53 protein-coding genes (1 of these 53 only partly in view) are annotated in these 57,671 nt (G+C 33.6%); 22 read left to right on the top strand and 31 right to left on the bottom strand.

All coding sequences use genetic code 11. The features are described 5' to 3' along the window. Both pstC and H6622_16210 read right to left on the bottom strand, forming a co-directional pair. Positions 1-504 carry the 5' portion of a phosphate ABC transporter permease subunit PstC gene (gene pstC, locus H6622_16205; GenBank protein ID MCB9063067.1) on the bottom strand. Its footprint begins 468 nt before the window's first position, so only the first 504 of its 972 coding nucleotides appear in the window; the start codon lies at positions 502-504; the stop codon falls past the left edge of the window. Positions 505-506: 2 nt separating this feature from the next. Then, positions 507-1,406, bottom strand: a complete 900-nt coding sequence (locus H6622_16210) for a PstS family phosphate ABC transporter substrate-binding protein (protein ID MCB9063068.1) — start codon at positions 1,404-1,406, stop codon at positions 507-509. A 320-nt stretch (positions 1,407-1,726) separates the two neighbouring features. On the opposite strand from H6622_16210, the gene H6622_16215 reads away from it, so the two are divergent. After that, positions 1,727-2,434, top strand: a complete 708-nt coding sequence (locus H6622_16215; GenBank protein ID MCB9063069.1) for a response regulator transcription factor — start codon at positions 1,727-1,729, stop codon at positions 2,432-2,434. 29 nt (positions 2,435-2,463) lie between these two features. Here H6622_16215 and H6622_16220 read toward each other — a convergent pair whose 3' ends face one another. After that, positions 2,464-2,874: a hemerythrin family protein gene (locus H6622_16220; protein ID MCB9063070.1), complete on the bottom strand. Its 411-nt coding sequence runs from the start codon at positions 2,872-2,874 to the stop codon at positions 2,464-2,466. Positions 2,875-3,000: 126 nt separating this feature from the next. On the opposite strand from H6622_16220, the gene nifJ reads away from it, so the two are divergent. The 4 genes from nifJ to H6622_16240 all read left to right on the top strand — a co-directional run bounded on the left by nifJ (position 3,001) and on the right by H6622_16240 (position 11,692). Next, entirely contained in the window at positions 3,001-6,579 is a 3,579-nt protein-coding gene (gene nifJ, locus H6622_16225) for a pyruvate:ferredoxin (flavodoxin) oxidoreductase (protein ID MCB9063071.1), read from the top strand. A gap of 12 nt (positions 6,580-6,591) precedes the next feature. Next, a complete protein-coding gene (locus H6622_16230; protein ID MCB9063072.1) occupies positions 6,592-7,584 on the top strand; it encodes a dihydroorotate dehydrogenase-like protein in 993 nt (330 codons plus the stop codon). A gap of 102 nt (positions 7,585-7,686) precedes the next feature. Further along, the gene (locus H6622_16235; protein ID MCB9063073.1) at positions 7,687-9,246 is read left to right on the top strand and encodes a hypothetical protein; all 1,560 of its coding nucleotides are present in this window, start codon (positions 7,687-7,689) and stop codon (positions 9,244-9,246) included. Between the two features lie 100 nt (positions 9,247-9,346). After that, the gene (locus H6622_16240) at positions 9,347-11,692 is read left to right on the top strand and encodes an AAA family ATPase (GenBank protein ID MCB9063074.1); all 2,346 of its coding nucleotides are present in this window, start codon (positions 9,347-9,349) and stop codon (positions 11,690-11,692) included. A 35-nt stretch (positions 11,693-11,727) separates the two neighbouring features. Here H6622_16240 and H6622_16245 read toward each other — a convergent pair whose 3' ends face one another. The 4 genes from H6622_16245 to H6622_16260 all read right to left on the bottom strand — a co-directional run bounded on the left by H6622_16245 (position 11,728) and on the right by H6622_16260 (position 15,627). Continuing rightward, the gene (locus tag H6622_16245; protein ID MCB9063075.1) at positions 11,728-13,047 is read right to left on the bottom strand and encodes a PAS domain-containing protein; all 1,320 of its coding nucleotides are present in this window, start codon (positions 13,045-13,047) and stop codon (positions 11,728-11,730) included. After that, entirely contained in the window at positions 13,044-14,183 is a 1,140-nt protein-coding gene (locus H6622_16250) for a hybrid sensor histidine kinase/response regulator (GenBank protein MCB9063076.1), read from the bottom strand. Before H6622_16250 ends, H6622_16245 begins: the two co-directional genes overlap by 4 nt. Next, positions 14,176-14,868, bottom strand: coding sequence for a response regulator (locus H6622_16255; GenBank protein ID MCB9063077.1), 693 nt, complete (start codon positions 14,866-14,868; stop codon positions 14,176-14,178). Before H6622_16255 ends, H6622_16250 begins: the two co-directional genes overlap by 8 nt. Positions 14,869-14,958: 90 nt before the next feature. Beyond that, on the bottom strand, positions 14,959-15,627 hold the full coding sequence (locus H6622_16260) for a response regulator transcription factor (GenBank protein MCB9063078.1): 669 nt from the start codon (positions 15,625-15,627) through the stop codon (positions 14,959-14,961). 175 nt (positions 15,628-15,802) lie between these two features. Here H6622_16260 and H6622_16265 point away from each other — a divergent pair, with 175 nt between their 5' ends. Then, positions 15,803-16,417 (top strand): OmpW family protein, encoded by a 615-nt coding sequence (locus H6622_16265; GenBank protein MCB9063079.1) that lies wholly within the window; start codon positions 15,803-15,805, stop codon positions 16,415-16,417. Positions 16,418-16,463: 46 nt separating this feature from the next. On the opposite strand, the gene H6622_16270 is transcribed toward H6622_16265, so the two are convergent. Beyond that, the gene (locus tag H6622_16270; protein ID MCB9063080.1) at positions 16,464-18,464 is read right to left on the bottom strand and encodes a hypothetical protein; all 2,001 of its coding nucleotides are present in this window, start codon (positions 18,462-18,464) and stop codon (positions 16,464-16,466) included. Positions 18,465-18,677: 213 nt separating this feature from the next. After that, on the bottom strand, positions 18,678-19,283 hold the full coding sequence (locus H6622_16275; GenBank protein MCB9063081.1) for a hypothetical protein: 606 nt from the start codon (positions 19,281-19,283) through the stop codon (positions 18,678-18,680). Positions 19,284-19,459: 176 nt separating this feature from the next. On the opposite strand from H6622_16275, the gene H6622_16280 reads away from it, so the two are divergent. After that, positions 19,460-19,717, top strand: coding sequence for a hypothetical protein (locus H6622_16280; GenBank protein MCB9063082.1), 258 nt, complete (start codon positions 19,460-19,462; stop codon positions 19,715-19,717). A 19-nt stretch (positions 19,718-19,736) separates the two neighbouring features. Here the strand turns inward: H6622_16280 and H6622_16285 are convergent, their stop codons facing one another. The 4 genes from H6622_16285 to H6622_16300 all read right to left on the bottom strand — a co-directional run bounded on the left by H6622_16285 (position 19,737) and on the right by H6622_16300 (position 23,241). Next, positions 19,737-20,795 (bottom strand): bifunctional (p)ppGpp synthetase/guanosine-3',5'-bis(diphosphate) 3'-pyrophosphohydrolase, encoded by a 1,059-nt coding sequence (locus H6622_16285; protein MCB9063083.1) that lies wholly within the window; start codon positions 20,793-20,795, stop codon positions 19,737-19,739. An 82-nt stretch (positions 20,796-20,877) separates the two neighbouring features. Beyond that, positions 20,878-22,173: an ATP-binding protein gene (locus H6622_16290; protein MCB9063084.1), complete on the bottom strand. Its 1,296-nt coding sequence runs from the start codon at positions 22,171-22,173 to the stop codon at positions 20,878-20,880. Next, the gene (locus H6622_16295) at positions 22,166-22,888 is read right to left on the bottom strand and encodes a response regulator transcription factor (GenBank protein MCB9063085.1); all 723 of its coding nucleotides are present in this window, start codon (positions 22,886-22,888) and stop codon (positions 22,166-22,168) included. Before H6622_16295 ends, H6622_16290 begins: the two co-directional genes overlap by 8 nt. Before the next feature lie 131 nt (positions 22,889-23,019). Further along, positions 23,020-23,241, bottom strand: coding sequence for a hypothetical protein (locus H6622_16300; protein MCB9063086.1), 222 nt, complete (start codon positions 23,239-23,241; stop codon positions 23,020-23,022). A 159-nt stretch (positions 23,242-23,400) separates the two neighbouring features. On the opposite strand from H6622_16300, the gene H6622_16305 reads away from it, so the two are divergent. Further along, positions 23,401-24,159, top strand: a complete 759-nt coding sequence (locus H6622_16305; GenBank protein ID MCB9063087.1) for a hypothetical protein — start codon at positions 23,401-23,403, stop codon at positions 24,157-24,159. On the opposite strand, the gene H6622_16310 is transcribed toward H6622_16305, so the two are convergent. Then, a complete protein-coding gene (locus tag H6622_16310; GenBank protein MCB9063088.1) occupies positions 24,156-26,342 on the bottom strand; it encodes an amino acid permease in 2,187 nt (728 codons plus the stop codon). The genes H6622_16305 and H6622_16310 overlap by 4 nt on opposite strands. A gap of 51 nt (positions 26,343-26,393) precedes the next feature. Here H6622_16310 and H6622_16315 point away from each other — a divergent pair, with 51 nt between their 5' ends. Then, positions 26,394-26,999 (top strand): lysophospholipid acyltransferase family protein, encoded by a 606-nt coding sequence (locus H6622_16315; protein MCB9063089.1) that lies wholly within the window; start codon positions 26,394-26,396, stop codon positions 26,997-26,999. A 70-nt stretch (positions 27,000-27,069) separates the two neighbouring features. Here the strand turns inward: H6622_16315 and fadA are convergent, their stop codons facing one another. Both fadA and fadB read right to left on the bottom strand, forming a co-directional pair. After that, positions 27,070-28,233 (bottom strand): acetyl-CoA C-acyltransferase FadA, encoded by a 1,164-nt coding sequence (gene fadA / locus H6622_16320; protein ID MCB9063090.1) that lies wholly within the window; start codon positions 28,231-28,233, stop codon positions 27,070-27,072. Between the two features lie 28 nt (positions 28,234-28,261). Then, the gene (gene fadB, locus H6622_16325) at positions 28,262-30,403 is read right to left on the bottom strand and encodes a fatty acid oxidation complex subunit alpha FadB (GenBank protein MCB9063091.1); all 2,142 of its coding nucleotides are present in this window, start codon (positions 30,401-30,403) and stop codon (positions 28,262-28,264) included. A 186-nt stretch (positions 30,404-30,589) separates the two neighbouring features. On the opposite strand from fadB, the gene H6622_16330 reads away from it, so the two are divergent. Both H6622_16330 and H6622_16335 read left to right on the top strand, forming a co-directional pair. Next, complete coding sequence (locus H6622_16330; protein MCB9063092.1) at positions 30,590-31,093, top strand: hypothetical protein; 504 nt, start codon at positions 30,590-30,592, stop codon at positions 31,091-31,093. A gap of 20 nt (positions 31,094-31,113) precedes the next feature. Further along, positions 31,114-31,536, top strand: a complete 423-nt coding sequence (locus tag H6622_16335) for a hypothetical protein (protein MCB9063093.1) — start codon at positions 31,114-31,116, stop codon at positions 31,534-31,536. Here H6622_16335 and H6622_16340 read toward each other — a convergent pair. Continuing rightward, positions 31,517-32,320, bottom strand: coding sequence for a hypothetical protein (locus H6622_16340; protein MCB9063094.1), 804 nt, complete (start codon positions 32,318-32,320; stop codon positions 31,517-31,519). The genes H6622_16335 and H6622_16340 overlap by 20 nt on opposite strands. 32 nt (positions 32,321-32,352) lie before the next feature. Next, positions 32,353-33,717, bottom strand: coding sequence for a HAMP domain-containing histidine kinase (locus H6622_16345; GenBank protein ID MCB9063095.1), 1,365 nt, complete (start codon positions 33,715-33,717; stop codon positions 32,353-32,355). 227 nt (positions 33,718-33,944) lie between these two features. On the opposite strand from H6622_16345, the gene H6622_16350 reads away from it, so the two are divergent. The 4 genes from H6622_16350 (at position 33,945) to H6622_16365 (ending at position 38,158) form a co-directional block, all read left to right on the top strand. After that, a complete protein-coding gene (locus H6622_16350) occupies positions 33,945-34,286 on the top strand; it encodes a hypothetical protein (protein MCB9063096.1) in 342 nt (113 codons plus the stop codon). 34 nt (positions 34,287-34,320) lie between these two features. After that, the gene (locus H6622_16355; protein ID MCB9063097.1) at positions 34,321-34,818 is read left to right on the top strand and encodes a hypothetical protein; all 498 of its coding nucleotides are present in this window, start codon (positions 34,321-34,323) and stop codon (positions 34,816-34,818) included. 288 nt (positions 34,819-35,106) lie between these two features. Beyond that, positions 35,107-35,982: a hypothetical protein gene (locus H6622_16360; GenBank protein ID MCB9063098.1), complete on the top strand. Its 876-nt coding sequence runs from the start codon at positions 35,107-35,109 to the stop codon at positions 35,980-35,982. A 244-nt stretch (positions 35,983-36,226) separates the two neighbouring features. Next, positions 36,227-38,158 carry a hypothetical protein gene (locus H6622_16365; GenBank protein ID MCB9063099.1) on the top strand — a complete coding sequence of 644 codons (1,932 nt, stop codon included), beginning with the start codon at positions 36,227-36,229 and terminating at the stop codon, positions 38,156-38,158. Here H6622_16365 and H6622_16370 read toward each other — a convergent pair. Both H6622_16370 and H6622_16375 read right to left on the bottom strand, forming a co-directional pair. Beyond that, positions 38,151-38,660 (bottom strand): response regulator transcription factor, encoded by a 510-nt coding sequence (locus H6622_16370; GenBank protein ID MCB9063100.1) that lies wholly within the window; start codon positions 38,658-38,660, stop codon positions 38,151-38,153. The two genes, H6622_16365 and H6622_16370, sit on opposite strands and share 8 nt — an antisense overlap. Positions 38,661-38,664: 4 nt before the next feature. Then, positions 38,665-39,402: a cytochrome b/b6 domain-containing protein gene (locus H6622_16375; protein MCB9063101.1), complete on the bottom strand. Its 738-nt coding sequence runs from the start codon at positions 39,400-39,402 to the stop codon at positions 38,665-38,667. 153 nt (positions 39,403-39,555) lie between these two features. On the opposite strand from H6622_16375, the gene H6622_16380 reads away from it, so the two are divergent. Beyond that, positions 39,556-39,822 (top strand): PepSY domain-containing protein, encoded by a 267-nt coding sequence (locus H6622_16380; GenBank protein MCB9063102.1) that lies wholly within the window; start codon positions 39,556-39,558, stop codon positions 39,820-39,822. A gap of 62 nt (positions 39,823-39,884) precedes the next feature. Here the strand turns inward: H6622_16380 and H6622_16385 are convergent, their stop codons facing one another. The 4 genes from H6622_16385 to H6622_16400 all read right to left on the bottom strand — a co-directional run bounded on the left by H6622_16385 (position 39,885) and on the right by H6622_16400 (position 44,228). Next, a complete protein-coding gene (locus H6622_16385) occupies positions 39,885-40,052 on the bottom strand; it encodes a hypothetical protein (protein MCB9063103.1) in 168 nt (55 codons plus the stop codon). A gap of 38 nt (positions 40,053-40,090) precedes the next feature. Continuing rightward, positions 40,091-41,260, bottom strand: coding sequence for a PilZ domain-containing protein (locus tag H6622_16390; protein ID MCB9063104.1), 1,170 nt, complete (start codon positions 41,258-41,260; stop codon positions 40,091-40,093). A 130-nt stretch (positions 41,261-41,390) separates the two neighbouring features. Then, positions 41,391-41,741, bottom strand: a complete 351-nt coding sequence (locus H6622_16395) for a hypothetical protein (GenBank protein MCB9063105.1) — start codon at positions 41,739-41,741, stop codon at positions 41,391-41,393. A gap of 204 nt (positions 41,742-41,945) precedes the next feature. Further along, the gene (locus tag H6622_16400; GenBank protein ID MCB9063106.1) at positions 41,946-44,228 is read right to left on the bottom strand and encodes a transglycosylase SLT domain-containing protein; all 2,283 of its coding nucleotides are present in this window, start codon (positions 44,226-44,228) and stop codon (positions 41,946-41,948) included. Positions 44,229-44,310: 82 nt separating this feature from the next. Between H6622_16400 and H6622_16405 the strand changes: the two genes are divergently transcribed. Continuing rightward, on the top strand, positions 44,311-44,574 hold the full coding sequence (locus H6622_16405) for a hypothetical protein (protein MCB9063107.1): 264 nt from the start codon (positions 44,311-44,313) through the stop codon (positions 44,572-44,574). 1 nt (position 44,575) lies between these two features. Here H6622_16405 and H6622_16410 read toward each other — a convergent pair whose 3' ends face one another. The 4 genes from H6622_16410 to H6622_16425 form a co-directional block, all read right to left on the bottom strand. After that, a complete protein-coding gene (locus tag H6622_16410; GenBank protein ID MCB9063108.1) occupies positions 44,576-44,977 on the bottom strand; it encodes a hypothetical protein in 402 nt (133 codons plus the stop codon). A 343-nt stretch (positions 44,978-45,320) separates the two neighbouring features. Beyond that, a complete protein-coding gene (locus H6622_16415) occupies positions 45,321-46,466 on the bottom strand; it encodes an ISNCY family transposase (GenBank protein ID MCB9063109.1) in 1,146 nt (381 codons plus the stop codon). Positions 46,467-46,602: 136 nt separating this feature from the next. Further along, positions 46,603-46,911: a hypothetical protein gene (locus H6622_16420; GenBank protein ID MCB9063110.1), complete on the bottom strand. Its 309-nt coding sequence runs from the start codon at positions 46,909-46,911 to the stop codon at positions 46,603-46,605. 48 nt (positions 46,912-46,959) lie between these two features. Continuing rightward, the gene (locus H6622_16425) at positions 46,960-47,850 is read right to left on the bottom strand and encodes a response regulator (GenBank protein ID MCB9063111.1); all 891 of its coding nucleotides are present in this window, start codon (positions 47,848-47,850) and stop codon (positions 46,960-46,962) included. Positions 47,851-48,001: 151 nt separating this feature from the next. On the opposite strand from H6622_16425, the gene H6622_16430 reads away from it, so the two are divergent. Then, positions 48,002-48,553, top strand: a complete 552-nt coding sequence (locus tag H6622_16430) for a hypothetical protein (protein MCB9063112.1) — start codon at positions 48,002-48,004, stop codon at positions 48,551-48,553. On the opposite strand, the gene H6622_16435 is transcribed toward H6622_16430, so the two are convergent. Continuing rightward, positions 48,520-49,227, bottom strand: coding sequence for a hypothetical protein (locus H6622_16435; protein ID MCB9063113.1), 708 nt, complete (start codon positions 49,225-49,227; stop codon positions 48,520-48,522). The genes H6622_16430 and H6622_16435 overlap by 34 nt on opposite strands. Before the next feature lie 207 nt (positions 49,228-49,434). On the opposite strand from H6622_16435, the gene H6622_16440 reads away from it, so the two are divergent. The 4 genes from H6622_16440 (at position 49,435) to H6622_16455 (ending at position 52,327) form a co-directional block, all read left to right on the top strand. Continuing rightward, positions 49,435-50,466 carry a hypothetical protein gene (locus H6622_16440; GenBank protein MCB9063114.1) on the top strand — a complete coding sequence of 344 codons (1,032 nt, stop codon included), beginning with the start codon at positions 49,435-49,437 and terminating at the stop codon, positions 50,464-50,466. 94 nt (positions 50,467-50,560) lie between these two features. Beyond that, complete coding sequence (locus H6622_16445; GenBank protein ID MCB9063115.1) at positions 50,561-50,731, top strand: hypothetical protein; 171 nt, start codon at positions 50,561-50,563, stop codon at positions 50,729-50,731. 97 nt (positions 50,732-50,828) lie between these two features. Next, positions 50,829-51,923 (top strand): AAA family ATPase, encoded by a 1,095-nt coding sequence (locus H6622_16450; GenBank protein MCB9063116.1) that lies wholly within the window; start codon positions 50,829-50,831, stop codon positions 51,921-51,923. 29 nt (positions 51,924-51,952) lie between these two features. Beyond that, the gene (locus H6622_16455) at positions 51,953-52,327 is read left to right on the top strand and encodes a hypothetical protein (GenBank protein MCB9063117.1); all 375 of its coding nucleotides are present in this window, start codon (positions 51,953-51,955) and stop codon (positions 52,325-52,327) included. On the opposite strand, the gene H6622_16460 is transcribed toward H6622_16455, so the two are convergent. Both H6622_16460 and H6622_16465 read right to left on the bottom strand, forming a co-directional pair. Next, entirely contained in the window at positions 52,305-53,108 is an 804-nt protein-coding gene (locus tag H6622_16460; GenBank protein MCB9063118.1) for a hypothetical protein, read from the bottom strand. The genes H6622_16455 and H6622_16460 overlap by 23 nt on opposite strands. After that, positions 53,101-57,252, bottom strand: coding sequence for a hypothetical protein (locus tag H6622_16465; GenBank protein ID MCB9063119.1), 4,152 nt, complete (start codon positions 57,250-57,252; stop codon positions 53,101-53,103). The genes H6622_16460 and H6622_16465 overlap by 8 nt, the downstream gene beginning before the upstream one ends. Between the last annotated feature and the right edge of the window lie 419 nt (positions 57,253-57,671).

Below are 57,671 nucleotides of genomic sequence, written 5' to 3' on the forward strand. Positions count from 1 at the left end.
AGGTATAATCATTTTTAAAAGCGGAGTAATGACAGTTAACGCAAAATATCCATAAACAACAGTGGGAATACCGGCCAAGATTTCTAAAATTGGTTTTAAAATATTCCTCACTCTTAAGGTTGCATATTCGCTTAAATAGATGGCCGAAAATAAACCGAGTGGTATCGATATTAACCCCGATCCAATTGTGATGAGAAGCGTTCCGCAAACTAACGGAAGAACTCCAAATGATTTTGGCTCGAGAAGTGGTTCCCATTTTGTACCAAATAAAAAATCACTTATAGGTACATGTGAAAAAAAAGCAAAAGACTCTTTACTTAAAACAAAAATAATCCCGAAGGTTGTAATGATTGAAATTGAAGCACATAGACCAAGTGTTAAAAAGACAACGTGGTCAATTCCATATTTTCTGAGGTAATTTTTGAAATTTAAGATAGATTTTGAGTTCTCACTAAACCAGTTTTCTTCCAATATAGATTTTTTCTTTTTCATTAAGCGATACATAGTTACTTAATTTTACTTAAACTAAGGATATAATCATTACTAGGTAAAGGTACATAACCAACGTCTTTAACAATTGAGGTTGCATTTTTCAAATAAAAATTAACATATTCCTTAACTTCAGCGCGAGTTAGAGATAATTTGTTGACGTAAATGAAAATTGGTCGTGAAAGTGGAAAATACTTTCCACTATTAATTGTTTCAATCGAAGGGACAACCACTCCGTTTTTACTCTTAATTGGTACGGCCTTAATATTTTTCTTATTTTCATTGTAGTAAGAAAATCCAAAATAACCCAATGAGAATTTATCACCAACAACACCATTCACTAAAACATTATCATCTTCGGACATTTGGAAATCTGATCGACTCCTTCTTGCTTGTCCATTTATTTCTTCTGTAAAGTAATCAAAGGTACCAGAATCTGTACCAGGCCCGTAAAGCTTTATTGGTTTGTCTGGCCATGTTTTTCTTACATCTTTCCAGGTTTTAACTTGGCTATCTTTATCCCAAATTTTTTTCAATTCTTCTGTCGTTAAAAAGTCGACAAAATCATTGTCCTTATTCATGACTACTGTTATTCCATCATATGCAACCGGAATTTCCATATATTCAATCTTGTTCTCTTTGGCCAAACCAACCTCTGTGATTTTAATTGGTCTTGAAGCATTGTTAATATCTGTCTCACCCTTTAGGAACTTTTTAAATCCTCCACCTGTTCCAGAGACTCCAATATTGACTTTTACTCTTGGTTGCACCGATCTAAACTCTTCTGCGATGGCCTCTGTAATTGGAAAAACTGTTGATGATCCATCAATAGATACCTTTCCTCTGAGTTGGGCAATTGCGAACGTATTTTGCATGATCAACAGTAGGAAAGTTAGAGATGATAAGGAAGTCTTCATTCTTGTCTCCTGTTAGGTTCCTAAAAAACTAGCGTCCATAAGAAAATAAAGAAATTGAATTGATTTGATAAGGGAAAACTTGAGTTTTTTTTATGAGAATGATCAGTTTTCATTCAGGGCCAACAGGTTGATATCACGTGGGTTACATTCAGTGAAATTCTTGGGAAATTGGTTAACAAGTTCTTCCCTAGAGACCTTTTGTTATTCTTAACAAGATCCTAACATATAAAATGATGACTTTTAATGTAATATAAATTTGATTTTTTATTTGATGATTTACGACATCAGACTGTTACTTTGCTACTTTTTGGGAGAAAAATATGATTCGCGGACTACTCTTCACTGACTATCAACTGTGGCTTTCCTTTAAAGATATAAATTCACAAATAGATCTTCGTTTTCAAGATCTTGGGCAGATAGATTTTCTGAATTCTCAACTATTTCAAGATATTGATTTCTGTTTTTTTGTAGTTGATGAAAATTCATATAACACAAGGCAAATAGTTGAAAAATTTAAGGCATTTTCATACACCGAAAATATACTTATTTTTATTATTGATAAAAACTTCTCTAATCGCAGATATGTTGATCTTTTAAATTTAGGAGTCGATGATGTGTTTCCTTATATTTCAAATCAACTTGGTACTTTTGAAGATGACCTCAGGGCCATTAGCTTAAGAATTATGGCATTTCAAAATGCTTTAAAACGAAGAGGCGATAAAAATTTGAATATTCAACAAGTTTATACATTTGGAGAATTTAAACTTGATTTGTCTGAAAATATTGTTTGGATTAATAATATTGAAACAGATCTTACCTTTGCTGAATTTAAAATACTCTACTCCTTACTTGCAAATCCTGGAAAAGTTTTAAGTAGAGAAAAGATTTTAGAGCAAATTCAAAATAAAAAGTCGAATGTCACAAAAAGAATTGTCGACACTCATATTGTAGAGCTAAGGAAGAAGCTAGGAGATCATTCAAAAAATATCAAAACAATTCGCGGACTTGGATACAAATATACTGCTTAGATATTATCGTAGTGGAGTAGAATAGTCCATTAAACGAGGCCTATTCCATTTGTGAGTGTTTCTATGGCCTTTTTATCTTCAACCTTAATATGATTAACTAACCAATCTTTCAAAAACTCAAAAAGTTCGGTTTGGATTGATTCATGTTGTTTTCTTTTTTGTAGAAAAAAATCTAACGTTTTTTCAAAAGAGCGATGCTTAAGCTTATGTTTATCAATATCAATATGGTTAATTTGATTGAGTATCTTCTCTTCAGTTGAAAAATGAAATTTTGCATAATATTTCAATTCATTTATAACTACTTCAATTAACTCTTCTTTAAAATCGTCTTTTTCTTGAATTTCATAAAGATCATTTATGAGACCTACCAAACGTTTGTGTTGGTAGTCAATAACTTGACTGCCTGTTACAAGTTCATCGTTCCATTCAACATATGGCATACAGACTCCTTTTTCTTAACAGTTCTTAAGGTTGAGAGTATTTTTGCGTAATGATCAACCTTGCTTGATATCATTGTAACTTGTAAACTTAATCTATTAAATTAATTTAAAGCTTGAGGAGACAGAATGTCTATTGAAAAGAAAGTACTTCTTGATGGAAATGAGGCCGCTGCCTATATTGCATATAAACTGAGTGAAGTTTGTGCCATCTATCCTATCACTCCTTCATCCAGCATGGGGGAATGGGCCGATACGTGGAGTGCACAAGATAAAAAAAATATTTGGGGAACAACTCCAAAAGTAGTTGAAATGCAATCTGAGGCCGGAGCGGCCGGAGCTGTACATGGATCATTGCAAGCAGGATCTTTAACCACAACGTTCACAGCATCTCAGGGTCTTCTTTTGATGATTCCTAATATGTATAAAATCGCTGGAGAACTTACACCTGCAGTCTTTCATATTGCTGCCAGGTCAATTGCCTCTCAAGCTTTATCAATTTTTGGTGAGCATAGTGATGTGATGGCCGCTAGACACACTGGCTTTGCAATGCTTTGTTCAAATTCCGTACAAGAGGCCATGGATCTATCCCTTATTTCTCATATTGCTACATTAAAATCGCGAATTCCGTTTATGCATTTTTTCGATGGCTTTAGAACATCTCATGAAGTTTCTAAAATTTCTCAAATTGAAGACGATGTTATCTTAAATATGTTGGACCCTATGGATGTTCTGGCCTTTAGACAAAGAGCACTAACTCCTGATAAACCTGTTATTAGGGGAACTGCTCAAAATCCTGATGTATTTTTTCAATCCAGAGAGGCGTCAAATTCATTCTACTTAAAAACTCCAGCAATTGTTGAAGAAATTATGAAAGAATTTAAAGCATTGACTGGTAGAGAATACCAATTATTTGATTATTATGGGCATCCCGAAGCGGATAGAATTATTATTATTATGGGTTCGGGTAGTGAGGCCGTAAGCGAGACAATTGATTACTTATTATCAAAAGGTGAAAAAGTTGGTGTATTAAAAGTAAGATTATACAGACCTTTTTCTGTTGAACACTTTTTGAAGGCCATTCCTAAAACGCTCACTCATATTGCAGTTTTAGATAGAACGAAAGAACCTGGATCTACTGGTGAGCCTTTATATTTAGATATCGTTGCGAGTATTAGCGAATCTTTTCAAAATGGAAATACTCAATTTAAAAAATTCCCCAAAATTATTGGAGGAAGATATGGTTTATCATCCAAAGAATTTACACCTGGCATGATAAAAGCGATCTATGATGAGATGAAAAGTGATAATCCCAAAAATCATTTTACCATTGGTATAAATGATGATGTTACTTTTACTAGCTTAGAATATGATCATCATTTTTCCATTGAATCTAAAGAGGTATTCAGAGGAATCTTTTGGGGGTTAGGTTCTGATGGAACTGTGAGTGCTAATAAAAATTCAATCAAAATAATCGGTGAAGAGACTCATAACTACGCTCAAGGTTACTTTGTCTATGATTCTAAAAAGTCGGGTTCAACAACAACTTCATATTTGCGTTTTGGGAGTAAACCAATTCGCTCATCATATCTCATCGATAAAGCAAACTTTGTAGCTTGTCATCAGTTTCAATTCTTAGAGAAAATTAATGTACTTGAAAAGGCCGATGAGAATGCAATCTTTTTATTGAATGCTCCCTATTCAAAAGACGAAGTTTGGGATCATCTCCCTAAAGAGATCCAACAAACAATAATTGATAAAAAGCTAAGATTTTTTATTATTGATGCAATTGAAGTTGCAAAAAAAACAGGTATGGGCCGAAGGGTAAATACCATCATGCAAACTGCTTTTTTTGCGATTTCAGGAATTCTTCCACAAGAAGAATCTATTTTGAAAATTAAAAAAAGCATTCAAAAAACCTTTAGTAAAAAAGGGGATAAGGTCGTTGAACAAAACTACTTGGCCGTTGATCAGACGGTAGAAAACATTTTTGAAGTGAATGTTCCAAGCAAAGTTTCAAGTAAACTAGAAACTCCTGATGTCGTATCTGTATTGGCCCCTGACTTTGTAAAAAATGTCTCGGCCGTTATGCTCGCAGGAAAGGGAGATTCTCTTCCTGTTAGTCAACTTCCCTGTGACGGAACTTACCCTACAGGAACTACTAAATGGGAAAAAAGAAACATCGCAAGTGAAATACCTGTGTGGGATCCAAATTCTTGTATTCAATGTGGGAAATGCGCCATGATTTGTCCGCACGCTGTTGTTAGGATTAAAGTCTATGAAGAAAGTATTTTAGAAAAAGCTCCTACTTCTTTTAGATCTACAAAAGTAAAGGGGAGTGAATTTCCTGAGAAAACAAATTATACTATCCAAGTTGCACCAGAGGATTGTACAGGGTGTGAACTTTGTGTTGAAATTTGCCCGGCAAAAAATAAAGAAGACACGAGCTTAAAAGCAATCAATATGACTCCACAATTGCCCATAAAAGAACAAGAAAAAGAAAATTGGGATTTCTTCAGTCAAATTCCAAATTTTGATAGAAATCTAGTTAAAAAGAACACAATTAAAGGTTCCCAATTACTGGAACCTCTCTTTGAATTTTCCGGAGCATGTGCTGGTTGTGGGGAAACTCCTTATATAAAAATGGTCACGCAGTTATTTGGAGATAGAATGCTCATTGCAAATGCAACAGGTTGTTCTTCTATCTATGGCGGAAACTTACCAACTACTCCCTATACAACAAACAGTGATGGACGTGGGCCTGCCTGGTCAAATTCTTTATTTGAAGATAATGCAGAATTTGGTTTAGGATTTAGACTCTCAATTGATAAAAAACAAGAACAGGCCAGAGAACTTATTTACAAGTATAGAGATGAAATTGGCCCTGAAATAGTCGATCAAACATTACGAGCAACTCAAAAAGATGAAGCAGACATTTATGAACAAAGAGAGCGAGTTGATAAAATAAGGAAATCTATCCTCTCTTCAACAATTATCGACAAAGATTATATATTAAGTCTTGTTGATTACCTGGTCAAAAAGAGTGTATGGATTTTTGGAGGCGATGGATGGGCCTATGATATTGGCTATGGTGGATTAGACCATGTTTTGGCCAGTGGAAAAAATGTTAATATTTTAGTACTAGATACAGAAGTCTATTCAAATACAGGTGGACAAATGTCCAAATCAACTCCGATGGGAGCTGTTGCAAAATTTGCTGCAAACGGCAGGCCTTTAGGGAAAAAAGATTTGGGACTTCTGGCCATGAGTTATGGCCATGTTTATGTAGGGAAAATCGCAATGGGTGCAAATGATACACACACTCTAAAAACCTTATTAGAGGCCGAAAAATATGATGGCCCATCACTCATAATAGCTTATAGCCCTTGCATTGCACATGGTTATAATATGAAATACATGGCCTCTCAACAGAAACTTGCAGTTGAATCCGGACATTGGCATTTGTATCGATATCATCCTGAAAAATCAGAAGTTGGCGAGAATCCTTTTGAGATGGATTCGAGAAGTCCTCGAAAAACTTTAAATGAATATATGAGTCAGGAGATGAGATTTAATGTCTTACATAAAATCGATCCTGAAAGAGCAAAAGAATTAACGACAAAGGCCCAACAGCAGGCAAATGATAAATTTAACCAATACAATCGATTGGCCCAAATGACATTTGGTGATAAAAAGCATGAAGAATAATAGGAGTAAATAGTGAAACTACAAACGAGTTATCTAGGTATTGAATTGCAAAACCCAATTATTGCTTCGGCATGTCCATTAACCAAGGAAATTGAAAACGTTAAGAGGATGGAAGATTCAGGTGTCGCCGCAATTGTTTTGCCCTCATTATTTGAAGAAGAAATCACTCATGATCAAGATGCCCTAGATCACTTTCTTGGTTTTACTGAAGGAGTTTCCTTTGAAGCAAATGATTTTTTTCCTGAAACAGTAGGATACAAAAATTATAAGGGAGAGGAATATCTAACTTGTATAGAACAAATCAAGTCACAAACGAAGATGCCTGTTATAGGGAGTCTTAATGGCAAAACAGTTGGTGGCTGGACAGAGTATGCAAAATTAATTGAACAAGCAGGTGCAGATGCCCTTGAGTTAAATATATATGACATTCCTACAAACCCACATCTCTCAGGTGCTGAAGTTGAACAGAACTATATTGATATTTTAACTTCAGTAAGAAGGGAAGTGAGCATACCTGTGGCCATCAAGGTATCACCTTTTTTCAGTGCATTTGCTCATATGGCCAAACGCTTTGAAAAGGCCGGGGCAAATGGTATTGTTTTATTTAATCGTTTTTTAGAACCTGACTATGACTTAGACTATTTAGAACCACATTTAAGATTGGACTATAGTACTCGTTATGAAATGAGATTACCTTTACATTGGACGGCCATATTATATGGAGAAACAACATGTTCTTTGGCCGCAACAAGAGGCATCAAAACTGGCACAGACATCATCAAAATGATCATGGCCGGGGCAGATGTTGTAATGATAGCATCTCTTTTATATCAACAGGGAATTGAGAAAATTGCCGACATTTTGTTAGACATTCAAGATTGGATGGAAATTAATGAATATGATTCTATTTCTCAAATGAAAGGGTCAATGAGTTATCGGAAAGTGAAAGATAAATCTGCCTTTGAGAGAGCAAATTACATGAAGCTTTTAAGAAGTCACGAATAAAAAAACGATGCTTTTTATTTAATATCATCCAAATCCTACAGAATGTGTTTTTGGCCTGAATTAAAATGTTCTTGTTAGGGGTATTCTTTGTTATAAAATCTCATGCGTTCGATTATCCTTTGCCTTATATTCTCATCCCTTTACGCGGCAATACCTCCAGAGTTTTGTGAAAAGAAATTACTTGAAAATCATAAAGTTTCAGTACTCAAGACGATTGGATCTCAAAAAGGTTTAAGTTTACTTATTAAGAATATATTTAATTTGAATAAAACACACGAAGTATTGGGGGTTGAAACTGGTTTTGAAGGTCAATTTTTAATTGATGTAATAAGAAATGAATTTACTCAGCAAATGTTCGACTTTCAAAAAAAGGATATTGATTATCTTCACTTCCTTTATGAAAAGTATCGTGAATTAAAATCTAAAAATTGCCTTTCTAGTAATCTTAAAGCTCTAGATGAAGAACTTAAAATTTTGATCCAACCTAATCAATTTCGTACGGACAATCAGATTGAGAAAATACTAGCTTTTCTTTATATAGAAAATAGATTTGATGAGTTTCATGACTTCTATGACTTACTGATGAGTGAGAATCATTTTGTTGATCTTTCAGAAATTAATCGACTAGCTTTAAAAGTAGGTCAAGCAGAGTTTTTCTATCATAATATTCAGGTTGGAGCACTTTCTGATTATCTACAATATAATATTGGTGATTTTTTGGTCAGAAATCCGAAAGAATTCATGAAATATTTAAAAAGTTTAGAAGAGACAGGAAAAGAAGTTAAACATTATCTTATCGGAGAAATACTTTCTCAAATGGTTATGGATAGAAACTATTACGCCCTTTTGAATTTATTTTACAGATTCAATTTTCCTGTAAATGATCTCTATCATTTTTCTCATGCTCGTGAATCAGGTTTGAATTTAAATATATTTGATAAAAATACACTTGCCGACTTTGCGTCTGCTCATATTCAATATTTGGATGAAGAAATTCAATACGCTTCAACGAAAGATCTCCCAGAAATAAAAGAATTGCTACCTATTTATGAAAGGAAAAGAGGTGAATTACAATCAATTTTAACTTTGATCCAATCTTTTAATGGACGTCGGAAAATAAATATAATTCCAACTCAAAATGAAATACAACTACTTTCCAATGAAGTTTTAGATTATGTTTTTATAAGATTTGATTATGTATTTAATTATTTAATTAGAGGAGAGAAGTGGGAATTATTATTTTCAATTCTTCGCAAACAGACAAATTGGCATAAAAATAAAAAACCTCACCCTCAAAAATTTAATTCATTTATCCTTTTTCTTAATCAACATGGAACAACAAAGGCAGCAATTGAATTGCTTAAACAGATAAATCCCTATTTTAAGTTAATAAGTTTGCCTGATATATTTTATCAAAATATTTTTCATCATGAATTAGATAAAGAAGATCTTTTAACTAGAGAATTATTTTTTGTTCATTTATTTAATGAAAAAAAATATGACGAAATTGCTTCATTCATAAACAGGGGACTCAATTTAAAAAGTCCACGAACCTTAAAAATTGTAGATCAAAGGATTAATCATCTATGGAAAGAATCAAAGGATCCTAATAAAGCTCGTATACTTAATTCCTTGGAACGTTTAAAAAGTTTACTTAAATAAATTTTCATCGTTTAGATATTGACATTATTTATAGCACTCCCATCTTATGGTTAGAGGGAGTTGTAAAAATATAACTCATGAAATTTGAAGGAGTTAAGCTATGAATAATTTTGATCAATCGGTAATGGGTGCCCTTAGTGTTGCTCAAACAACAGCTGTTGATAGAAAGCATACAGAATTAGCACCAGAACATCTTTTGTGGGGATTAATTAATACTCCGCAGACAGTTTCGAGTAAGAAGTTAAAAAAATATAAGAATTTTACAAAGTCACTTTTGGATAAGTTGCCCGAATCAACACGCTCTATAAATATGGATCAACTTAGACCGTCAAGCAAGCTTTCAGAGTGGCTAACGCGAGCTTCATCTGAAGCAATTCAGGCCGGGAGACAAGATGTAGGAGAGGCCGATTTACTAAAGTTTTTAAAGAAATTTATTCCTCAATTAGAAGTAGATTTTATGGACATTTTTAACCAAGATGAAGAAGAAAATGAAGTCCCTCATTTTCTGACTAACCTCAATCAACTTGCCGAAAGTGGAAAATTAGATCCCGTTATAGGAAGAACTAAAGAAATTAGGGCCGTAATGGAAATTCTTGGTAGAAGAGGTAAAAACAATCCTGTTCTCGTTGGACCTGCTGGAGTAGGGAAGACTGCGATCGTTGAAGGTCTGGCCGAATCAATTGTCAAAGGTAATGTTCCTGATGTTCTTCAGGGGAAAATAGTTTATTCTCTTGATATGGGTGCTCTTATGGCCGGTACGAAATATCAGGGCGAATTTGAGGAAAGAATTCAGGCCCTCTTAAAATTTATTAAGGCCAAGGCCGCTGATTCTATTCTCTTTATTGATGAAATGCATCAGCTAGTTGGTGCAGGTAAAACCAGTGGCGCTATGGATGCTGCGAATTTATTAAAACCTGCTCTGGCCAGAGGTGAGCTCAATTGTGTAGGTGCAACCACTCCGGAGGAATATCAAAAATATATTTTAGGTGACTCTGCCCTTGACCGAAGATTTAGACCTGTACCAGTTAATGAACCTTCAAAAGAAGATGCGATTGAGATTTTGATGGGTATTCGAGAAAAACTAGAAATCCACCATGGAATTAAAATTTCAGATGAGGCCATTTATAATTCGGTAATTTTATCAACCCAATATATTACAGATAAAAATCTACCTGATAAGGCGATTGACTTGGTTGATGAGGCCTGCTCAGCTATGAAACTTTCAGCTGAGGCAATGCCAGCAGATCTTGCAGAATTAGAGGCCGAAATTCGTTCGAAAAAAATATTAGCTGAGGTTGATAAGAAAGATAATCAAATCAAAAAAGATATTGAAAAATTATCAAACGAGTTTGAACTAAGGAAAAAACAATGGGAAGAAGACGTCCTAAAACTTAAAAGGGTTTCAGAACTTAAAAACCAAATTGATAAGTTGAAATTTGATCTCGAACAAGCTGAGAGAAAACAAGACTATGAAACTGCTTCGAAAATCAAGTATTCTCTACTTCCTGAAGTTCAGGCACAAGTTGAAAATACACAACACGATTGGATCTTGAAGTCTGAAGATATAGCAAAAGTTATCTCTAGACAAAGTGGAATTCCAATTGAAAAGATTTTAAAATCTGAGCAAGATAAGATTTTAAATTTAGAAAGTTATTTAAAACAAAATGTCTATGGACAAGACGAGGTCCTCCATGAAATCTCTCAAACCTTAATAACCTCTCATGCTGGATTATCAGATGAATCAAGACCACTTGGCTCTTTTATGCTTAAAGGCCCAAGTGGAGTAGGGAAAACTGAGACGGCCAAAACAATATCTACGTTTTTATTTAATACACCAAACAACCTGATCAGATTAGATATGAGTGAGTTTTCAGAACAACATTCAGTTGCTAAACTAATTGGTGCTCCAGCAGGTTATGTTGGATATGATGAAGGGGGGATACTAACCGAGGCCGTTAGAAAAAAACCATATTCCGTAATTTTATTTGATGAAATAGAAAAGGCTCACCCTAATTTTTCTGATATTCTTCTTCAGATTCTTGATGATGGAAGACTGACAGACAATAAAGGAAGAACTATTGATTTTAAAAATACAATTATTCTCCTTACTACGAATTCAAAAAATCCAGAATTTGATTTCAAACCAGAAGTTCTTGGAAGGCTTGATGCTATTTGTGAATACAAACCTTTGGATAAGAGTGTAATGAAATCACTTATTGATAAGCAGGTTAAATTACTCAATGAGAGATTAAAATCTAAGCATGTACAAATCAAACTTGATAAAAAATCTTATGAAAAATTAACAGAACTTGGTTATGACGAGCGTTATGGTGCGAGACCATTACAATCTCAATTTAATAAGCATATAATACGTCCACTTTCACACAAATTGCTTAAGGGTGAATTGTCCGAGGGGGATGTTGAAATTTCTTGGGATAATTTATAAAAAGGGTGCCAATAGGCACCTTTTTTATCTGTTTTTTAATTAAAAATAAGTAATGTTTCACAACCTTTGTTAGGGCCTTCACTTTTTAAAATGATTTCTCCTCCATTACTTTGCATGAAATTTGCACAACTATGGAGCCCGAAACCAGATCCTCTAAGTTTTGTAGAAAAGCCAAAATTAAATATTTTATTTTTTTCACTTGGTTCAATACCACAACCATTATCTTTCACTTTCAAAACACATTGATTGTGGAGAGTATCAAGTTCTGAAGTGATTTCAATCTTGAAAGAATTGAAGTTCGGATCTTTTTCCTTTCTTTCTAAAATTGCATCTACTGCATTTATATAAATATTAGATAATGTTTGAGATAAACCAATTTTTTCAATTTTAACTATTACAAGAGGATCTACATTGAGATTGACGTCAATATTATGCTTTTGAATCCGCTCTTCGTGAATCATTAAACAGTTGAGGACAATTTCTTTAAGATTTAAATCCACTTTCTGTTTATCTTTGAAATTAGCATATTTTTGTTGTGAACTTATGATGTCACTAACGTGTAAACATCTTTTTCTAACATAGTTATTGTTTTCAGTGTTATCTTTTTCAAATACTCTGTATTCCAAAAGTAATTCATTTAGCATTGATATAATTTTAGAATTTTCATTGCCTAATGAAATATTTTGTTTGTTAATGTGAGAGATTAGTTTTTCAAATAGTGAATTGTTAAACTCCAATTTCTCTCGATTTTTAGTACTTGAAATTCTTCCCATAATTGAAGTAAGTACATTCCCAATATTATGAAGCACGGAAACCGCATTCTCAGCAATTCCCTCCTTGTATGCACTTTCAATCAATTGGTCTTTCATGTCTTTTATTTTTTGCTCACGTTTTCTAATCTCAGTTAAATCTTTGATGGAGAAAATGAATTCATCATTTCCTTTATTTCGTTTCATTTTTACAATATCAATATTTACAGGTAATGTAGACTTCTCCCCAGATATGAGGAAACATTCAATTTCAATATTGGTATTATATTTTTGCGACAATATTTTTTTCATAAAGTCTTCATTTGAAGGAGTACTTATAAAATTTTGAATTCTTAAATTGATTGCTAGTTGCTTAATATTTAACATTTCATTAGCATAAGAATTTGTGAAAACTATAGTTCCATCCTCTTTTGTCACGATAACACCAATTCCAATCGTGTTAAATATTTTTGTCGTGTAATTATAGTTTTCAAATAGCTTACGCGTATGACTCTCTAGATCTTCTTCAAGTTTCAATCTTTTTGAACGTTCTAACTCAATTTGTTCCTTTAAATCTTTAATTAATTTATTTTCAAGTGAAATCATTGTTCCTCCGGAAAAATTAATTTAAAACATGTACCAACATCTATTTCCGAATACACATCTATCGTGACTCTAGAATAATCCAATATTTTTTTTACAATATGCAGGCCTAATCCTAGACCTTGTATATTGTGATGATCAGTTTCGGCCCGTTCAAATACACTGAAAATATTTTTCTGTACTTCTTCACTCATCCCAATTCCAGTGTCCTGAATATAAATAAAACTCTTTCCCTCATGCTGTCCATTGCCAAGTATGATTTCACCAGAAGGAGTGAATTTTATTGCGTTTTGGATAAGTTGATTAATACATTCCCTTATCCCATCTATAGAACTAGTTACATGAATTGAATTATCACAGTGAATTTTTAACTCTAAATCTGAATTCATTAGTGGTTTGTAATTTTTGTATAAATCTAAAATGAGATCTTTTGTATCTATAGATTGTTTTGTTTTAAAAATTTCGGATTTCTCTATGGCCATGCATTTTATTAGATCATCAATCAATGAATTCAGGTATTTTGCCGATGAATGTATATTCATTGAACATGATCTTATTTCTTCATCTAAATTCTCACCTAAGATGAGCTGATTAAAACCTAGAATCGAAGATAATGGAGTTTTTAATTCATGTGTTACTGAAGATAAAAAGCGATCTTTGATAACTTCACTGTCATATTTTTTAGATAATGAAAGTGCAAATTGTTGAATCTCTTGATTATCAAAAGGTTTTTTCAAGTAAAGAAGTTTATCTGGACGGCCGACATAATCAACTACTTCTTTAAGTGATGTATCAGAATAGGCCGTTACAATCACAATCTCAATATTGTTATCTAATTCCCTAATCTTTTTAGCTGTTTCTTGCCCGTTAATCCCGGGAGGCATTCTCATATCTATGAAAACAACTTTTACTTTATCAAAACTTTCAGAGTATTTTTTTACAATATTTACTCCTTCCTCTCCTTGTGATGCCACTAGAACTTCAAATTCTTCTTCTTTTGATGTTTCTATAATACTACTTTCTCCAAAAATCTCACTTGCCAACTTATCAAGTTTATTATTTTGCATTTGTGGCATAAAAATATTTTTATATGAACTTAAAATCTCAGGTTCATCATCTATAAATAGAATCTTATTCATTGATTTCTCCTTTTGTTGTAAATGAGCGTATTTTCTTATATTCCAATTCGGTAAGAGCAACAAACGTTGCTTTAGTTCTATAAAAAGATCCTTCTTTTTCACACTTAAAAGCACGAAGCAATAAAGGACAATGGATTGAATATTCACTTACTAAGAAATCAGATTTGAAACTAAAAATTCCTTCTAATGGAATTTCAAAATCAGACTCTATTTGAATGCTGTTTTCAGAAATATTTGAAATTTTAACTTTCAATGTCTTGTCAGGGAGTAATATTTCACCAAGAAAGTTGATGCTCAAAATACTAAAATGATCTCCATCTCTTCTATTAATAACGTTTTCAATTTTTTCATATAGCAAATTAAAATCTAAAGGCTTAATTATATAATCTATTGCTCCTGATTTTAGAGAGCTTACTATTTTGTCCTTCATACTTAAAGCAGTGAGCATAATCACTGGCACAGTATTTTCCAAACTCTTATATTTTTCCAAAAATTCTAGCCCATTCATTTCAGGCATCATTATATCTAATAAGATTAAATCAATATTTTCAATCGACTGAAAAAGTACCAACCCCTCGATTCCTGTCTTTGCGATTTCGACTTCATAATCTTTTTTCATCAGTGCTTTCGAGAGCATTAACTGAATTTGCGGATTATCTTCAATGACTAATATTTTTTTTGCCATAAATAACTCCTAATTTATTATGGCATGTCTTTGTCATTGAATTTTATGTGAAATGTCTATTTATGATGACAATTTAAGTCTAATTTTCAACTATTTAAGTCCTAATTTATAACCTTTTCCGTAAACAGTTGTAATTTTAAGCTCACTTCCATCCAAAATTTTTCTGATTACTGAAATGAGATTGTCTATACTTCTTAACGACGATGCATCTGATTCAGCATATACAACCTCTATAAGTCTCTCTCTTGAAAATACAACATAGAGATTTTTCACAAGAAAAAAAAGAAGCTTATATTGAGAATTTGTCAATTTGATTTTCTGCCCATTAATGTAAACTAAATGTTTTTTTTGATTAATCTTCAAGTTTTCAATTTCCAGAAACTCATGCTCAGTATTTGTTTGTCTTAATGTTGTTTTTACAATCGATAAAAGCTCAGAGACAGAGAAAGGCTTTTCTATATAATTAATTGCCCCAAGATTATAGCCAGTTGTCCTTGAAACTGTTCCCGTTTTTGCAGACATCAATACAACGGGTATATGTTTTGTAATTTTACTCGTTTTTATTTCAGATAAAACTTCAAAACCACTTGTGTCAGGTAATAGAATATCTAGGATAATTAAATCTGGACGTTTTTCACGAGCAAAAATAAGCCCATCTTCCGCATTGGAGGTAAAATAAAGTTTAAACAGGCCTTCGAGTGATTTTTTAATAATCCCTATCGTTAAATCACTGTCTTCAATAATTAAAATTTTTTCCATACTATTTAAGTTGTATATTCCTTGTGTACATAATTGTACCATTTTATGTTTATTTTTGTATGAATAAAAAATTTCAAAATAAATTATCTCAAAAAATGATTTTGCTCATATTCTTATCATTTACTCTTCTGAGATAATCTGTGATGATTTTTATAATGTTAACCAGGAGTTTTTTGTGAAAAATCTTTTTTTGAGTTCATTATTAGTCCTTTGTACAACAAGTGCAATGGCCTCTAATTTTATGGCCAGAATTCGTGCAGTTTCTGTACTTCCAGACACAGACGGAAGTGTAAAACAAGTTTCTGGAAGTGAAATTCAAATTAATAACGAATCTGTTCCAGAGTTAGATCTTTCTTATTTTTTCAATGAGAATTTTGCACTAGAAACTATACTTGGAACTGCAACTCATAGCGTAAGTGCAAAAAAAGTTTCAAGTACAACTGTAGATTTGGGAAGTGTCACCTTACTACCAGCGACCATTATGGCCCAATTTCATTTCAAAGGTCCTTTTTGTAAACCATATCTTGGAGTTGGTTTAAATTATACCGCCTATTTTGGAGAGCAAACTACTGGTAGTTATAAAGACATTAGTTATGATAGTAAATTGGGATACGCCCTTCAGTTTGGGGCAGACTACGAAATTTCTAAAGATTTCTTTATAAATCTAGACATAAAAAAGTATTTTATGTCAACTGATGTAACAGTTACTCCATACTCTGGTTCAAATCTTACTGCAGAAGTTGATATCAACCCGTTATTACTTGGATTTGGAATCGGGCATAGGTTCTAATAGAACTTTTTAGGTTGCTTATGGGCCAGGATGGCCAGTAAGCAACTTATAAAAATTTGTCTTCACATTTTTCCTTCAACACCACCTTGTGTCCAATATGAGTAAGCTCAGGTGAAACAAAATATTTAACTTTGTTTTGATAATTATTTGTACTGAGTCTAAACCATGTACTTAAAATATACTCAATAACCGCTTGCCCAAGTCTTCTAATTCGCATTGGAAAACGATTTGCTGGATAAATATTGGGATGAGGTAGTCTTTCATATTGAACAAATTCATAAGATATCTTTTCTTGATCAAGCCATCTAAGAAATGATTCAAATAGATCTCTCGGAGTAATGAAATCTTTAGATTTTAAATTTATTTTTAGTCCAGCTCGATTTAATAAATCATACATACTTGTTGCACAATTGTAATGGAGATGATTAAAGCTGATTTTTTCATCTCTCCATTCTTTATTGATTTGTTCAAATGCTTCTTTTATCGCGGACAATTTATCTGGTTCAATAGTACCAGTAACTCTCAATCCAATCGTTGAGCGAACATTGGCGATACCAAAATTTCCTCCAAAATCATCATGCTTGTTATTGCGCACAACATTGTAAAAAAAATTACCTTCACTTAATTCTGTAATAAGCCCAGTTTCATGACCTCTTTTTGCCTTGTAATTAAGATTGTAGACTCGATCATCAACTCTAATTCCAATATGTCCAAATGGATTAATCAATAAATTAGACAGAGTGCCCTGTCTCGTACTCATTGCATAGTTTAGATAAACCTCAAATCTCGATGGAATAGTATCTTGCAAATGTTCAAAGATTTCGTCTTGGTTTAAAACAGGTGTACCATTTTCTAAACCAGTTGAACTTATGATTGTTTCTTGTTTTTCTTTTAACCCAAAAATTTTTTTATGAAAATCTTGTGAGTTTTTAATAAACTCTAATAAACTTGTAAAATCTTGGCCATTTGAAAAATGTTTCTGTGCTTTGAGCATTGAATTTTGTACTGTCTGATTTTTTTGTATCTTTTTATATAATTTTGCGGCCTCAGTTTCATTTTCAACAACTAATGCAAACCCTTCTCTTTCAAAAAACTTTGCAGAATAATATTCTTGAGTGTTTGTATCATTTATCACAATCATTGGTCTTCCAATTGTAAAAACCTCTGCAGGAGTTGCTCCTCCAGGTTTTGCAAACACAAAATCTGCAGCTCTAATAATATTAAAAAGTTTTCTCTGATCGATGAGCTCAAAGTTAATCAACTTATGGATACTACCATGTTTTTCAAGTTCAACTCTCAATTGTTCTGTTTTAATGAATTCTTTATGGTTTTTAGCAGTAAGATTAATGATAGTTGTAGGGGTCGTGTTTCCTTTAAACAATTCCCTTGTAAAATTATGATATTTGAAGATTCCAAGTCCTCCTCCCAAAACAACTATAACTCGGTGATGAGGAGGAATACCTAGTTCATTATACTTATATTCTTCAATTTCATGATGTTCGACTTTAATATAGACATCTTTAGATATGGGCATGCCAATTGATCTCAGTTTTTTTCTTGGAACACCATGGGTCTGAAAACCTATAATTAACTCACGGGCCGGCAAAAATGTCATGTCAAAATTTTTAGCAATTAAGTGAAAATAAGTTAAGGTATCGTCGTAGTCTGCGTGTAACCAGCCCAGCTTTATATCTTTATCTATCATGTTTGACTTTTTTAACTGAGCTATGGCCGCTGCTGTACCATAGTGATTTACTAATACGACAGAGGGATTGTGTCCTCTAATGAATTCTGCCATATTCTCAAGATCAAATGGAGGAATTTCTAATTCATCAATTATTTGAGAATTTTGGTGAGAAACAACTTTTTTTTGAAAACGTACACCTCTGGCCCATCTAGTGTAGTTGGCAAATAAATTGTTGAGAACTCCCATCCGATCTATTACAGGATGTAAAAATCTTTGGGCATTAATATATTGTACTGTTGTTTGTGGGAATTCTTTTTTTAAAACCTCATCCACGGCCCTGGCCTGTGTTATATGTCCCATACCTCCACCAACTAGAAAAAACAAAATTTTTTGTGGATCCCCAGAATATGTTTTCAAGCTAAGTGAGAAGAATAAGATATATATCAAGAATCTTAACAAAACTAACTCCTTGTTATTTGTATGGATAACAAGGTGTCATTTTTTTTAAGCAATGAAAATAAAATATCTTTACGTGCAATGTGTTATTGAAATAATTTCAATTTAGTTCGATTTTTAATCCAAACTCTCTTCTGCATAATTGTAGAGGTACTTACGAAACTCGATGATATTCTCTTGGTTCATAAGATCAATGAGTTCGATGCTCTCAGGGAAAACATCATACAAAAAATATTCTAACGTATACTGAATGGTGTGCATTCCAATAAACAAATTCACAAAAAAATCCAAATCTTGTTCAAGGTAAGGCAATACTAATTCTTCAACATCATTGTGATTTTCACAGCTAGAACAACCTCCGCATACTCCTCCATTAATAACGAAATTGAGATGTTCTTGACATTGTTTTGCAATCAGCTTTTCCCTTTCATCTGTAGTGTCTGCAAATTTATCAATTAAAGGGATGGCCTTATCTTTATTTCTTTTAAGTGCCATGAAGGCCTCTTCATAAAAAGTACTTGTGAGAGATGCAAATATGCTATCTTCTAAACAACTCATAAGTAGTTCTTGATCGTTACGAGTTTCATTTTCAAGATGTTCAAGAGAATTAATTGCAAGTCTGAATGGAAATTCGTCACTATCTTCTAGTGAATTAAATATTTGAATAAAAGGAGAATAGTGTCTGTTAAGTAAGGTTTCTTTGACTCTTTTAAATGAAAACATATGTACCTCATCCGATGAGTGGTTCTGTCCTTTAGAGATTGTAGCATGGTTAAACAATGAAAATATATCTTTCTATGAAATAATATTTTCTTAATAATAACAATATGTCGATTGAAATAGTCCGGTATAAAAGTTCAATATATTCAATTTTTACTTTTTAAAAACGATAAGCTGATATGCCAATTTCAAAAGATGAACAGAAAAAAAATTATCGTGAGTTGGAGAAACTTAAAAGCCAAATGGCCAAGGAGGCCAGCAATATTAATAATGTTGCTCTAAATGTTTCCACCTCCACAAATACTACAAAAAATGACCATACATTGAGTAATACAATACTTTTATTTTTAATTTTCTTGCAGTTGGCAGGTTTGATTTTTTTTATTGCAATCTATATAATGTTGTCTGTTGGTATTAAATTGCCTTTAATTTCATGAATCTATTATTTTCTTACATTCAATTTTTAAGAAAAACATTCATGCAAATGATATCTGTGTGTTCATATTTTAAAAGCATCCGAATATATTTTTCAGCATAGACTTTGTCGGTAAGTAGTCTATCAAGATGTGCCCACATTTCTGGAGAATCGTCCGGATTATATAAAGACTGATAAAAGAGGTCCCATTCCTGAAAGTACTTACTGACTTTAGAAGGATATCCGGACAAAAGGAGTTTCAAACCTTTTTCTACATTTGCGATTCTATCTGCAAGCTTGAGGATTCGTGAACCTTCATGCTGCGTAGTGAGCTTATAAGTTATTCTCAGTCTCTCTTGACTGCTCATTCCTTCAGTTTTTTCGACTTTTGAGACTCCTCTTACAATGAGTGCAATTAATTGATTAAAGTCTCTTTGAAGATCTTCATATGTTAAATCAGTATCCTCTATAATATCATGTAACCATGCCGCACTACCTAGGACAAGACCTAGCATTGAGTCTTTTGGCCCAATTCCAAATCTTTTTAAAACGGCCCTAACTTCTCTCAAATGCACTGAATATCCCAGTCCATCATATTGATGTTTGAATTCTACTTCATGTTTGGCCTGAGCTAAAGCGATGATGTTTTTGTGCTGAAGTTTTAAAGAATCAATCTCATGCTGAATTTTATTCACTCTACTTAATATTTTAGTAGGGACTGAATTGAGAATAATATATTTTTCATCTTTCAATCCTGCTTCAATAAATTTTGATATATTTTGTAGCGCTCTGGCAAAAGAAACTCTTTCGTGAGGTTTTAACTCTTGTATAATGATGTCAATGTTTGCCTCATTAAACCAAAGCTTCAATGAAACATTATTTTTTCTAAGGAGTGGTAAAAGACAGTAATAAGCATCATAGACTTCCTCTCTGTGCTCTATTTGATGCTTTTTGCTATTTTTTAGAATCATCTCTGCTCTAGATGGCATTGTATAGAGGTTTGTAAATGGAAGATCTATCATATCTAATGCTTTAGTTATTGCAATTGATTGAGAGACAAAAAGTGAACAAACTATAACTTTTAGCATCGCAATAAACATGATTACTCCTGAATTGTTGATAGATCATTACAATTGTTTTTCGGCAGTGTAAACCACTTTAGGTTACTAAATCTGGTCTAAGCTAAGCATTTTGTCTTGATGGAAAGAACACATTGAATGTTGTTCCCAAATCAAGAGTGCTAGATACAGTAATCTCTCCATTTAATTGTGAAACTGCGTGTTTAACAATTGCTAAACCTAATCCTGTGCCACCTAATTCTCGAGATCGTGAGGCATCAACTCTATAAAATCGCTCAAAAATTCTTGAGATGTCTTTTTGGGAAATACCTATCCCTGTATCTTCGATTGAAAGGTGAACTTTATTATCCACTGTTGTCCATTCTATTTTTATAGTACCTTCGGATGGTGTATATTTGTAAGCATTGTCTAATAAATTTGTAATGATTTGTTCTAATATTTTTGTATCGACTTCAAAAGAGTCGACCAGGAATTTGGTTTGAATCTTAATTCTTTTAGCTTGGTAAATTTGATTCAAGTTACTTATGATTCTCTTGGTTGTTTCTTCTGGTGAAGCAATTTCGTAAAATAACTCCTGATTATTTTCTAGTGATGAAAGATCAAGTAAGTCTTTGAAGAGTTGAGTCAATCTATCAATTGTGAATGCCATTCGATCAATGAAAGAATGAAGAGTTTCAGGGAAGTTTTCTTTTTGTGCTTGTATGACTTGAATGTGTCCTTTTAATGCAGTTAAAGGAGTTCTCACTTCATGTGAAATATTTGCAGTCAGATCTTCTTTCAGTTTTTCATTTTCTCCTCGGATCATGGATTCTTCTTTGAATGAAAACCAAATGTTTAAAATCATAATAAAAACAAATAGTGGAACTAGGATTAAAAAGATTGATCTTTGTATATTATAAATTGTACTTGCTAGATTTCCCATAGGCAGGGCAAATCTAAGAATGGTTACTTTTTGATTGAATATTGTTTTTATCGCTCCATAGACCATGTCCAATTTTATGGTGTTACTGAAGCGAGTAGATTTACCTTTACCTAATTTTAAGGCCTGAATTATTTCAGGGCGATTGATATGATTATCCATTAAGCTTTTATTTGCACGGTTGTCACAGAGTACTTTTCCGTCAATATCTATGACTGTAATCCTAGGAGTTTGGGTTTCAACCAATTTTAAATCACACCAATTTTGAGGAGGAAGATTTTTTTCATAAAGAAATTTCTCGTAAAGGTGAATCCCTGAAAAAATAACCTCTTCAGTCTGTTTATGAAACGAATCTTTATAAAAAAAACTTGAAACAAGATATGTAGAAATAAGCCCTAATATTAAAATACAAAGCTGAAATAAGACAAGCTTTTTGAAAAATGAGGCACTATGCGTTCCAAACTTTAGTCTGTTAGACATAGTTATCCGTTACTCGGTAACCGATTCCTCTGATTGTCTCAATCATTTTTGAGGCATCACCAAGTTTTTTTCGAAGTCCAAATATATGTGTATCAATTGTCCTTTCTGTCACATGTATTTCATCTCCTTGGATATTTTTTACGAGATCTTTTCTACTTAGAACTTTGCGTGAACTTTGTAAGAGAAGACATAATAATTTGTATTCTGATAATGTGAGTTGAATAGGTTCTTCATAGACCCAAACTTCACATTGGTCAGTGTCAACTTTTATAGGGCCTATTTCACTAATTGAATTCACGAGAGGTTCTGTTTTTCCTTCAGATATCAGAATTTGTGATCTTCTTAGAAGTGCCTTCACTCTGGCCATAAGGACATTTAAATCAAAAGGTTTTGTTATGTAGTCATCTGCTCCGGCGTCTAGTCCTTCAATAATGTTTTCAGATCTTGTAAGTGCAGTTACCATCAGTATGGGGTGGTCTTTAGTTTGATTAAAATTTCGGATAAATTTGCAAATTTCAATTCCATTCGTTCCAGGTAACATTCTATCGAGTATAAAAAGATCAAAATGATTATTTTGTATTTCTGTGAGAGCATTTTGCCCGTTGGATATTGCCGTAACATCGTATCCTGCAGATTGAAGGTGATATTTCATAACATCTACAATATCGATTTCATCTTCAACGATTAGAATTTTTTCTCCATTTAAAACAGGCACACTTCGCTCCTTTATGTAAAAAATATTCGCGCTCAATCTAACACAATTCTATCAAAACAAACGTTAGGATTAGATTAGACATAAATATAAATAAATTTAAAGGACTTCAAGCGTATTGGTAAGGGGAAGGATTATTTTAGAAACTTCATAATGGCATCAGGAACAGAGGAGCAACGGTATTTTTTACCATTTGACATCCTGAGCCAGTATCCATCAATCAGATCCTCATTAAGCATTATCTTAATAGGTTTAATTGACACTATGTGATCTACGTTAAGAAGAGCAACTTCCTCTGCAGTATCAACCATTTGATCATCTTTTGTACTTATGAGCGTGAACTTTAGAAAATTCATAACTTATTTGTCTCCTTTGCAAGCTTTATATAATAAGAGATAGAAAATGACAGCTTAACACTTACAAAAATAAAAAATTATAGGGTTCCATATTTTTTATTTGCAATTTCTTCTTCTAGCTGACATGTTTTAAGAAGTTTTTTGTTTAGGGAGCAAAAATTGAAAAAGTTATTATTCATTCTGATTGGGGTAACCTCATTTACAAACTTTGCGCAAGCACGAACAATTAGAAAGTATTTTAGAAACGGTAATTTCTATGTGTTTAATTACGAATTAGAATCTATTAAATTTGTCGACCAAAAAAATGGAGAAGAACCTAGACAAATATTGAATGGAGATATTTCCCAAATCGAATCAGGAAGAAAATCAAATATGTTCTCAAAAGAGATTGTTGAAGCATCCTCAATCCTCAAGGATGACTATGAATTTATTCTCCTTAAAAATAACGAATCACATCGATTTTATCCTGTTGTGGTTGATGGATTTGTAAATATTCTCACTCAATACGGCGAAGTCCAAACTTTGAATTATATGCACTTAGAAAGTGTCGTATTTTCATATCTCCAAGGACAGCAATTTCCTACTCCAGAAATAGAATATGATTTTTTTGAGTTCGAAGGTATTGAATTTATGCACCTAGAAATTCGAGTTAAAGATGAATATCATCAACCTACTTATGATAATTACCTCATACGTGAGGACGGTACTCATTTTTTCTTTTCAAATAGCGATGAATCACTCTTGGGTAAAATTAGGCCATCCAAAAACGGCGAATTTGATTCTAACATAGATAAGCTAGGATATAACTTGAGATTATTTAATGATTACTCTATTAACTATATAACAGAAAAAAATTCTTTACATTGGGATGTTTTACTCAAAACTGTTCATAGCAATTGTGAACAATACTTACTTTAATCTTTATCGTTAGCAGTCTTTTCTAATCTTATGACAGAGCAAGCTGATTTTGCCGTAATCCTATCGTATTTATTACCAAAATATTTTTGAAAGAAATTCAATTTTAATTGTCCAAAAACTATAAGGTCATACTCAGCTGTTGTCTCAATTAACGTTTGAGTTTCATGTTTTCCTTGAATAATTTTGAAATTTAATTTTAAACATTCACAATCTGCATAGAGTTTCACTAGATTATCACGCTCATTGTTAACTTCATCTCTGTTAAGATCGTTTTTGACAAATTTTGCAATAGTTAAATCCGCGCCATTAACAGATGCAAAATGATCAGCAATATTCACAACTTGATAGTCAAGATGATTATAATTTATCAGAACTAAAACTTTTCGAATATAACGAACACCAGTGTCTCTAAAGGATAAAATATTACATGAAAGGTGATCTTTCATCCAATCTATCGGAGAATGTATTGTAAAGGCCCCTCTGGTCTTTCCTCCCCATTCTGTTAACAACCAATCAATTTGTAAACGGCCATGAAGATCATGAACTGTTTTTAAAATATCATGCGAAACGATCGGATCATAATTTATATCCGACTCTAATGATTTTGCCATTGCAGTTATTCTTCGCCTAAGGGAACGCACAAAAGTAAATTCCTCTCTTAAATCACTTAGATCTGTTTGCTCTGGAACTTCAATTAAATGAGAAACTTCAACTTTACCTTCTCCGGCCAATGCGACACCAATTTCTACAAGTGTCTCAGAAGATCTCTCCTTTCCAAAAAGAGTAACTAAGACATTGGTTTTCTCGGCCAAATCAAACAGCTCAATATTATTTGTAAAAAAATGTGGACGAGCATCCTCTTCATCTTCTTCTATAAGATCTTTTCTTTTTCCTCTAATTCCAATAACACCCAATCGATTTGTGTTTTTTCTCCCATAAATGAGATAGACAAAAATTCCGGGAATGATAACTCCCAAAAGTGCAGCAGGCACAATGTATCCCATTGATCCAAGAAGTATGATACTAATTATTATTCCGGAAATCTGAATTAATGGATAAAGTGGCGATTTATATTTAGGTTTATACCATTGAACTCTAGATTCTCTTAAAACAATGACAGCAACCATGAGGAAAGAAAAATTAAATATCATCAGTGCTGAAGCAATTTTTGCAATTTTTGTAACATCAACGAAGATTAAACAAATTGCTATAAGCATAGATGAAAAAACTATTCCGTAAGTCGGAGTTAAATAATGGGAGTTAAGTTTTCCAAAAAAACTCGGTAATAACTGATCTCTTCCCATTGCAAAGGGAAATCTCGAAGCCGCAAGAATTCCAGCGTTTGCCATCGAGGTCATCGTTAAAATACCAATGACTGCTGCAACCGTTCCTAGTATTTGTCCCCCAAATTGATAGGCCAAATTATAAATTGGTTTCATATCTCCAAAAAGGGTTTCGACTTTCAGATTTCCAACCAAAGTAAATGTGACTAGACAATAGATTGCCGTAATTGCGAGTAAGGATAAAAAAATACCCCTAGGTAAGTTTTTCTCAGGCATTTTAATTTCTTCAGCTATAGCAGCAATTTTTGTTACACCTGCATATGAAATATAAACCATAGCAGTCGCCGCAAATAATCCACTTGGGCCATGAAGCATAAAAGGAGAAAAATAGGACTCATCAACACTGTTGATTCCTAGTCCTATTAAACCAACCAGTCCTACACAGGCAATAGATACCACAGTGATTAAAACACCTGTGACTTTTCCAACCCCAAGAATATTTAATAAGGTGATAATTGCTAGTAGAGTCATCGATGTAGGTAATAAAGGTATTTTTGCTAAAACTGTCAAATAAGCACTAAATCCAATCAAAGCAAAAGCACATTTGAAAAGTAGTGATAGCCAAAGTCCCAGACCTGTGACTGTTCCAAATAAAGGCCCAAATGTTCTCTCTATATAAACATATGTTCCACCACTTGTAGGCATGGCCGTGGCCAATTCCGCTTTGGAAATGGCCGCAGGTAAAATTCCAATTGCTGCTAAAAAATAGGCCAACCAGACAGAAGGACCGGTTTCACCAACGGCCAGACCTGGTAAAACAAATATCCCAGAACCTAACATTGAACTCATGCTGATGGCGAATACACTACCAAGTCCTAATCGTCTCTCAAGTTTTTTCAATTTTTGGCCTTTGTTAATTCACTTTTGTCGATTAATATTATAGTAATAGGTATGCGCTCTGTCTTAATATATTTTCTCTCCATTGTTCTTAAGATTATCTTTAAAACATACAGAGTTGAGAGGTTTGGTCTTGAGAATCATCAAAGGTTAATGAATAATGGTAAACCTTTTATCTACGCTTTTTGGCATGAACATATAATCTCGGCCACTTCAACTCATAAACCTGACAATATTTGGGCGATGATTAGCAGCTCCGATGATGGAGAAATTGCAACTAGGATTGTCAAACATATGGGATTTAATGCTGTTAGAGGTAGCTCACATCGTAGAGGAGCTGCAGCGGCAAAAGATGCATTGAGAAAACTAAAAGAAGGCAAACTTCTGGCCATCGCCATAGATGGCCCTAAAGGACCTAGAAGAGGCCCAAAAGCAGGAGTGGCCCAATTGGCCTATCTTGGTAAAGTTGCAATTTTACCCCTGAAAATTATACCTTTGAATTTTTGGCAGTTTAATAGCTGGGATAAATTTAAATTTCCCAAACCTTTTAGTATAATTAAAATCGAATATTGTGAGCCAATATTTGTTAACAAATCTGAAGAAATGGAATTATTGACAAAAAAGTTAACTGAAACTTTGAATTTAGATAAGCTAGTTTGAAGTATATAAAAAAGATTTTGATTAAAAAATGGATGATGACCTTTTAACAAAGATCACCATCCGACTATTTTCAGATCATTTCTACTATTGTTGCAACTCCTTGCCCCATTCCAATACACATTGTCGAGATTCCCCATTTAAGATTTCTCTTTTTCATTTCATGGAGTAGGGTAGTTGTTATCCTTGCTCCTGAGCATCCAAGTGGGTGTCCCAAAGCAATGGCACCACCGTTAACATTAACTTTTTCTTCCATTACATCCAAAAGACCTAAATCCTTTAAGACTGGAAGAGATTGTGCTGCAAATGCTTCATTCAATTCAAACAGATCGATCTCTTCTATTTTTTTATTGGCCCTTTTAAGTGCCTTTTTAACAGCTGGTACAGGCCCATATCCCATAATCGAAGCATTGCATCCTGCTGCGGCCATGGAAACAATTCTGGCCATGGGTTTAAGACCTAATTCTTTAGCTCTTTTTTCTGACATTACAAGAATGGCCGACGCTCCATCTGAAAGCGCAGAAGAATTTCCCGCTGTGACAGTCCCATTCACCGGATCAAAAACAGGTCTTAATGAATTCATTGCTTCTAGACTTGCATCTTTTCTAAAAACTTCATCCTCTGTCACAAGAAATGGAAGTCCATTTTCGTCGTGTCCTAATGTTGGGATGATTTCATCTTTAAATCTTCCCTCTTCTGTTGCTTTAGCTGCACGTTGATGACTTCTGAGTGCAAATTGATCTTGCTTTTCTCTCGTTATTCCGTGCATTCTCCCGAGTAACTCTGCCGTTAGCCCCATCGCCCCCGCGGCCTTTGCTGTTGTTTGGGAGAGTTTTGGATTGAAGTCTACCCCATGAGTCATTGGGACATGTCCCATATGCTCTGTTCCTCCGATTAAATAAACTTCTCCTTGTCCGGCCATGATCGCCTGGGCGGCTATATGTAAGGCCGACATTGAAGAGCCGCAAAGTCGATTGACGGTTTGAGCCGATACAGATAAAGGAATTTTTGTTGCAAGTTGAGAGTTTCTTGCAATATTGTAACCTTGTTCAAGGGTTTGCTGGACACATCCCCATATAATATCTTCTATTTCAGACGGGTCTAGTTTTTGGTTTCTCTCTAATATAGCATTCATTAAATGTGCAGTTAATTCTTCGGCACGTACATTTCGAAACACACCATTTTTTGACTTCGACATCGGAGTTCTGATGGCGTCAACTATTACTGCTTGATTCATATATTTCTCCTTAAAAATAAATTCTTTTTTAGTAAAAGTTTTTCCCTTCGCTGATCATTACTTCTAACATTCTCGGAATCGCATAGAGATTTCCAAGAGAATGGTATTTTTTTGAAAGTTCAGCTAAATTCTTTAATCCAATAGTATCAGCATATTTTAAGGCCCCAGTCCTAAAGGGAGGAAATCCTAATCCAAGTAAAAGACCCATATCCGCTTCTATTGGATTTTGAACTATTTTATCTTCCAAGCAACGAATGGTTTCAAATATCAATGGCAACATCATTCTTTCAATAATTACCTGCTCATCAACTTCAACTTCTTTTTGAACAATTTCCTTGAGAAGTTTATACACCTCAGGGTTTAAATTCTTTATGGGTTTACCCTTTTTATCTAGTGTATACTCATAGAACCCAAGTCCATTTTTTTGACCATATCTATTATTTTCATACATTACATCAATGGCCGTTTTATTTTCCATTTTCATTCGATCTGGAAATCCTTCGCCCATTACTTTTAATGCGTGTGAGGCAGTATCTAGTCCTACAACATCTAATAAATAGGCCGGGCCCATTGGCCATCCAAACTTCTCCATTGTTTTGTCAATTAATTTAAAATCCACTCCATCTTGAAGAAGCTTTATAAGTCCACCAAAGTAAGGAAAAAGAATTCTATTAACTAAAAAACCTGGACAGTCATTTACAACAATTGGTGTTTTCCCCATTTGGAGGGCATAAGAGACAACTGTTGCAATAGTTTCATCAGATGTTTTTTCTCCTCTAATAACTTCAACTAGTGGCATTTTGTGAACAGGATTGAAAAAATGCATCCCACAAAAATTTTCAGGTCTTTTTAAATCCTGTGCTAATTTAGTAATTGAAATAGTAGATGTGTTCGAGGTGAGAACAGTATCTTCATTTATAGCATTTTCAACTTCCGCAAGAACTGACTTTTTAATTTTCTCATTTTCTACTACGGCCTCAATAATTACCTGGGCGTGTTGAAAATCACCGTAATTCAAAGTTGGTGCTATAAGATTGAGAGTTTGCGCCATCTTCGCTTCGTCTATTTTTTTTCTTTCAAGTTGTTTTCCAAGTAACTTTGTCGCCTCGTTTAGACCAAGTCCAATGGCCTCTGGCCTGATGTCTTTCATAAGGATAGGTATTCCACTAGAAGCAGATTGGTAAGCAATACCACCACCCATAATACCAGCACCAAGAACAGCTGCATGTTTTACGGTTCTAGCTTCTTTACTTAATTTTTTTGAATTTTTCTTGAGATATTGATCTCCTAAGAAAACTCTAACGAGTGATTCAGCAACAGGTGTTTTCATGAGTTTAACAAACACGTCACCTTCAATATTAAGTGCCTCTTCTCGTGATAGTGTTGAACCTTTTTGAATTGTCTCAACGGCCTTTAGCGGAGCAGGGTAGTGAGGTCCGGCCATACCCGCAACAAATCCTTTGGCCCCTTCAAACACCATAGTAGATTCAATTTTATCCAATTTAAGAGGTGACTTTTTCTGTAGATTTCTTTCATTCCATTTAAGTTCTCCACTATTTGCTCTATCAATAATGGTTAAAGCAGAAGTCAAAAGTTGATCTTCAGAAACGACAGCATCTACGGCCTCTATTTTGAAAGCATCTTGAGCTTTCCATTGCTTACCTGAAGCTATCCATTCGATTGCATGATCAGCTCCAATTAATCTAGAAAGTCTAACAGTTCCACCCCAACCTGGCATAATTCCAAGTTTAGTTTCGGGTAATCCTACTCTGGCCTTAGGTGTACAGATCCTATAAGTTGTCGAGAGGGAAACTTCAAATCCTCCGCCAAGTGCAAAACCAGTAATTGCACTAACGGTTGGGTATGGAAGGTCTTCAATTTTATTAAAGCTATTATTGACTGCAACCAACCAAGCTTTCATATCTTCATCCTTAAGGGCCATTTTTCCAATGAATTCTGTAATATCAGCACCCATTACAAAATTATTCTTTGCTGAATAAAGTATGAGACCACGAATATCACTTTGCTTAGTGATAATATCAGTGGCCTTGATAAATTCTTCAACTGTTTGAGCATTAAAAACGTTAACACTTTCGTTTTTTCTATCGAAAATTAAATGCAAGACGCCATTCTCATTTTTGAGTTGAAGGCAATTTCCATCCATCAACATGCATTCTCCTTTGTAAATATAATTTATGCCCCTCCAAATTACGTGAAGGCCAACCAATTGGAAAGCTGTTAGGGGCCAAATATCTAGAGCTATTTAAATATGAGTCTTATTTTTGGCAATTTTGTATAAATCAATATTGATGGTAGTCAAATTCTTTATAATAAATTCTATTAAATACAAATAGTTATGTATATAATCTTAATGTGTATTGCTAGACTTGTGGCATCAAAGGATAATGTGAACAAAACATCATATCTATATATGGTTCAATCAGGAGAAGTTAAAATGGTTAAAATTGAAATCTTGGAAGGTCTTAATCGTGTGTATCTCAAAACAACCGATTATATAACAATTGAAGATGTTAAAAACCTCAAAGTTCAACTTGAGTCACAGGTGCACAAACTAAGCCCTGGCTTTTATTTAGTTCATGACTTTTCTGGTGATGTTGTTGGTAATACGGAGACAAAGGAATACATACAAATTATTCAAGCAACTCTAAAAGAATGGGGTGCAAAAAGAGTAATTAGAGTCACTGGAGATAACAGTTTGCTAGAAAATTTTTTGACCAATGGCCAAAATGAAGAAATTGAAAATGACTTTTTCTACAATTGTAAGACTCTTGAAGATGCAGAGAGCTATATCATGGAACAAAATGGTTTAGAACTTAACAAAAAAATTGGAGCAGCATAGTTTTTTGACTTGGAGAAGATATGACAAAAGATAAGTTTAAAATAGTAGTCCAGACAGAGTTAAATCGGTTGTATTTGTATATTAACGGCTTTGTTACAGATGGAGAGGTTCGCTCAATAATAAAAAAAATTAATGATGTCATTTTTGATTTAACCGAAGGTTTTGCTTTCATCATAGATATTTCAAATAATGCTTTGGCCTCTAAAAATATTGATAAAGATTTCCAGAAGGCCTTAGCAATGTTAAAAGGATATGGCGTTGGATTAATTATTAGGGTAATTGGAAATAATACTCTGGGGAATAATTTTTTAAAACTTCGACATGGATCTGGAAACTCCAATGTAAAAGTTTTTCAGGATCATTCTCAGGCGGAGAGATTTCTTATTCAATTTCAATCTAAATTATTTGAAGAAAAACTATCCTCTAAGGTGAGAGTAGATTAATTGCAAAGGCCATAAAAAAACCTGTTTCAAAAAAATTTTCAATTTCTACACTTTTGGTCTTGAAATTGTCGCCAAGAAAAACATGATGTGTATGTGAAATTCCAAGAACCAAGTGTTCTGTGAAATAATGGTAAAAATCAGCTCTAAACATATTAACAAAGGGTTTAACTTTTGTCTCTCTTGCTCCTTCATATTGGCCATCAAACCACATAGGGCCTCCGCCAAGTCCTCCAGCGATACTTCCATAGTTGGGCAAATCGTATTGAACTTTTACCATCATCGCAATGTGAAAAAATCGAAAGTAAATATCCTCACTAAATTGTGCATCAAAAAATTTCAAACTAGGGGAAAATCGAATATGCCATTTATCTTTTCCGAGTGGTGGTTGAAGACGAAAGATACTCAGTGATCTAAAGATACTAAAACGACTAGGGTTTTTATCTGTACTTCCCTTCAAATATTGATCGTAGATTTTGTCTTCATCTATTCCGTAACTTGAATTTCTAATAATTGTAGTTCCTACAGCATTTGGAAGGATTCTGACGATTATACCCGAGAAGGACTTAGGTTTGGGGTTTTCTATATATCTTTCTTCAATTTTTTTACTTAGATTTATGAATAAATTTCCAAGAGAGTCTTCAAATTTTCTCACATTTTGTAAAAAAGGGTATTCCTGTTGATCTTCTTTTGAAGTTTTTTCAGTATTAATTTCCTCTACAGGTTCAATCTTCTTTTGAACATGAGAACATGAAATAAAAAATAAACAGATGATAAACCAATTCATGGAGGCGGATACTACAACAAAATACTAAAACTTTAAAGTTCTGAGACAATTTCTGTAGAATGTCTTTTAGGGGTCATGTCCTCAATATTTTCTATTGCAAGTTCAAACTTAGGAAGTCTTATCATGAATGTTGTATGTTTCATATTATCAACATACTCAATTTCACCCTGATGTGTTTCTATAATGTCACGACAAATATGGAGACCGAGCCCCGTACATGATTTATTGTTTGAGTGGGATTTAAATTGTGTAAATAAATAGGGTCTAATTTTTTTATTAACACCTTGTCCTGAATCCGTAACTTCAATGAAATAATTATCTTCTCGGTCTATAATGGATACATTTATCCACTTGTGTTCAAGTTCACAGATTGCATTAAGCGAATTTTGAAAAAGATTGAAAAATACTTGGTTTAAAAGTATTGCGTTACCAAAAACGATAATTTCACTTTGCGGAGGGAGAAAATTAAATTCAACGTTTTGGGCCAAGGGATGTTCTTTTAAGATGTAAATCAGTTCATTAATAAGATGACGTAGATCAAAAGCTCCAAGATCTTTTAAATCTCCTTCCTTAGATAGATTTTTTAAAGAATTTATCATTCGTCCAAGTAAATCGATTGATGCTTGAATTTTTTTAGAAGACTGTAATATTTTCTCTTGAGCTTCCTCATCACCTGTCTCTTTAAAAATATGTATCTGATTTTCAATTCGTTCAGAATGGAGTCCAATATGATAGAGGTAATGTCCAACTTCATGTGAAATTTTGGATGCTAACTCGCTCATAGAGGCCAGGCGATTTTTTTGATCTAATTCTTGTGCTTGGTCTATGATTTTTTTTACAAACGCCCTTAACTCATTTTTTGCAATAAGAACAAATGAACAAGAAACGAGATTGCCTATTAAAAAGTGAATGGCCAGTTTTTGTTCTATAAATCCACTTCCTAGAAACTCAGCAACCGATAAATTCTCAATATTGATTAGAGGAGGAATAAGTAGAAAAGCTTGATTTACGATTGAAAGAGTACACATATAAAGAAGAAATCTAAAACTTACTAAAAGCGAAAATAAAAAATTAGCAACAATTATCCATATGTGTAATCCAGGAGATTTTAAAAACCAACCCAAAAGATGAAAAATCAGAAAAGTCGCAAAGGCCATAAAAGTAGCGACTTTTTTATTTTCAACTTCGAATCTAATGAGTAGTGAAGAAAATCCAGCAGCAATGAGTATAAAAAGACAAGGATAAATTAGCGTGTTTGATAAAGGTAGCGAAAATAATTTATAGACAGTGACTAGTATCAGTGGTGTGACAATACCCAATCGAAGTATAAAAATGAGATTCTTTCTTTGGGAGAAATCCCTTTCTTTTTTATATTGAGTATAATAGTGATTTTCCAAATTTCACTCCAATGAAATTTTTCTTAGACTTATTTAAGCCTACATCAAATTTGTTTAAATTAGAAATTAATTATGACAAAAAGAGATGATTTATATCAGGTGTATTATTTCTGTTACGGCCGTGTTTCTAGTTTGAAACAAAATTAATCAAAATAAAGACTTTAATGTAGAAAAAAGTTGGCATGGACTTTGCTTATTAGAACTGCAACAAACAAATAGGAGTTTATATGCAAATTCAAAAAAACCTTTTAAGACAGTACATGACCTTATCAAATCAACCAACACTTAAAGAAATCTCTGTTGAAACCGGTATACAAGTTTCAAGAGTTTTTAGAATCTTTAATGGTGCAGAAATGAAGATCTCAGAATTTATGGCCTTCCAAAAATTAGTTAAAATTAAAAATGGGATGGATTCAAAATTAATTGAACTTGTCGAAGAAAGTTCAGAGGTACTTCCAGCGTCAATTTTAAGTGGGATTGAAAATAAAATTCGCAGACAAATAGATCTTTGGAAATATACCAAAAATCAAACATATCCAATATATAGAGAAACTGCTCAATTTATCTAAAAAATAGAAAAAATAACCAATATCGGAGTTGAAGATGAGAAAATTATTAGCTGCAGAAAGATATATTTTAGAAGTTTTAAATAATAACCACTATAGTTTTAATGAACTCAAAGATAAGAGTAAACTCGATGATCAAATTCTTAGAAATTTACTTTCTAACTTTCTAGATCAAGAAGTTGTTTGCCTCAAAAATGGAATTTATTCTATAGATACTGAAAGAGTGAGGGGGCTTTTATCTGAGGCCAATGACACGGACTTTGTACATTACGAAATAGATGAATTAATCAGCTCTTTTCTTGAATTAAAATTTGACAAAAATGAACGCTTCAAAGAATCCACTCATCTCTCCTTAAAGAAAGTTGATATGAATCCAAGTGAGTATGTGTTGTATAAATCTATGGTAAAAAATATTGAAACTTATCTCGAACAATTAATAAAGAATCCAAATCGAGATGAAAACTCACAAAAATATATCTTCTTTTGGGGAAATAGCTTCTACAGTGACGTGATTAATCAAATGTTTTGCTCTTAAAAAAGAATCAAAATCTGATGGCCGTACTTCGCAAATTCGCTAAAGCGAAGTACTTTGGGGGATTGTGAAGTAAATAAAAAAAATGTAAGCAAATGTAAGAAAATCAAATGTAATGTAAGAAATATTTCGGAGGTTCTAAGAAAATCAGGAGTTTTCTCCATGCATATAGTAAGAAAACAATAAAAATTAATTAAAAAAGTGTTGCTAACATGTAAGATTTTTCAATAATACTTTTTTTGAACTCCATTTTGTGATAGGTTCCCAAGACTGTCTAACAACGGAGATCAAATGTTTAAGTATCTTTTTTCTTTTTGTCTTTTAACCTCATTTATTCAATTTGATGTCCTGGCCAAGTCTGAAAATAAGGACAGTAAATCAACTCCAAAATCTGATAGTAAAAAAAGAAACAACTCTACTGGTGGATCATTCATTGAAAACGGTGGTTCAAATATAGGACATGGAACTTCGCCAATCGGTACAAGTTCTTCTGCTCCAGTTTTCGGTGGATATAGTGGTAGCTCCACAACATTTGGCCCAATGTTTAAAAAGGGTGACAAACCAGAAAAAAAGAAAAAGAAAAATAAAGGAACGACTCAATCTGGTTCTTTTATTGAAGGTGGTTCTATCGGTTATGGGACAGCTTCATTAGGAGGAGGATCTTCTGCACCTGTATATGGTGGAGACAGCGATAGAGGGAGTTCTTCATTTGGGCCAATGTTTAAAAAGGGAAATAGCGATAAAACTCCTGAAAGAAAGAAAAAAGGAAGATCTAGTTCTGCAAGTGGCCCATTTTTAGAGGGCGGTTCAGTAGGGCCAGGAACGACTTCTCTTGGTGGAGGAAGTTATGAGGCCCCTACTTATGGTGGATATTCTGGTAGTAGTACTACTTATGGCCCAATGTTTAAAGAAACTCAAAATTCACCTATGCCAGAAGATACTGATACTCGACCAAGCTATGATCCTGAAACAGATGTAGGTGCTGGTAATGATCCTCACAGTGGTTATAGTGGAAGCAGCTCTTATGATTCTCCATCTTATGGTGGAGGGGATTATTCAGGCCCAATGGTGCTTAGAAATTTAAAAGAAAAAGCAAAGGAAAAGCTAGAGCGTATGAGAGCGAGCTTTTGTGAGACTTTTTTCACTCCTGCTTATTTACTGGACTGAGGTACTGTAATAATTGATCTATTCTAAGAGCACACTCGAGTGCTCTTTTTTTTCACACTTTAACTTCATGAACTTTAATTCTGCCACGAAAAGTAGACGTACAAAATTTATACAGAATGGATGTAAAATCGAATATACCTGATTGATATTATTCAGCTTTTTAAAGGCAGAGTGAAATTCTACAGGAATTAACTTAAGTACCCGATAAGTTTAATGAGACAATACATCTAAAGAAGGGTGTTTTATGAGTATCAATTTAAAAATGCTTGGTTTTATACTTTTTATCATCAGCGCATCTTTACAAGTTTCTGCTGCTGCTGCAGAGGAAGCTGCCACTAAAGAGGTAACACATTGCTTAGGCATCCTATATGATAAAAATTCTAAAAAATTTATCCCCTCCTCTGAAGAAGAAAATAAAACTAATAACGAATATGTAGGATCCGCCGCTTTTAAATCCTGTTTTAGGAGTTTTTCTGAAAGCGAAATTCAAGCAATGGTTGTAAGCGAAGGAATAATCTCTGGAATCTATGCCGATGCTTTAAATGCTATAAATAATGAAGATCCTGAAAATATTTCTTTTAGCAATGGTAATACCAAGAAAATGGTCTCACATTTTTTTACATCTCTTCCTTCTTCAACTGAGAGCCATGAACAAAATGCTGATTGGTGTAAAAAAAATGCAAAAATTATTGGAAAGAAACTCGCTATCTGTGCAGCTGCTCTAGCTTCTTTGCATTACGGTGCTGAAGAATTTCCAAATAGATATCAAGAAAGTGAAGAATTTAGTAACATCCTTTTAAAAGGTGATGAGCAAGACGTGAAGGCCATGATGAATGCTCAATCTATGCAACAAATGCAACAAGCTGGTGGACAGGCCGCTATTATCCAACAACTATCTCAACAGAATAATGTTCTAAGCTGTAAATCAGCTGGAATTGAAACCTTAGATTTTTCCACATGCTCTAAGGCCGTTCATACTTATAATATATACACTCTTGGAGGACTCGGAGTAGAAGCGGCCCACAAAATCAAGGGAATGAATGATCTGGCCGATGCTGATTCTCATCTTAGAGAAGGTCAAGATTCATTGGATCCAACCGCCCAATTTAAATATCAAAAAGAGAATTTGAAAAATCAGGCACAAATTCAAAACCAAAAAGCTGCTTTTGAAATCAGTAAACTCGCGGTCTTTTCAACATTTGCAATGAAAATGCCCACAGAAAAGGATGTCATCGATCATTGTATTACGACTATTAATGGTAATGGAAATAAAGGAAGTGACGTTAGTAGTTTTTGTTCAAGTGCAACTAAGAAATTTTCATTTATTGCTAATGGTAGGGCCTCTCAGCAGATGGCCACCATCGCTGCAATTGCCGGTAAGGATGGGATTGTTCACGGAGGGAACGCAGCTGTTCTTAATAAGCGGGCCAGAGATATGGATGATATTATCGATAATATTAATGACTATAAATCTCCTGATTACTCAATAAATGATCCAGATGTTCTTACAACCAGATGTCGAGCTAATCCACTTCTACCTGAGTGTCAGGGCGACCATATCGTCTCTCGAGGTGGAGACATGAATTTCACAATTGATGGTACTGATCCCGGAAATACAACCATTCAAGGAAATCAAGAAAAAGACCCTGTCCAGGCCGCAAACGATACAGCTTTCACTGGAAATGAAAACGCTGGTGGTATGGACAATCCTTTCAAAGCAGTTGCAGCTTCTTTGCATAAACCATCAGGGCTTGCTGAAAAAGTAGGTGTTGGAGAAAAAAGACCAGGCCCAAAAGGTGCTGGCCAAGACGGAGGGGGAGGTGCTAACGCATCAGCTTCAGGTCTTGGACGCTCAGATATTGGTCCCTCTGATTCAGGCGGACCTAGAGTCGCTCCAGAAGAAGTAAGTAATGTGAAGTATGGGGATCAAGGAAGGGGCTCACTTGCTTATTCCTCAGGTAGAGGGATGAATGCCAAGAAATCAAGTAAAAACAGTAATCCACTTGAAGGTCTCCTTGGAAAAAAGAAGTTAGGTGATAAGGACCGAATCATGAATTTTAGATCACCAGCGGCCATTAATAGTAAAAATGGAAAATCACTCTTTGATCTCATCACAAATGCCTATGACCGGGCCGAAAAAGGCAATAAGCTTATCGTCTATAAGGCCGTTAACTAGGCGGAATGAGAAGGTCTTCCAAAAAGTAGGCCGAAAGTTGCGAACGGTTTGCCAAACCAGTCTTACTATAGATTGAAGTAGATTGGACTCTGGCCGTTTTCTCTGTCGTTCCTCGTAGTTGCGCAATTTCTTTAAGCCCAAAACCTTTTAATAATAGAAAAGCAACTTCTTTTTCTGCTTTAGTTAAGTTCCAAGAGGTCAATTGATCATCGATAGATTGGCCTAATCCTTCCAGAAATTTCCGAGATTGTTTTTTCCATTGTTCATTCTCTTCAATTAATTGACTAGAAAATTGCTGAGCATGATTGAGATTATGCTTCAGTTTGAAATTTCCGGAAATTAAATAAAATAGTCCAGCAGCTGCAATGAGAGCAACTGCTCCTTCAAAAGAGACATGCCACCAAGTTACACCTTCTCTAAAATCAGTGTAGAGATCAATTGATGTAACCAAACTGATTGCAAAAAGTGTAATAATGATGAATATTCTTTCTTTGTTATCCATTTACTTAATCCTGATCCATTTTGTAGTAATTATTGTAATATTCAACATCTTGTTTTTTGTCAGTCTTTCCAAGTTGAATACTATATTTAAAAACAGATAATGTCTGTTTTTGAGAATCAAAATTTTGGTAGATTTGAAATATGAAGGTAAATAAAAGTACACAAAATGCCAAAAACGGAAATAATGCCTGAGTTTTAATAGGGGAGTTGGACTCAACACTTTGTTTTTTACCATTAACCATACTTGAAATCATACCATCTTTATGTCTAAGCTGATGGAGAACAACTCCACAAATATGAAGTATCACTGTTATCAGAAAAGAAAGGGCAAATAGTTCATGAACTTCCTCAAAAAAGCTTTTCTTAATATGGTTGGCCATGAGAAGTCCGGTTATAAATAGGCCAAATGTTAACAAAAACATGAAAAGTGCAGCGTAGCTTGAGGCCGGATTGTGCCCTAATAATCGTTCATTTTTGTTCGAAATAAATTCAAGAAAATAGTTCTTAAGATCTGTTGGACGTAGTTTGAAGCTTGAAAATTTTGCATATTCTGTTCCCAAAAACCCCCATATTATTCTCATGATAACTATAAACGTCATAGTTATGCCTGAGAGCATATGATAGACATAGAGTTTTGATTCATCATCTACAAATTTTCCTATAGAAAAAGAAAAAATGAAAAGAATGGCAAAAATCCAGTGAAATACCCTTGTTGGAAGATCATAAACATTTACTTTAGACATACGGACTCCTTTTTTAGTTAATATTCCATTTAAATAGAGATTTTTGCATTAGACTTATGTCCTAGATTACATATTTTTAAGTATTTAAGTCATTTGTCCAATGATAATATTACTCAAAATATCTATGATAAGAATACAGTCAAAGGAGACGTTATGAAAAAATTTTTAAGTTTAATTGTTCTCGTATCAACTTTAAATGGTGCTATGGCCAAGGACAATTGTACCGACCAACCAAAAGAGAAATGGATGCCAGTTGAAAAGTTCAAAGAACTGGTCATTAGTAAAGGGTTTAAAATTAAAAAATTTAAACAACCTGGCTCTTGCTATGAAATCTACGGAACTGACAAAAATGGGAAGGAAGTAGAAGTTTACTTTAATCCAGTTGATGCAAAGATTGTAAAGCTTGAGGTTGAAGATTAATTTTTTTGCTCTTAGTTAAATTTTTTTTAAAAGAGGGGCCTTAGGGCCCCTTTTTATAAGAATTATTTGTTTACATCTGTTTGTGTTTCAATGTCTTTTCTAATAACTTGCGCATTTGGAAATGATTGAGTGACCATTTCAATAAATTTTTCTCTTTCTTCGTTTGATTGAAATTCGTAATATTCATTTACACTTTCAACTTTGACATTCACAGTGAATATTGTTTTCATAAATCCTCCTGATATATGAGCAGTATAGTACTTTACTCCTATTTCATTTCTTTGATATTTTTAATTAACTTTCTAAGCCCTAAGCGATCACCTAATTGTTCAACCTGAAACTGAATTCCATGGCCTTCTATGTTTTGATGGCTAAATTTATTCATTACTTTTGCTGGAAAATGAAAAGTCTGGCCATAAAATTTGAAATCTAGTTGGAACATTTCACCGACATCTAAGGGGACAGGAGTAACAATAAAAGCACCTGTTTCTGAAATGTTTTTGATCTCACAAGAATGATACTCTTTAGATTCTGGGAGAATAATAGAACAGGGCAGGTTAATCATAAAACGAGGAGCTCTCTCCCACCAACGTAGGTTTGCATCGAAGAAGGGTCTTCTTGCACTTGGGGAGAGAAAATAAAGGATGACGAGTACATTAAAGGACAATAAAAGCAAAGAGGGCCCATGAGGGGATTTACTCACATAGGGCCAGGTGAACTCAACATATGTAAGATGAGCGTATATTGAGTAAATTTGTAAAGTTACAAAAATGAGGTAAGACCAGGGACGAATTTTATAAAGAGCAATACCCGACAGTGGAAAAAGAAACCAGAATTCAAAATTATTTTTAAAACCTTCAATTGCTAAGACGTTATTGATGATTGTATTCAGGCCAAAATTTGTGGCGAAATGAAAATACATGATTTTCATGATTGGTTCAATACACATTAAAAAGGTTAGGGCAGTAATTAGGATTGGTTTTTGATGTTGAAGAACGGCCCTAATATTAAAATTTTTAGATTCATGAACTTCTTGGGAGGCAACCAACATATTTGAAGCTAGAATCTCAAACTGATCATTGGCCATTGCCTTATTAAAAAATACGGTTTTATCTTCTTGTAATTGATTCTTGGAAATACCATCAATTTTAGGATCATCTGAAACAAAGATAGTTGGAATATGATCCTCATAGATTATATCAAGTGTCCTTTGTATTTCAATTCCCATCTTTTGGGGTACTTTGATATCAAGAATCAGCAAGTCTGGTCTAAATGTTTGAATCCTCTTTAATGGATCGTCCATTGATGATTCAATTTCCACCTGAAATTCCCCATGCTTCTTGAAGATATGTTCTGCAAAAGTAGCAAATTTTTCATCATCATCTATGATGAGAATTCTTTGCTTCAAGTGTGGATCAATTTTTATCGCAGCTCCCATCTCGTCGTCCCTTTTGGCATTGATACAGCTAGTTTATATTCTAGGCCTTTTTGCACAAGCATTCGATGGGGTAAAATTCTACCTTATCCTAAGGTATTTATAAGACTCTTTTGATAAAATTGGGCAGATTTTAATGAACAAACTTTATTTTTTCACTTGGAGACAGTTGTTGGGGAATATCACTTAGAAGACCATCATCTTCAGTAAAAGCGATATTTTCATAGTCTTCTAACTGATGATTGAGATTATTTAGTGCTTTTGTCATTACTTCAATCGCTGAAATGAGCTTATATTCAACTTGCTCATTCATCAGCTTTAGCAAATTCATCAACCTTTCAATTTCATTTTTATAGTTTGTCTCAAGAACCATTTCAACCTGTTGATGTATCCAGGAAAATTCTGGATTTTCATAGACAAATTTGAGTATTTCATCTTGAATTTTCTCTATTTCAAGTTCTAATTGTCTGTGCTTTTCGCTCATATAAACCTACTAATGAGTGTTTTTAATAGTTTAATTTTAGGACACACACAAATACTAACGAAGAAAAAACATTTGGCCTATGATTATCTCTATAGGTTACCAATTCCCTGTAGAAGTATAACTGCCCAATATTAAGGTACGCGAAATGAAGTATCTAGGAAATGCCAATAAATTGAGGACTTTACGTGAATTTAGATAGTTATCTTAATCAAAAGAACAGCTCATAATTCTTAAGGGAGGGCCAGATCTTAGGCCATATTTTTCGCTCGCAGCTTCCTCTGATAGAAAATTATTTCCAAACTTAGAACGTGTGAAATCATTAACTTTTACATTTACACTTCTATCATTACAGGTTGCTGTCGCACTTGTGGAGCCTCTAGGCTTAACAATAGAAATTTCACAAGTATTTTCTGCGTCTGGTCTGTAATGGCGACCATGCTCTTTTTCTGGTTCGAGGTAGTATTGGTAAAAAAGCTTACAAGATATTCTACAACCTTGATAGGCCTCAGGAAAATTCATGTATACCTTCACTGAAGTTTGATCGTCACTAAATGGCCAGGTTCCTTTTTTAAGAACTAGATTTTGAACTTGGGCCGATGATCGACCTGTAAAATCTTTGTGTGCGATGGCCTCTTTTGAGCCATCTGTGCCAGAGAATTTAATTGATTTTGCTTTCTTACAAAACTGATTTGGACTTGGAGTACTTGGTACTGGGTGAGACGGACCAGTTGGTGCGGGGCGATTAGGATTTATATCACCTTCAAAATCTCCAATATCTGTAGGGCCATCATCCACTGGAGGCCGTGGTGTGATTACTGGTGGCCTTACTACAACAGGTGGTTGTATCACGACTGGTGGCCTTACTACAACAGGTGGTTGTATCACTACTGGTGGATCTGGTTTAACTATGACTGGTGGATCAGGTTGTACATCAGGTGCAGGTGTCACAATCACAGTTGGTGGAGTTGGACCTCCACAAGAATTTGCAAGTTCATCATCCCAAGCTTGAGCAAAATTCGAACTATCTTGATCATTAGATCCATCTCCGAGTACTTGCTCTGTATAGGCAACGTTGTGAACTGAAAACTGTCCGGCACGTTTGTTTTTATCGAGGCCATTATTTTGTAAAAACTCATTAAAATAGAACGCTCTTAACGTCTTCCAATCTTCAGTTTTAAGTTCCGGATGTATTTCCTTCGCTTTATTGAGCTCTTTTTGTGCTAGGTTTACGTATTTTTGTCCACCATTATATGCACTAATAGCTTTTCTCCATTTAAATTGTTCACTTTTTGGAAGTGATTCAAATGTTCCATTTCCACCCTGAAAGCTAGGGAGCTGACTATTATTTACAGATCTGAACTTATTAATCAAACGAGCTACACCTGCTTCAATATTTGCGATAAAATTGTTTTTTAATTCAGTAGCTGAATAATCTTTATAACCATCTCCTTCAAGATCTATTTTATATTTTTTAATTAACTGATTAAGTTGTTTAACATTATTTCCTTCGAGGTTTACTTGCATGATACCAGAACTTTTATCTTTTTCGGTATTTGCGGCCAGCCCACAAACACCAGCACTTTCTTGTGTCATTAAACCAATGATAAGACCAGATGGAACATTGTATCTTTTATTCACAGTATTGAGAACGTCATATAACTTACATAACTCAACATTATCACATGTATTTTGTAAATTTCGTTTAAAGTTATTTATAAACCAACCTTTGGCCCTTTTTAGTCTGAGTTTTTCATCTTTAATTGTTTCTTTAATGCCATATGTGGACCTAGCATCACTGTGTTTGATTACAGTAGTGTATATTTCATTGACCTTTTTTTGAATATCAGATCTTGTGGTTGTCTGTTCTCTGGGATCATGTTCTCCTGTTTGGCAAACTCCACTCGGACAGCTGTCTTGATTTGTAAGTACAGGTCTTGAAATAACATCATTACTAAGCATTCCAATATTCATTCCATCTTTGAGTTTTAATCTATCTTTTAAAAACATTGCTTCAAGTGGTAAATAGATTGTCGTCCCAATCGCACTCTTGGGCAAAGTTGAGTCTTTCCCTAGATCTTTAACAATAACCGGGAAGAAATAACCCGCATTAAGTACTTTCCCTCCAGTTCCAACACCTGTGATTTTATTTTTAAATTTTTGATAATAGGCAGTCTTTCCAGTTCCTTTAAGTAAATCTCTAATTTGTTCAGGATTACTTAGCCATTCAATTTTACCCTTTGATTGGACTTGAGAAAGTGCACTCCCTGCATCTCCATCAGGAAAAAAAGCATCAGGAATTTCTATTTTAGAGCCCCGACCTAATTTCCCTATGACTTGTAGAGCATTTGTTGTTCCATTCTCACTTTTAGCTCTGGCCAGATAATTTGTTCCTTGGAGTATAAACTCAGCTGTATAGGATATATGTGGAAATAATAGCCCAACGATGGCCATCCACACTGTAAGCATTTTTTTTATATTTAGAAACACCTTGCTCTCCTTCTCCGTAGTATTTATCGGAGTGATTGTGATAATCTTTAATAGAGTTTTTATCTATCCTTTAGGAGGTGAAATGTTGAAAATTCAAAGACTTGTAATATTGTTTACGATACTGGGGTGTGGAGAAGTTAAAGAGAAGAGTGTATCAAATAACTCCAATTTGGAAACTGCTAAGGTTAATTGTGTTATCCCTGAAGACAAAGGCTCAATGTGTACAATGCAGTATACTCCTGTCTGCGGGAAAATTCCTTGCTCAAATGAGTTAAAAACTTTTTCTAATACCTGTATGATGAATAATGCTTCTGCAGAGTTAGTTAAGGAGGGGCCGTGTGAATGAACTATACATAAGTTTCGTTAAGCTCTTTGCTTAGAATAAGTTCACCTTTACTTTCTTTCAATTTCATATGGCGAACAAGTTTGTCTAAATTATTTTTAAATTCACCAATTGAACATTTCTGTTGAAGGCCATAGAGAATCTCTTGTTTTATACTCTTAGACAAACCCTCAAAGAATTCTCCAATTAATTTACGTGATGAAAATTTAAACGCCATAGCGAGATCTTCAGAATTGAAATTTTTAAGGAGTTCACGTTTCATATCAAGACTGAGATATCGCATACCCTCTATATAAGCAACTTCTTCCAAAATTTCCCTATGATCGGTTTCACTTAGGTACTTATTGATTGACTGTAGAGCTGCTTCTTGACTTTCCTTACTATGCCCAAAAAATGCCTGTCTCATAAATTCCTCATAAACTAATTAATATTTCCACATTTACATTATAGAATTTCTTAAGGTAATAAAAAATAGTTCATGAGATATCAGGTGGATGTGTCTATAACTTAAAGATTGGTAAGTCGTATAATGCCAAAAAAAGTTGTGATTTAACTGAATTTTATGTAACTACCTGAGAAAAATGTCCTATTTGATGTTAAGCGATTTTGACCAACACCTGCTTAATGTAATTAGTTTTACGGACAGATTTCCATAAATTGTAACCTTTTTAAATCTTTTTTTAGTTTCCTCATATTTACTTCCCCTTACAAACTACTTTTTAAGGTAATTTGACCCTATTATTTTTTCATCATGCGACCCTTTTTAAATCCTCAAAACATTCATAGGCCAGTTTCACTCCATTTAATAAAAACATTTCCAACTTTCCATCTCTGTATCGCCTAATCTCCACTGTTTTTCCAATAAGTGAATGGCCATTTTCCCTTGAGACAAGGTATTTATGGCCTTCAAAACTTAATATTTCCCCTTCACCTATTTTTCTATGATCTCTAATCGTCAAAACTTCATTGAGATCTATTAGTTCTTCAAGTTTTCTATAAGCTGGTCTTTGATCTTTTGCAGATACTGAGAACTTCAGGTTGTAGGCAGTGATAAACTCTTCTAAGTACCTATTTGCAGCTTCAATATTCTTTATCCCTCTAAGCCTAATTTCTGAACAAAGCCTGTCCTGAAGGGTTTTAAATAGCCTCTCAATCCGTCCTTTCGCTTGAGGACTGTTGGCCTGAATAGAGATAATTCCAAGCTCGTTCATGGCCCTATTCATATTTGTAAAACCCTGTCTTTTCCCGCCACCATAAATTCCGGCCTTATCAGAATAAAGCATTTGGAAGACACCATATTTATTAATTATTTGTTCCACCACATCCATCGCTGCAAAAGTTGTCTCTGTAGGAGTAAATTTCGCAGCTAAAATCTTTCCAGTGGCATCATCAATGGCAGCAGTCAGACAAAAAGGTGAACAGTCATGAATCCAGCGATGAGGGCTTCCATCAATTTGAACCATTAACCCTTCTTTCTCATAACGCTTTCTTCTAGGGTGAGATTTTCTTTTTGCTTTTTTCTGGTAGGGAATAATCAGGCCCTCTTGTAGTAAAAGGTTTCTAATAGTGGTGTAAGTAGGGATGCTGTCAAATTCATGAGAATTATTTTCGCGTAGTTTTTCAATAAAGTGAACGAGATTAAGGCCGTTATATCTTCCAAGATAAAGTTGAATAATTTTATTGGATACTTTCATTGATGTTTTATTGTGAGGTATTCGACCTTTATTACCATGTATTAGAGAAGCAACACCTTGTTCTCTAAACCCTTTCACAAGCCTCCTAAACTGTCTTTCACCAATTTCTAAAGCACAGCAAGCATCTTCAGATCGAAGTTCACCGTTAAGATACTGAGAGATAATATCTATCCTAATCTGTTGTTTTGTTTTAAAATTCATAAGACCGACCTCCTTGTTGGTATTTGATTGTTTTTTTGTTTAATCAAATAATACCAACATTGCAGGTGGTCGGTCTTTTTCGCTTACTAAATAATGCGTGACATCTTTGAGTAGTATCTACAGATTTAACTGAATTTTACAAAATATTGAGGAGTATTTGAATTTCTTTTTTCTTTTCTTTTTTTGTTTGTTCTTTTTGGGCCATCATCCTTTTTTGTCTACGTTGTTTTTCTTGCTCTAAGTGTGATTCAACCTTTTTATGAAGCTCTAACTGCTCTTCTCCCTCTGGATTTTGATCTTCTTCGGCATCAAAATCTTCAACCTTGGATTTTTCTAATGAAATCTTATTCCACAAATCAAGTTCGGCCGTAAACTTAGAAGTACTAAGAGTAAAACTACTCGTTGCCGTATCTGGTCTAGTCAGGGCGTTGATGTTAATTGACATGAAACTATTATACTCTACCAAAGATGCTTTTATTCCAAACTCAATAATTTAAACCACTTGGCCCATGGCCTTCAGCTTTTTTTCATTAATAAGCTGAAGTTTTGTTTTCACATTTTCTGCTGGTAATGGTTTTAATAAAAATGAATCTACGCCTGATTTTATGGCATCGACAACGTTCTTTTTTGAACTCTCAGAAGTAATCATGATAAAACTGATATTTTGATATTTTTGAGAGTTTTTAACTGATTGAAGTAATGTTAGTCCTGTCACTGCTGGCATATTCCAGTCTGAAATGATCAATTCATAAGGAGCTTTTTCCCTGAAAGAAAATTCAATCAATCTTTGTGCTTCTTTCACATTTGTTGCGAGATCAATCCTATAGTGTCCAAGAGAATTTAGTATACGTTTAATATATTGCAAAAGAGTTTCCGAATCATCGACGACTAATATTCGTGATTTACCTGAAAGAGGAGTGACTGATTCCATTTGTTGCTGTCTAAATTTTTGTATTTTTGCCAATGTTGACTTTATAAGATTTGGAGTAAAAGGACGCTCTATTTCAAATTGTATATCAACTCCGTCTTCAATTAAATCTCTCCTCACGGGATGATCTTCGCTGCTAATTAGAATAAAGTTTTTCTTTAATATATGGGAATCATTTATCATCTGCATCAATTCACAACAGTCTTCTTCAGTTGAAATGAGTATTGTATAAGGTTCGTTCTTTTCATTTTGTACGATTTCATTATAGGCCTCATCAACTGTTTTTGTACTTTTAACTTCCTTAATACCAAAACTGATGAGAAGTGGTCTGAGTGATCGAGAGTCGTTCATAGTCTTATCAAAAATTAAAACTTTAAAGTGAAAATTCAAATCTAGTCTCCATTTTGACGTTTTATGTATAAAAAAAGGATACTTTAAATTTGCATTTTTTTTCATATTTATATAATATCAGGTAGTTAGAGTGCTTAGAGATGGCCGTCATGAAATGGAAATTGACCATGTGTTATGGCATTGATCTTTTGCGTCATGAAGAATTGATCTAAAATCACTACTTGAGTCCATAAAAACAAGGCGCTAGAATTCTAGAATGAAACACTTTTTAATTCTGATATTTTTAATCCTCCCTTTTTTCAAACTCCAAGCAAATCCATTGCTAGAGTGGATTTCTCATACATATTTAGGAGTAGGAACAGGAATAAATACTTTGGGTGGTTTTGATTCGGCCATGCCTCTTAGCTTTTCGATGGGTCGGGATATTAAATGGTCATACCATGAAAAGCTTAAGTTAAGACTTGATTTCACTTATATGAATCTTGGTACTTTTAATCCATCTGCTGTATCTGAAATGAAGGATTTTATATCGACTTCGGAAATATCTCTAGAGTCCTATACTATTTCAGTGCTTTCTCGCTGGCAATATCATCACATATTTCCAATAATTTTTAGGTTAGGTTACGATGTAGGGGATGACAACGGTATAGTGCTAGGACTTGGTAGTGGGATTAAATACAAAGAGTTTTTTCACACAAACCAATGGACACAAGGGATTGAACTTCAATTCGAAGTTCAAAAACGTCTTGCAATAATGACATATCTAGTTTCACTTCATATTGAAATTCCAGATTTTTCAAACACCTGATCTAAAATTTTTAGCGAGATTTGAGATTCAAAATTAATTCCCATTCTTAAGGAAGGTTGTCCATCAAGATCATCAGGGAAATATTGTTTTTTTAAATAGATTATTTTACACAGTATCGAGTCTTCAAAAGTATAATTGCCAAGTGTTTTAACCAATAAAAAGTCATTTGGATAAAAAAGATGTTGCTGTTTCAAAGAGACTCTTACTGCCAATCCTGTTTGAGATATATCAATGATTTGAAAAGTAAACGATCTGGCATTTTTTTCTTTTTTTCCTTGTAGAAGTTGAGAATATATATAAGGCAGATCTGGATCAGATAGATTCGTTCTCGAGGCGCCTCTTTTTTCAAACATTCTCACTTCAGAGGGAATACTAATTTTAAGTTTATTTACATTCAATTCGACTTTCTCGTCTTTAAAAAGAATACTTTGCTCATTTCCACGGATATAGAACGTAAGATTTCTGTCAAATTCAAACTGATAGTCAGTATCAAGAGAAGTTAGTTCAAATTTATTATCTTTCGTACTTATGGCCGTGATAAATGTATATTTCTTATCCCTTTGGTTACCATTATTTTGCCACACTAAAACTGGAGACTTTTCCAGAAATATCTTATTAAGGGTTTTAAGAATTTCATCACGCGTATAGGTAACACGTAGCTTAGGTATACTCATAATATCTATTATAAGGGAAAGATATTTAATACCTCAAGAGTGTAGTAATTTTCAACTCTATAAGAGTAAAAGCAGATAACTCAGATATTCAGAAGTGCCTCTGTTGATTGTCAGATGTTGAATTTTCTTAAAAAATTTTCATCTTTAGGAAAAATTGTCCAAATTATATAATATTTAAATCAATTAGTTTCATACTATAATAATCTTATGAGATCTCTTATAGTTATCATATTTTTAACCTATTCAGGCCTAGCACATTGTGAAATAGTTAAGCTTGATTATATTGTTAAAGAAAAAGAAACATTACCTAGAATTTTTAAAAAATTTCTCAAAAAAGACCGAAGAATAAAATCAACTGATATTGGAGTTAGACAAACGATCAAATATAATGAACACATCGAAAATTGGGGGGCCCTCCAAGAAGATACCGTCATCACTTTATACTTTGAAGAGAGTGATCTTAATCAAAATAGTGCTCTAGCTTATACGGACAGTGTTTCGGCCAAGGTATATTCTCTTAAAAGGGATTTGGCCCTTGATCAGTTGGTATTTAAACCTCTCTTTGGAAGAATTATTTTTGGATTCTATTATAAAATATCACTGGACTCATTTGAAGAAACAAACCGATTTGGCACGATTGATTTCTTTTCATCATCTCCTTTTGGGATCGGAATCGAGGCCACTTACTATCAAGGAGAAAAAAACAGCTTTTTAGGAAATTTTGTCTCTGAAACATCTCCTCTTAGATACAGCATTGATATGAATATGTATCAAGTCTTACGCGTAGAAAATGTTGATGCAGCTTTTGATTATACAATTAATTTATCAGCAGCAAAGTACCATCTCCTTAACAACTTCTCGTTGATTTTAGGTACCGAGTTTTCCCAATTAAACACGGTTGGTAGTGTTTTAAAAACCACTGTAAAATCTGAAATTCGTGAACATAAAGTTTTACTGTGGGAAACTGGTACAGAATATGATTTTCAGATAAGACAGTACGATATTATCTTTCAGTTTCTATTTGCAAAAAGTTTGAGTAATTCATATACATTTTCTGACACCGGCTCTACAGGAGAGGCCGATGGGATGAGATTAAAATTTGTTACTGAACTAAACTATATAAATAGACTCTTTGGCAAAATAGAGCTTGATCGATTTACTCATACTGATAAAACGAGTATTGACCAGTTTGATTCAACAATCTTGAGAGTTCTCTTTAAGGCCGGATTACGCTTTTAATGTCCTTCACATATTCTACAAAGTTGGGCATAATACTCAAGATAAGAATTAATTTGTCGAAAAGAGATTAATCTCAATTTAAAAAGGTTATAATGTGAGAACTAAGTTAATTGTCATTTCATGTATATTTGTACTTATGGCACTTGGACTAGGCATGTGCTTAATTCAAGAAAACTTTTTTAAATCTCCAAATCGACATATTTCATCGCAGATAAAGACTCCCAAAGAAGGCTCCTACCAAGATCTATTTCTCGTCGTCTATTGACAAGAGATTTTTCAAACCAGAAAATTAACCATCATATAAACAAATTCGTGTTTATAATTATTGATTTTTTAAAACTCACTAGGGGAAGGAGTCCCACATGGATCAAAGTCAATTTATAAGTCAAAAGAAAGTATTAAGTATGTTTAATCCAGAGATCACTGACCAAGAAATTGAATCTCTTGAGATTCAAAATAAAATCCCTAAAAGAATTAAAATTAAAAAAGGAATTGGTTTTCAGATTGGGTGGAAACAATCAGAAATACCACAAATTGGTTGTGAAATAGGTTTTTTCAAAGATTTTGGAACCCCTATGGCCATTACAGTTTTTACAACTAAAGGTGGAGTCTTAAAAAGTACATTGGCCATGAATCTTGCAAGAATTGCGGCCCTACATGGACTAAAAACATGTGTGGTTGGCCTAGATATGCAGGGCGATATAACTACCGCACTTGGATTCGATTCTGACTATAAAGATAATGACAATCTTGAAAATATTCTCAAAGAGATTGATTCCGTTAAAGGACTTTATAATGTTTTTAATAAAGAAATAATGCTCAATGACACGATCTGCCCAACAGATCTTGAATACCTCGCACTTATTCCAGAAACTCCGGAACTAGTCGCTCTAAACGAGGGACTAAGTCATGTAAACAGACGCGAATACTGGCTCAAAGAAAAGGTCGTTTCTCCTCTTAAGGATCTTTTTGACCTTATCATTCTTGATTGTTCGCCTAATTGGAATAAATTAACTACAAACGCTTTAGTGGCCTCTGACCTACTTATTTCTCCGCTCGAATGTAAAATTAATAATTTTAGAAACTTTAAAGTCTTTAAACATTTTGTTGATGAATTCAAACTAGATATGCAAATGGAACTTGAAACACTTTTTGTTCCAACAAAATACTCCCAAAACAAAAAACTCTGCATGGATATTAAAAAGTGGTATCAAGAAAATATTGAAAGTTGTCTAGTAAATGGATTAAAAGAATGCACTGCAGGCGAAGAGGCCTGCGCATTAAAACTCTCATTATTAGAGCATTGCCAAGATAAAAAACTTAAAAACGAAGTAAGGATGCTATTTACAGAAATTGCTGCTGTGCTCAAGGGTGTGGCCGGAAGAGCAAAATTGAGTTATCATGTCCGATCAGATACTTCTGTATTAGATAGTGGAGACTTTGTGAATACCCATTAGTACAGTAGTCATTCACTCTGGAGAGAAAAATGGCAATAGGGCTAAATGATATCAACAATAAACCTAAGCAAAAAGAATTTAACCAAACCGTAAAATCTTTGCGCCCATGGCAAACTGCTGAACAAAAAGATCTAAACACAGAAGAAATACAAAATGAAAATTTTGAAGCATCTCAATCTTTAAATAAAATGAATTATTTTGATATGAAAGTTGAACATATTGTGAAAAAAAACGAGGCCTTATTACAGGAATTCTCAATGGATAAAAAGCTTGAAGAATATCGAAACTTTTTAACGAGTGCCTCAAGAGAAAAACACGATCCAAATGAACTTGAAAAACACCTAGTCTATCGTTCTAAAAAAGGTGGAGGGGTCACAAAGTTTATTCAAAACTTGTTTTCTTAATGAGCCACTCTATTTCTTGAGGAGTAAGAATAATATCAGAATTTATATCCAAGATATCAATTCTTTCATTGTAAAAATTATCCTTCTCTTCCATTTCTTTATTTAAATCCATAAATAAATCTAACATAACGTAGGGAACAACAAAATATTTGATAATATCTATGAGTCCAGACATAAAATAATCATTGGCCATAATGAATCTATTGCCCCAACTTGTTTGGTGTTCAAACTGAGGTGGGATTGTTATTTTTCCGAGTTTCCATTTTTGATAGTCCTTATTTTGAACAATGACACTCATCACTTTATCTACAAAATGCTTCGCCAAAGAAAGGTCTGAATTGAAGAGATTTGATGAAACTTTTTGTCTGGCCAAAATATAGAGGGCCCTTTTTTCATGTACACTTAAGAGCCAAGGAGTTGTAAGTGCCGTTCGTTTAAGTGTGGCATAAGAGAAATTATTATCAACAAGAGACCTCAAAATGAGATAATAATTCCACCTTCTAAATGGGGAAATTTTATTAATGACTAAACCCCATTTTGAAATATACATCGACTCAAAAATTCGTTCACTTCTTTCTTGAACATTCTTAGGTTTTTTCAAAATTCTATGTTGAATGTCTGCGATTTGATGAGCAGAAAGATTAAACAATCTTTTTATATGATACCGAGTTTTAGGAAGCTCAAGAATATTGATAACGATTTCATGACAATCTGGTTTTGCACTATAAAGAGAAAATGGTAGAAGAAAAAAAATTATGGCCAAGAATCTAATCTTATTCATCTTTCGGTACCTTGTCTTCAAACTCACTAAGATCAAGTCCATTTGAAATTTCAATAATTTTATTTTGATATTCTTCCATTTGAACCAGAAATTTATTATCTGTTTTGATCTCATCTAAAAATTCTTTAAGATCAATATCTTTTTCACCTTCAAGTGCTTTTTTTAGATAAAGTTCCTGAACACAGATAATTTGGTATGTATTTATAAGTGTAAAAAAGTCATGAGTTGTAAGAGTAAAGAGTTCTTCTAATTGAGATACGGCCTCCATTGTATAGGGAAAAGCTACAAGTGATCCTTTTAAGAAAAGTTTGACATAAGGGTCAGTTAACCTCGTAAAAACACCTTTTGATGCCCTGAATAATGTGTAGCGTGTTAGCATCCAGGCCGAAGTCGTTAGTATCGTTATAGGAGTGAGCTCATACCAAATTTGTGCCCAACGATTTTCTTGCTCAACTCTTAATTTATTATGATGGGCATGAGTTTCAGCGAGAGTTTTTTCCATTTTTTCTTTGAGCTCTGTTGTACTTTTTAGAAAATTTCTTAATTGTTCAGCATGAAAACTTTCCTGAGTGAGGGATTTTTCAATTTCAGAAAAAACTATTTCTCTGGTTAGATTAAAGAGAAGTTTTTGCATATTAAGAAGAACAAGATTTATTTCCTCTTGTATACTCGAATGTGCCTCTCTTTGATCAACTGTTAACAGAAATGTTGGCAGTGAAATGAAGGCAACTCGTGTTGCGTATTTATCAATGAGATTATGAATTGGATGTTCTGGTGTTATAGATCTCTTAACTTCTCTGATTGTAAAGTCAGAGTTATAGCTTTTAAACTTAATATTAAATCTTTTTGACAAGATATTTTTAATATTATTTGAAATATTTCGAGTACTTTTTTTGATCTTATCAGGTAAGTCTCTGCGATTAAAAAGTAGATCTGCCCAAATCAGAACATCGACAACATTTAGCCAATAGGAATCAGATTGTAACTTCTTAAAAGTTTCCAAATTATCATTTTTAACTTTTAAAAGCTTAGAAACTTTAGATTGAAGTGTTAAGAATTCCTCATATAGGTTCATATCATCAAGTTTTTTATTATTTTCTTTTGTAATAACTCTGACTGTCTTCTTCTCAAAAGGAATGGGGCGCATACGATGCTTGACTTGATCAAGACGTTTATAAAGATCTTTGATCTCCTCTTTGAAATCAAACTTTTGTGAATTTGATTCTTTTAAATCATAAGTCTCAACGACAAAATCGGCATACCAATTAACAAGTTCTTCTTGAGTGGGATCCTCTGGAAGGGGATGAGTTTTTTCTCTTTTGATCAAAGAAACTAGTTGAAAAAATTCAAGTACCTTTTCTCTTTCTAATTCCGTAAGATCTTCAATCTTTAAATGATCATTAAGTTTATATTTATCGAGAAAACCTTTTAACTGAAACATTGCAATGACTTCCTCGAGAATAATATTGTTTTCAGCAAAATAATTTGACCACCATTTATGTAAAAAAAGACTACTCGTTGCAGGAATGACAATTCTTTCAAACCAACGAGTATACTTTTGGTCAGTAAACATAAGACGTGACATTTCTTTGATTTCAGCTTGAATAAAATACTGTGGATTCTGGTATACCGTTCCAACTGTGTTTCTGAAGAATTCACGTTTAAGAAAACTATCGATCTGAGTCGTTCTTTGTTCCAATAAATGGAGGAAATTTTCAAAATCTTTTTGAGAAAAATCATCAGCATGATGTTTTTTATAATTTTCAATGGCCAGGTTTTTTGAAATTGTCCAGGCCGGCCATACTAAAGTAAAATTTGTCCAAGGAAGATTTATAATTTTACGAGCTGTGGAATTTACGAGCCTATTTATAAGTCCAATCTCTCCCTTTTGTCCAAAATTCATATTGTATTGTGCAAAAGAGACAGGCATACCCAAACACCATGCAGTGAGGGATACAAATCTTGAAGCAATTAAATCAATATGGACCCCCCAATTTCCGTAGACTCGAACATGATTATCTGTGTCCCCAAAAATTCTTTCTGACTCAGTAAGGTTTTTGCGAGCGTACCATTGTGTTGTTGTGTCAATGATTTGATCTACCATACCAATTGTAACGGCCCTTTTTGCATCTTCTCCTGTAACGACAATTTTTTCGACGCTACCATTGGGCAAAGTGATTCTGTCTTTTCTCAAATTATTGTCTACAAATTTCATGAATTGATGATATTTGGGAAAATTTTTAGGATTAAATCGATAAACGGCCTCAGGTAACATATATCTTGCATACCACCGACTTGCAATCGCAACTAGCTCGTATCCTAAGGCCACATCTTTTTTTAAAGGCCATGAATCTATAATTTTTTTCACATCGTCTAGGTCATCGATAAGAGTAGACAATTCAGCATAGATCTTTTTAGTTTCATTCGTTTTGAATTTGCCTTTTACTAATACTTCTCTTGCAATCGCCAAAATGTATTCTTTATCAGTTGCATTTATGTAACCTAATGCATGATTGTCTTTTATACTTTTAACAGGTGATCCATCTTGATAAAAAGTCTTCCCACTTTTGCGATATAGTATGAGAACTTTTGCTTTTATCTTGTTTAAACGAGACTCCAAAGCACCTTTCTTTGAATAAATAGTTAACTTCTCGAAGTCTTGAGCATATTTATGAGTATATTCTTTAGGTAGTTTTTGCCATAGATAGAGAATTTCTTGAACTCTACGTTCATAATATTTGGGAACTTTTTCACTTATATTGATTATTTTATCCTTAGAGACTGTATGATTATATTTTTTAAGTGCATGTCTAAGATGGTCATCTAATAGATCGACTAGATGCTGAGGATATCTTGAGTTTTGAATGTTTCGAATTATTCTTTTTTTGAGTTTGAGTGCAAACTTATCAAAATTATCAGTTGCTCTTCTGGCCAGTGATGAGTGTTGTCTTAAAGAAAAAACAAGTTTTTTTACTTGTTGCCTAAAACGCGTCATTACTTGGGTTCTTTCTGCAATACTGCCTATAAAATGAGTCTTACCAAGTAAAATTCCTACTGTCGCAGTAATTGCAAACCACCTATAACCACTGGTCTTCTCATTTACAAAACTATAGTGAAGAACGGCCTTTTCATCATTTGTAAGAAGAGGTGTTGATTCAATCCATTCTAAAATATCGTTGTCTCTTAAATCGCTGACAAGCTCTTTGAGTGGTAACGGGAGAGAGATTCCTTCAATATCTTCATGTGGATTACCCCACTGATGGTCTAGAATGTCGATTAAGCTATTACATAATCCCAAAAACCAAAATGATTTAGACCAACTATTTCCTAAGGTTTCATTTTTAAAACGTGAAATAAAATAGAGTCGATTCATCTGAAAATGTTCTTCTAGTTTATTGAGAGATAGTGAAATCTTTTTATTCTCTTTCACAAGCGAAAAACGAGAGCTGGGATCAAAAGATACTGATAACTTCCAGTTATTGAGATCCACTACTTCTTCATGATTTAAAATATATCCTATATCGTAAGATTTATCATAGTTGAGTTCTGAAGAAGGAGTTATATTATAACGATGAATAAGATTATTTAATGGGTCATAACTTAAGAGTATATCAATAAGTTGATCGTTATCCCTGAGTATTATAAAATTTCCATTACCTCTGATAGGGGAATTAAATTCAACTTGATGAGAGTAAAGTATATTTTGAGTCGAATTGACTTCATTTTTAAAATCTTCTTGATCCATAGAATAAGATTGCTCTGAAAATGAATAGGCGTGGTTTTTAAACATAATATTTTGACCAAATATATTGATCGATCCATCTTTATTTTTTTCAGACCAAAAAAAGCGTCCAAGATCTTTATAATTATAGAATACAAAATCACTTGGCATGAATTTAATATGTTCTGAAAAATCTAATTGCAAATATGAAAAGTTTGATTTTTCATCACTGATACTCGAGAGTTCTCCGTCAGTAGAATAAACATTGAGTCTTTTTGTATTCTTATTAAAAGCGTAGAAAAAGCGATCATTCTTGCCAATGAAATCATTTTTAAATTCACTATTGAAAGAAAATATTTTTTTGGCATCACTGATTTGTATTAAATTTTGTCCACCTATTTTTGACACTGAAATTGTACTCATGCACAATCCGGCATTCATCTTCAAAAAGAAAATGAGGCATATAATAACTGGCCAACGAGATAGATTCATATCCATGCTATCCACTATAATGCTGAGTAATTAGATCAACGAGTCAACAAGCTATATCTTTTATAACAAATAACTTTAGACGACAAATATATGCAGCATGTAATAGTAGTGAATTTTCTTCTTTTTTTAGAACTAAATCATTTTTTTAAAAAAACTTTGAAATCATTTTGAGTAAAGCAGGGTAGGATACCCTCGCCATACTTCTTTTCGATTATTTTTTTATCGCCTGACATAATGAGATCGTTTAATGCGAGTTGGCATAACTCTGGAGTGTATTTATGTTTTGTTTCTAAACAATTTTCCTTGTATTCGTAAGAGCTTTGGGGATGACCCCTAAAAGTTTTAGGGCC

This window comes from Halobacteriovoraceae bacterium, assembly GCA_020635115.1.
Classification (GTDB): Bacteria; Bdellovibrionota; Bacteriovoracia; order Bacteriovoracales; family Bacteriovoracaceae; genus JACKAK01.

What these genes read in the sequence shown, in the direction of transcription:
- H6622_16210 (MCB9063068.1), bottom strand. Translation starts at nt 1,406, where the DNA reads ATGAAGACTTCCTTATCATCTCTAACTTTCCTACTGTTGATCATGCAA.
- H6622_16215 (MCB9063069.1), top strand. Translation starts at nt 1,727, where the DNA reads ATGATTCGCGGACTACTCTTCACTGACTATCAACTGTGGCTTTCCTTT.
- H6622_16220 (MCB9063070.1), bottom strand. Translation starts at nt 2,874, where the DNA reads ATGCCATATGTTGAATGGAACGATGAACTTGTAACAGGCAGTCAAGTT.
- nifJ (MCB9063071.1), top strand. Translation starts at nt 3,001, where the DNA reads ATGTCTATTGAAAAGAAAGTACTTCTTGATGGAAATGAGGCCGCTGCC.
- H6622_16235 (MCB9063073.1), top strand. Translation starts at nt 7,687, where the DNA reads ATGCGTTCGATTATCCTTTGCCTTATATTCTCATCCCTTTACGCGGCA.
- H6622_16240 (MCB9063074.1), top strand. Translation starts at nt 9,347, where the DNA reads ATGAATAATTTTGATCAATCGGTAATGGGTGCCCTTAGTGTTGCTCAA.
- H6622_16245 (MCB9063075.1), bottom strand. Translation starts at nt 13,047, where the DNA reads ATGATTTCACTTGAAAATAAATTAATTAAAGATTTAAAGGAACAAATT.
- H6622_16250 (MCB9063076.1), bottom strand. Translation starts at nt 14,183, where the DNA reads ATGAATAAGATTCTATTTATAGATGATGAACCTGAGATTTTAAGTTCA.
- H6622_16255 (MCB9063077.1), bottom strand. Translation starts at nt 14,868, where the DNA reads ATGGCAAAAAAAATATTAGTCATTGAAGATAATCCGCAAATTCAGTTA.
- H6622_16260 (MCB9063078.1), bottom strand. Translation starts at nt 15,627, where the DNA reads ATGGAAAAAATTTTAATTATTGAAGACAGTGATTTAACGATAGGGATT.
- H6622_16270 (MCB9063080.1), bottom strand. Translation starts at nt 18,464, where the DNA reads ATGGGACATATAACACAGGCCAGGGCCGTGGATGAGGTTTTAAAAAAA.
- H6622_16275 (MCB9063081.1), bottom strand. Translation starts at nt 19,283, where the DNA reads ATGTTTTCATTTAAAAGAGTCAAAGAAACCTTACTTAACAGACACTAT.
- H6622_16280 (MCB9063082.1), top strand. Translation starts at nt 19,460, where the DNA reads ATGCCAATTTCAAAAGATGAACAGAAAAAAAATTATCGTGAGTTGGAG.
- H6622_16285 (MCB9063083.1), bottom strand. Translation starts at nt 20,795, where the DNA reads ATGTTTATTGCGATGCTAAAAGTTATAGTTTGTTCACTTTTTGTCTCT.
- H6622_16290 (MCB9063084.1), bottom strand. Translation starts at nt 22,173, where the DNA reads ATGTCTAACAGACTAAAGTTTGGAACGCATAGTGCCTCATTTTTCAAA.
- H6622_16300 (MCB9063086.1), bottom strand. Translation starts at nt 23,241, where the DNA reads ATGAATTTTCTAAAGTTCACGCTCATAAGTACAAAAGATGATCAAATG.
- H6622_16315 (MCB9063089.1), top strand. Translation starts at nt 26,394, where the DNA reads ATGCGCTCTGTCTTAATATATTTTCTCTCCATTGTTCTTAAGATTATC.
- fadA (MCB9063090.1), bottom strand. Translation starts at nt 28,233, where the DNA reads ATGAATCAAGCAGTAATAGTTGACGCCATCAGAACTCCGATGTCGAAG.
- fadB (MCB9063091.1), bottom strand. Translation starts at nt 30,403, where the DNA reads ATGTTGATGGATGGAAATTGCCTTCAACTCAAAAATGAGAATGGCGTC.
- H6622_16330 (MCB9063092.1), top strand. Translation starts at nt 30,590, where the DNA reads ATGTATATAATCTTAATGTGTATTGCTAGACTTGTGGCATCAAAGGAT.
- H6622_16335 (MCB9063093.1), top strand. Translation starts at nt 31,114, where the DNA reads ATGACAAAAGATAAGTTTAAAATAGTAGTCCAGACAGAGTTAAATCGG.
- H6622_16340 (MCB9063094.1), bottom strand. Translation starts at nt 32,320, where the DNA reads ATGAATTGGTTTATCATCTGTTTATTTTTTATTTCATGTTCTCATGTT.
- H6622_16350 (MCB9063096.1), top strand. Translation starts at nt 33,945, where the DNA reads ATGCAAATTCAAAAAAACCTTTTAAGACAGTACATGACCTTATCAAAT.
- H6622_16355 (MCB9063097.1), top strand. Translation starts at nt 34,321, where the DNA reads ATGAGAAAATTATTAGCTGCAGAAAGATATATTTTAGAAGTTTTAAAT.
- H6622_16360 (MCB9063098.1), top strand. Translation starts at nt 35,107, where the DNA reads ATGTTTAAGTATCTTTTTTCTTTTTGTCTTTTAACCTCATTTATTCAA.
- H6622_16365 (MCB9063099.1), top strand. Translation starts at nt 36,227, where the DNA reads ATGAGTATCAATTTAAAAATGCTTGGTTTTATACTTTTTATCATCAGC.
- H6622_16370 (MCB9063100.1), bottom strand. Translation starts at nt 38,660, where the DNA reads ATGGATAACAAAGAAAGAATATTCATCATTATTACACTTTTTGCAATC.
- H6622_16375 (MCB9063101.1), bottom strand. Translation starts at nt 39,402, where the DNA reads ATGTCTAAAGTAAATGTTTATGATCTTCCAACAAGGGTATTTCACTGG.
- H6622_16380 (MCB9063102.1), top strand. Translation starts at nt 39,556, where the DNA reads ATGAAAAAATTTTTAAGTTTAATTGTTCTCGTATCAACTTTAAATGGT.
- H6622_16385 (MCB9063103.1), bottom strand. Translation starts at nt 40,052, where the DNA reads ATGAAAACAATATTCACTGTGAATGTCAAAGTTGAAAGTGTAAATGAA.
- H6622_16390 (MCB9063104.1), bottom strand. Translation starts at nt 41,260, where the DNA reads ATGGGAGCTGCGATAAAAATTGATCCACACTTGAAGCAAAGAATTCTC.
- H6622_16395 (MCB9063105.1), bottom strand. Translation starts at nt 41,741, where the DNA reads ATGAGCGAAAAGCACAGACAATTAGAACTTGAAATAGAGAAAATTCAA.
- H6622_16405 (MCB9063107.1), top strand. Translation starts at nt 44,311, where the DNA reads ATGTTGAAAATTCAAAGACTTGTAATATTGTTTACGATACTGGGGTGT.
- H6622_16410 (MCB9063108.1), bottom strand. Translation starts at nt 44,977, where the DNA reads ATGAGACAGGCATTTTTTGGGCATAGTAAGGAAAGTCAAGAAGCAGCT.
- H6622_16415 (MCB9063109.1), bottom strand. Translation starts at nt 46,466, where the DNA reads ATGAATTTTAAAACAAAACAACAGATTAGGATAGATATTATCTCTCAG.
- H6622_16420 (MCB9063110.1), bottom strand. Translation starts at nt 46,911, where the DNA reads ATGTCAATTAACATCAACGCCCTGACTAGACCAGATACGGCAACGAGT.
- H6622_16425 (MCB9063111.1), bottom strand. Translation starts at nt 47,850, where the DNA reads ATGAAAAAAAATGCAAATTTAAAGTATCCTTTTTTTATACATAAAACG.
- H6622_16430 (MCB9063112.1), top strand. Translation starts at nt 48,002, where the DNA reads ATGAAACACTTTTTAATTCTGATATTTTTAATCCTCCCTTTTTTCAAA.
- H6622_16435 (MCB9063113.1), bottom strand. Translation starts at nt 49,227, where the DNA reads ATGAGTATACCTAAGCTACGTGTTACCTATACGCGTGATGAAATTCTT.
- H6622_16440 (MCB9063114.1), top strand. Translation starts at nt 49,435, where the DNA reads ATGAGATCTCTTATAGTTATCATATTTTTAACCTATTCAGGCCTAGCA.
- H6622_16450 (MCB9063116.1), top strand. Translation starts at nt 50,829, where the DNA reads ATGGATCAAAGTCAATTTATAAGTCAAAAGAAAGTATTAAGTATGTTT.
- H6622_16455 (MCB9063117.1), top strand. Translation starts at nt 51,953, where the DNA reads ATGGCAATAGGGCTAAATGATATCAACAATAAACCTAAGCAAAAAGAA.
- H6622_16460 (MCB9063118.1), bottom strand. Translation starts at nt 53,108, where the DNA reads ATGAATAAGATTAGATTCTTGGCCATAATTTTTTTTCTTCTACCATTT.
- H6622_16465 (MCB9063119.1), bottom strand. Translation starts at nt 57,252, where the DNA reads ATGAGTACAATTTCAGTGTCAAAAATAGGTGGACAAAATTTAATACAA.